Genomic DNA, 53,095 nt, shown 5'->3' on the forward strand with positions numbered 1-53,095 from the left:
CATCACTCATCTTATTTTCCTTGCTTAACCGGGTACAATTAACAGTGTGGCTGAGATTACCTAATTTAAATAAAAAAATAAATAGCCTTAGCCTGATTATATAATATTAATGCTTACTTTAGCATTATTGGTTACACCTTGAATAAAAATTAACGACACCTTAACAGTGAATGATTTATCTGTGAACAACTCCAGGCGGTGATAAACACCCGAAAGCAGATACCCTTTCATACCTCTGAAAAAAGATAATCATTACATTCACAGGCATTTAATTACTTAAATCTTCTTTTCTAATCAGATCATGACAGTATAAAAAAACCGGGATTATAATTAGCACTCTCAGTGAACAATCTGATTTTGCAGGTAATCGTTTGCAATACTCAAAAAGTAGCGCTAACAGTCTCTTACTCACCGGGATTAAATTATTCCCCCGGGGATCACAGTGTTATTCACAGTAAAGGTGGAAGGCTTGCAGAAGGCTCCGGCATAAACGATAAAGTGTAATTATCAGTAAATCAGAGAGGTATAAACAACCACAGGGAGTTGAGAGGGGTAATTAAAGGGAAACACTGTTTCCCCCGGCCATCATTCTGTAATAAACCGGGGTCCGTCCGCGGCTGACTCACTTAAGCAGGATCGTCATCTCTGATTCAGGTATTTTGAGTCGATGACTGATAAAAAGCTCTGAAGATCTCCAGCGTTTCATCGCTGACATGATGCTCAATACCTTCCGCATCCCGGTGAGCAATTTCGGAACTGATGCCCAGAGAAAGCAAAAAGTTTTCTACAATATGGTGCCTTTCACGGCTTTGCTCCGCCAGCTTTTCACCTTCAGCGGTCAGAAAAACCCCCCGATAAGGTACCTGCTCTACCAGACCGGTGCCGGCCAGCTTTTTGAGCATTTTAGCGACTGTTGGCTGCGACACCCCCAGTCTGGCGGCCATATCTACCTGGCGGGCTTCACCAAATTCATGGATCAGGTCTGAGATTAATTCAACATAATCATCGATCAATTCACGGCGATGTGCCTCTCTGACCTGCCGAAACCCTTCAACATGCTCTTCGACATCTTTAATCGATCCCGGCCGGGAAACCGTTTTTTTCGCTCGATGATTCATTCAACTTCCTCTTTATGACCCAGGCAATCACTGAATAGATGCCGGTAATCTGGTGCACATTGTAAACCAGCTGAGAAGAAGCTCAAATTTTTCCTGAATAGCCATGGCTAAATCATATAGCCAATGCTATACCTGTCAGTATAGAGAAACGCGTTGATACGTTCTGACTGGTACAGATCTTCTCCGCAATACTCATGGTTTATTTCCGCAAGGGGGTTATATGAAATGCACAACGCACTGCACACACTGTCATCGTGACCTGAACACCCGCTCTGACGGATTCAGTAAAACAGCTCTGCTTGCATGCTTACTGCGTCAGTCTCCCTTCCGGTTACGATTAATGCTGGCAGAGCTGCTTCTGAAGCGGCTAACCCGCCACACGGTGACGGACCAGGTTGCAGTTAATTTTTCCTGCCGTTTACACGAATGAGGGGTTCTGAGACCACCCATCACTCATTGCCCCCACTCTCCCTGCAATATGCAGGGTTTCCATGCGATCCCATCATACCGCAGTCACATCCTTTCAGGGCTAAAAAAGCAGCAGCAACCTTTCACCCGGCTCCCCTGAACCGTCTCTGAACAGCAGAGGCTCTTTTCCGTAAAAAAGTGGGTATGATCTGGTGTTTCCGGAAGGGGTCATGAAAGGATCCAATAGACACTTCATCCGTCTCAGAAAGTTGCCGGGGCCCTTTTATTACCGGTTTTTACAGATAAAAAAACGGCCCTGACGGGCCGTTTTTGGTGTACTCTGAATGCATCGGGCGGGATTAGAAGCTGTAACCGACGCCTGCGATCCAGGTACCGACGTCAACGCTACGGATACGGCTCTGCTCGTAACCAACATCAACGGCGAAGTTATCGATTGGGTTGAACTGCAGACCTGCACCATAAGAGAAACCAACATCGCTGGTGTCTTGCTTCTGGTACTTAGACAGGTCGTTCATCTGGTATTTGCCGTAGCCGATACCAACAACACCGTAGATGCTAGCCCAGTCGTTCAGACGGTAAGCCGGACCACCGGTGAAGCCATAGTACTGACCTTTCTGGTAGTAATCACCTACATCACGGTTTTTCGCAGTGTAAGTGAAAGATCCGATCCAACCCAGTGGGTTAGAACCATCTTCGTAACGGTATTTCAGGTTGAAACCGTTAGCTTTGTTCAGGACACCCTGGTAATCGCTCTGTGCGTAACCACCAGTAATAGTGCTTTGTGCCATTGCTGAACCAGCAGATACTGCCAGAACGCAAGCCAGCGCTGAAAGACATGCAATTTTTTTCATAATCACCTCAAATGTGAAACGACTTCTTATTTCCTGACAACGACGAAAATATAGCAAAAAATAGTTGGAAACTCTGCCCTGATTTTATTGTCTAACAGATTGTTTGGTGTAACAGAACGTTACCAGTTATCTATAATCCTATGATTTTAGGCTGTTTTGAAGGTTTACTGCCGACGCAATTATTCTGTGCTTACCGGGGATTTTCAGGATATTCCTAAAATTAATGTGCAGGTTTTCTATATCGGCGGCCACGATCGCTTAAAAATCAATCAATAATGACGGTATTTTTCCGGGACTTCAGTGTGCGTTTTCGGATAATTCAGATAAACTTCCCCGCCGGATCACCTTTCGTTACTTTTTCACAGGATTTCTCCCGATGTCCCCGCACGACAATAAAAAGAATACCAGCCTGCTTTTTCCGATTGCCCTGTTATTAATTGCCATGATGTCATTACAGGGGGCTGCCTCGCTGGCAAAGTATCTGTTTCCGATTGCCGGAGCGCCCGGTGTCGCGGCACTCCGCCTGGGGTTATCCACCCTTATGTTATGGGCTATTTTTAAACCCTGGCGTCTGCGCTTTAAGAAAGAACAGCGTCGCCCGCTGGTCTTTTATGGTCTGGCGTTGGGGGGAATGAATATGTTGTTCTATCTCGCCTTACGCACCATCCCGTTAGGAATCGGTGTGGCGCTTGAATTTCTCGGCCCCCTGACCCTGGCGCTGGCCAATTCCCGGCGGCCGACAGATTTTTTCTGGATAGTGATAGCCGTGACCGGACTCGGTTTTCTTCTGCCGCTGGAACACGGCGTTTCCGATATCGATCCCTTAGGCGCCCTGCTGGCGATTTGTGCCGGAGCCTGCTGGGCAATTTATATTGTCTTCGGCCGGAAAGCCGGTATCGAACACGGTGCGGCCACCGTAGCTGCGGGATCACTGATTGCTTCCGTCATTTATGTCCCCGCCGGGCTGACCTTCGCGGCCAGTGGATTGTGGCACTGGGAAATCCTCCCGCTGGCACTGCTTCTCGCCCTGCTTTCTAATGCCATTCCTTATTCCCTGGAAATGATGGCACTGACCCGTCTGCCTGCCAGACTCTTTGGTACGCTGATGAGCCTTGAGCCGGTTGTTGCGGCAATGTCGGGATTGATTTTCCTCGGAGAAGAGTTAAACCTTCCGCAATGGCTGGGATTAACCGCTATTATTATTGCCTCTGCAGGGTCGACTCTGACGATGCAACCTGCGAAAAATCGCCTGCGTCGTGTCCGGGTGAAATCAGCAAAATCCTGATGAGCAGACTCCCCTCTCTTTTTCGCCATTGCTCAGGACGATAACAGCGATTGGTCAGGCCATCGTGCAAAGTCGTCAGCGGTTGCTATACTTATCCGCACATTCAATATCGCACTGGCAACATCGACTAAGAGAGGAAATCATACTATGAGTACCGCAAAACTGGTCAAAACTGAGGCTTCTGATCTAATCTATACCCGTAATGATGTCAGCGAAAAAGACAAACTTGCTACTATCAACGTCCTGAGCCGCGTAGTCATTGAGCTAATTGATCTGTCTCTGATCACTAAACAAGCACACTGGAACATGCGTGGGGCTAACTTTATTGGTGTCCATGAAATGCTGGATGGTTTCCGCACGGCTATCACCGATCATCAGGACATCGTGGCAGAACGAATTGTGCAGTTAGGGGGCGTTGCTCTGGGAACGCCTCAGGTCGTGGCCGATAAAACCCCGCTGAAAAGCTATCCGCTGAACGCTCACAGTGTTCAGGAGCATCTGCATGCACTGGCAGAACGTTATTCCGTAGTCGCCAATGATGTGCGTAAAGCCATCAGTGAAGTCCCGGATGAAGATACTGCTGATATTTTCACTGCCGCTTCCCGTGACCTGGATAAGTTCCTGTGGTTCATCGAAGCAAATATCGAATAATAGCTCCGGAAAATAACGGATATCACGTTTGAAAGTGATATCCGTTCAGCATCAGGCGGGACGGTGACGTAAGCGTTTCGCCCGCTTCTCAGGGGACAGATAGCTCCATGCCAGTAAACGGCTCTGCTTCTGCCCCTGCCCCATCTCAATAACTCTGTAGTCTTCCACGCCGGCATCCCGTAACAGCCCGCTCAGCGGTTTTATATTTTCCTGCTTTGAAACCAGGGTACTGAACCAGATAACCTGAGATGAGAATCGCTGACTTTCGCGGATCATATTTCCGATAAAGCCACGCTCCCCCCCCTCACACCACAGTTCATGATGCTGACCTGCAAAATTCAGCCCTTTTTCCTCATCTATTCCGAGATTCTTCAGTTTACGTTCGCTTCCCTGCAACGATTCTTCCGCCGAACGATGGAACGGCGGATTACAAAGAGTCAGATGAAAGAAATCGTTTTTCTGAATAATCCCGCCGAAAATCACTCCGGCATTCTTCTGTCGCCGCAGACGGATAAGGCGCTGTAACCCCGGGTTGGCAGCAATGAGACTGTTCGCGGCACGCAACGATTGCGGATTAATTTCCGAACCGGTGAAGCGCCATCCGTATTCTGCTGCCCCAATCAGGGGATAGATACAGTTCGCCCCGCAGCCGATATCCAGAACATCGGCGGTGGCTGGCAGCGTACCCTGCAGGTCAGAGGCTAATAAATCAGCCAGAAAATGCAGGTAATCCGCTCTTCCGGGCACCGGCGGGCAGAGGAAACCCTCAGGCAACTGCCAGTTAATATCATAGTACTGCTTCAGCAGAGCCTGATTCAGCGCTTTTACGGCCTCCGGCTCGGAAAAGTTAACTGAGAGTGTTCCCGCCGGTGTCGTAATCAGCCACTGACTAAGCTGCGGGTTAATTTCGCACAACAAGGATAAATCATATTTTCCCTGATAGCGGTTTCGGGGATGCAGCGTAGCTTTTTTGTTTTTTTTAATCATACCGTTTCATTAATTATTGCGTGACTTCATTAGCTCAGATGAAGAGAGCCATCGCCTGACCGGAGGTCCCCGGTTCACCCGGGTCAGTATCCGCAGGCTTGTAACCTGGCCAGCCCTTCATCCACATCGGCGCATTGTCCGCTGAGCATCAGACAGCACGCCACCTGTAAGCGCAGAGGCTGCGGGACGGGGATTTCCCCGGCCAGCACTGCAGAGATCCAGCGGGCCGTCTCTGCTGCAGATTTAGATAATGGCAGAGAAACACTGGCCTCTGGCTGTCGTTCGGTCAGTAATTTCGGTGCCGGATGTTTACCATCCACCGAATACAGTGCCGGACCGCGTTGCGGGTTAGCATAGACTTCACCCTCGCAACCATTAAGTAATAATGCCGGTGCGTCTGACTGATGGAAAAATGCAGCCACTTTCGGAATATATTCCGGATGCGAAACAGCGGAAATACGCAGCCCTTCAGCAGGGGCAAAAGGCGTGGCCAGTTTTGCCAGCGTATGGGCGCTGTTACGTAACCCCAGTTGCCATCGTAATGCCAACTGACCGGCTAACGCCGGGCACCATCCGTCAATGGTCATAAAGGCAACTTTGCCCTGGTCGAGCAATGATTGCGCTTCTGCCGGACTTCCGGCCGGAAGAATGCCCAGCTCAGCAAAGACAGCTTCGCTGGTGATCCGCGTGGGATCGTTACTGATACCATGCACAAAAACCGGAAAACCTGTTTTTTCCAGTAATAAGGCCAGCAGCGGTGTCAGATTTCCCTGCCGGCGGGCACCGTTATAACTCGGTATGACCACGGGTATGGGTCTGTTTTTCGGCGGCTGTAACCGGGGAAGCTTCTCCTGCAGTGCCTGGTAAAAGCCCCGCATCTCTTCTTCACTCTCCCCTTTGATCCTCAGTGCAATTAACACTGCTCCTAGAACCAGCGGATCCAACTGGTCATTCAGCATCGCCTGATAGAGCTGATAGGCGGTTGGCTCATCCAGATCGCGGGCGTGATTTTTACCCCGCCCGATTTCTTTGACTATACGGGTGATATCCATCCTGTTTTCCTGCCTGTGGTCACTGAGGGTCATTATCTGTTCGATTTAACGCTTCTGACGACGGGTCGTCGTCTTTTTACGCGGTGCCGCGGAGGATTTTCCGCGACGGTTCACTGTCTGTCCCGTTTCCGGGGGCGGAATTTCCGGTTGTTCGATAGCAAACACCGGTAAAGCCGCCAGCAAACGGCTTCCGTAGGCCTTTGTTAATAGCCGCCGGTCATAAATCACCACCTCGCCAAAGCATTGATGGCTTCGGATAAGTCTGCCTACCTGCTGTATCAGGGTAAAGGACGCGCCGGGCAGACTTTGGATTTCAAACGGATAACGTTGCTGACTTTTCAGCCATTCTCCTTCTGTCAGGATCACCGGACTATCGATGGGCGGAAACGCTATCTTATGAATATGTACCTGAGTCAGCAGTTCTCCCTTCAAATCCAGACCTTCTGAAAAAGACTGTAACCCGACCAGAACGCTTTGCTGCCCCTCAGTGACCCGCTGCCGATGTAGCGCTATCAGACGGGAACGTGGCTGGTCGCCCTGCACCAGAAGCATCAGACGTAAATCGGTCACATGGGCCAGAAACTGCTGCATTGCCCGGCCACTGGAGAACAATACCAGGCTGCCGGTGTGTTTTTTCTCTTTTACCTGTTGGCGGAAGTAACGCGCCATTTCAGCAATATGCAGCGCCTCCTCTGCAAGCCTGGGTTCATACTGCATTTCAGGGATCACTAATTTTCCCTGGCTGACATGATTGAACGGGGAATCCAGTGTGACAAAGCGGTCCCCGGCAGACTCTTTCAGGCCCGACATTTCGCTGAAACGGCGAAAGCTATTCAGTGAACGTAATGTCGCAGAGGTCACGATAACATGAGGGACTTTGCGCCATAACAGTTTTTCAAGTTGCTCACTGACCCGGATTCCGGCGCAATGGAAAAAAAGATGACACTTATCTTCCTGCCATTCTGCTGTCAGCCATTTTGATACCGGTGCCCCGGATAACTGGTTAAGACCCGCCAGCCACCATAATTTGCTCAATGATTCAAACCAGCCCTGAAAACGGTTCAGCTGTAATAATCCACGATGGATCCTGACCATATCCTGTTTGCCAGTCATCTCACCCAGTGCATTGATCAGATATTCACATAACCCGCGTAGCCCGTCACAGAGTTTAAATAACTGCTGACAGCGTGCAGTGGCTTCTTCCGGTAATTCCCCCAGAATAAAACGGTATTCCGCCTTCCCCTGCGGATCTTCCGTCAGTAACGGCATAAATTCTGCCGCCATTTCCTGCATTAACTGCCGGACAACACCGCAATGTTCTTCCAGACGACCGGGGCTTGCCAGCGGCGGCGGTGATTTAAAGGTAAACCAGCTGCGCAGGGTACCAATAAATTTAATAAACAGATCCAGCTGCAAGGCGCTACCGGCGGGTGAAATATCACTGCTCATTTCCAGCGCATCCCGCGCCACTTCAGGAAGATGATGTCCTTCATCAACGACCAGCAACATCTCTTTCGCCGGGGGCAGAACCGCATCACTTTCCAGTGCCGCCATCACCAGTGCATGGTTGGCGACAACCACTTCAGCCTGCTCTATTTCCCGGCGAGCCAGGAAGAACGGGCACTCTTTGTACCACTGACAATGGTGAGCCAGACAACTGTTTTTATCGGTCGACAGCCGCAACCATAACGGATCGTCGATCTGTTCATCACAATGATCCCGGAGCCCGTCCCAGGCGCCGGATTTCAGTGAACTCTCCAGCCGGGTACAGACTTTCTGTTCACGTTGCTGCTGTTCGCCGGAAATGGCTGGCCGGGTTCCTGCCGACTCTTCCAGGTAGAGGAATAAATCCCCCTGCGTGTCCGGTTCAGCGGTGGTAAATGCCAGGTTGCGGGGACAGACATACCGGCGGCGCCCGAAGGCCGCCGTAAACGTCAGGTCCGGAATAAACTTTTTTAACAGCGGCAGATCTTTATCAAAAATCTGATCCTGCAGGGCAACGTTGGCGGTACTGATCACCAGTTTCTTTTCTGCCGATCGGGCAACCGCGATCCCCGGGATCAGGTACGAAAGGGTTTTACCGACACCGGTCGGGGCTTCAATCACCAGATGACGATCATCTTCCCCTGCCAGCGTTTTTGCCACTTCAGCAATCATCTGACGTTGCGGCAGACGGGGGATAAAATCGGCGACCTGTGTCTGTAACAGCTTATACCATTCGCCGATTTGTAATTTTAATGCGGGAGTCAGAACCATAACGACCATCTGCCTGAAGAATCAGACTGTATTTTTACACAGTATGGCGGCCGACGGCAGTCCTGAAAGCAAATTAGCCCGCAATTCATTGTGTCGTCCGGTGCCATTGTTCTGCTGAGACTGACAGAATAGTTTTTTGATAACGCATGTTAGATTATAATAGCTATCGGATCTGTGTCAGGATAACTACGATATGTCCCAGTCTGGGTTTTACACAATCGGTGATATTTCAAGGGATTGTTCCATCAACCCGGTCACTTTACGCGCCTGGCAACGGCGTTACGGGCTGATCACGCCGCACCGGACGCCCGGCGGGCACCGCCTGTACAGCGAAGCGGACCGGCAAAAGATACTGGAAATTAAACGCTGGATCGAAAGCGGTTTACCGCCGGCTAAAGTTAAAGCCCTGCTGGATGGCGAAGCCACCGAGACCCGCAGTGAATGGGTTTTACGCCAGGATGAACTGCTGTCTGTTCTGCGGGATAATCAACCGGCACGGTTGCGTCAGTGGATTTATTCTCTCGGGAAAGATAATCCGGCGGGCGTACTGATAGATCAGGTATTTCTTCCGGTTCGTCAGAGGCTGATGCTGAATCAACACACGGCCGCCTATATGAGCAGTTTGCTGGACGGTATTCTGATCGATTATGTCAGCTTTTCACTGGCAGCCACACGTAAACGTGCCGGGGAAGATGCACTGCTGATCGGCTGGTCCTCCCGTGACCGCCTCCGCTTGTGGCTGGAAAGCTGGCGTTTAACGGAAAAAAACTGGCGTGTTACCGTACTGGCTGAGCCACTAAAACTGACGGATCCGCACCTGTTACCCCACACACAAATTTTTTTATGGACCGATAATCCATTAACGCGGGTACAACAAAATCAGCTGGCAGAATGGCAAGAGAGTGGTTATAAGATTGAAGCACTTCACAGGTCAGCGTCTTCCTCATCCCCCTTACGGGATAAGATTGCAGAACGGTCATCCTGATCCTGAAGAACCTTTCCCTGTTAACGGAGCAGCATGGACATGAACTGGCAAAAAATCGGCATTACCTTTCTTTTCCTGCTACTGGCTGTCGGGGGGATGGGCGGCCTGATGCTGGTGGGCTATACCATTATCCTCAGGTCCTGACCCACCCTTTGCGGAGTAACACGGCGCTACTCCGCTGCTATAAAAGCGGGATGATGGGCAATAGCCTGTGACAGCGTATAAAGAAACCAGGGAGTAAACCTGTCGGGATCGGCGGCCATTTCACGTTGTAATTCACCCACATGGCTATATCGCCACGCATCGGCTTCCTCAATATTGAGTACCGGCGGTTCGTCGGTGATGCCGAAAAAAACATGCCCGTATTCATGTTCCGTCAGACCATTGTTCAGCGGCATATTGTAACTTATTTCGAAAACCGGCTGCAGAGAGACGCTCAGCCCCATTTCTTCACGCAAACGACGTTCTGCCGCCTGTTGTGTCCCTTCGCCAGGAAAAGGATGTCCGCAACAGGTATTGCTCCACAACCCCCCGCAATGGTATTTGCTGGCCGCCCGGCGCTGGAGCAGAAACTCACCTTTCCGGTTAAAGACATACACAGTAACGGCCCGGTGTAGTAGCCCTTTTTCATGTACTTCCAGTTTTTCCATTTTTCCTGTCGGGATATCATTTTTATCGACAAGAATAACTTCGATCGCTGACATAAGAATTCCTTAAAAAATCTTCAGTGATTATACACTGCTGCCAGCGCACAGTGAATCACTCCCCCTCAGCCGGTGAGGCGGCTCTGCGCATCGCTTTGGCGCGTGCGCCGTCGGTCACTGACCAGCGCAAGAGGGCCGCCACACCCTGCATGCTGTGACGGGTCATCCATCGCTGTAAACGACTTCGGCGTGGCAGACCCGGTACCGACGTCCATTCAGGCAGCAGATCGCCTCCGGCACGCAGCATAATATTCATCACGGGACGGGCGGCGGCCGAGGGTGCCGGTGCCGAATACAATAACCGGCTGACTTCGCAGGTCCGTTCATCAATACAGAGTTGAGGCCGCATCGCCTGCAGATACGCTTCCACCTCAGTGACTGTCACCGGAATATTCGTGGCTCCCAGTGCCTGACCGGTCAGTGCTGCCTCTCTGTAATAACGGTTCTGTTCGTCACGGCTCAGTGCCGGGTTTTTGTAGCGCAGGTGAGCGGCAAGAAAACAGTAAGTTTCGGCGACATGAACCCAGGTCAGCAACGCCGGATCATAAGCTCGGTACTTCCGCCCCAGGTGGTCTTCACCGGTGACATGCAGATGAATTTTCTTCACTTTCTCTATCAGCGTGCTGGCATCACGGCAGTTGCCAAAACTGGTGACCGCAATGAACTGGCTGGTCCTGCGTAAGCGCCCGAACATATCTCTGCGAAAGTCCGAGTGATCCCGGACGCCAGCCAATGCCAGCGGATGCTGCATCTGCAAAAGCAGTGCCGCTATCCCGCCACATAGCATAGAAGGGAAATCGCCATGAACTTCCCAGACCATACTCCCCGGGCCGAATAAGCCCGGATCGCCTGGCGGCTGAGTGAGATCAAACTCATTCAGTGACAAACCGTTAAGCCGTGACACCTGTCGGGAAATTTTGTTGCGGATCATACTTATCATGGTCTCTCATGCCGGAAAAAAAGACCGCCGGCATCGGTCCGGCAGTCCGGGTTAACGCAAGGTAAAGACCGTTTTCTGCGTCCTGACCGAATCCAGCCCTATCATCAGGTTAAACTTCCCGGGTTCAGCCACATAGTGCATCTGCGGGTCCCAAAATTTAAGTTCATCTGTGGTAACAGTAAAACTGACACGTTCCGACTGCCCGGGGGCCAGCTGGATCCTGCGAAAATCTTTTAATTCTTCCACCGGACGGCTCAGGCTGGCAACCGGGTCATTCAGGTACATCTGAACCACGGTTGCCCCGGACCGTTTACCCGTGTTGGTGACCGTCACACTCGCCTGCAGGCTGCCTCCGGCACTGAGTGCCGGTGCTGAAAGTGTGACCAGGGAGACGGTAAAGGTGGTATAGCTCAGGCCATAACCAAACGGATAGAGTGGGCCATTGATCGCATCGTAGTAGTGAGAGGTATACTTATCGGGATGCAGATAGTTATACGGCCTGCCGGTTGGCAGATGGTTATAATACACCGGCAGTTGCCCGACAGAGCGCGGGAAGCTCACCGGTAATTTTCCGGAGGGGTTGATATCGCCAAACAGCACATCAGCAATGGCATGACCTCCTTCCGTCCCACTGAACCAGGTCTCCAGAATCGCATTCGCCTGCTCCGCCTGGTGGCTGATATCCAGTGGCCGGCCATTCATCAGAACGATCACCAGCGGTTTTCCCGTGGCTTTTAACGCATCCAGCAGCCTGCGCTGCGCCTGCGGAATACGGATATCACTACGGCTGGACGCTTCATGCGCCATCCCCTGTGACTCTCCGACCGCGGCCACCACTACATCGGCTTTACGTGCCATATCGACCGCCTGGTCTATCAGTTGCTGCGGTGATTGTTTATCGACCGTCACCGCAGGTTCATAACTGTTCAGAAATTTTTGTACCTGCGGGTTGTCGGTAATATTGGCGCCTTTGGCATAAAGTAACGTTGCCTTCCCCCGCAGGGCATCCTCCATCCCCTGACGTAAGGTCACCGACTGCGTTGCCACCCCGGCGGCAGACCAGCTCCCCATAATATCCCGCTGACTGTCCGCCAGCGGTCCGACCAGGGCAATCGTGCCCTGCTTTTTCAAAGGCAGTACATCCAGGCGGTTTTTCAGTAACACCAGCGTTTCTGCCGCAACATCCCGGGCTTCGCGACGATGAAGGCGACTTTCTGCATTGGTATCTGCCGGGTCATCTTTGGCGGGCCCCAGATGCCGGTAAGGGTCACTGAATAGCCCCATATCGTATTTCACATTCAGAACATGGCGGGTGGCATCGTCTATCTCAGCCATGGTCACCGCACCGCTTTTGACCAGTCCCGGCAGATACTCGCTGTAATACTGATCGCTCATGCTCATATCAATACCTGAGGTAATGGCGATACGTACCGCATCCTGAGGGTCACTGGCGACCCCGTGCTGAATTAACTCTTTAATGGCGCCATGGTCACTGATAGTGATCCCTTTGAATTTCCATTGCCGGCGTAATACATCTTTTAATAACCAGGCATCGGCCGTGGCGGGGACTCCGTTTATCGAGTTCAGCGCCACCATTACCCCGCCACTCCCGGCATCCAGAGCAGCTTTATAGGGTGGCAGATACTCCTGAAACATACGCTGAGGGCTCATATCCACCGAGTTATATTCCCGCCCCCCCTCCACGGCACCATAGAGTGCAAAATGTTTAACCGTGGTCATCAGCGAGTAACGATCGGCCGGGCTTTTTCCCTGCATCGCGGTCACCATCGCCTGTCCCATCCGGGAGGTCAGCAGAGTATCTTCGCCGAACCCTTCAGACATGCGGCCCCAGCGCGGTTCATGGCTGACATCCACCATCGGTGCCCATGTCATATTCAGTCCGTCATCCGCCGCCTCATACGCAGAAATACGCCCGACGGTTTTCACCGCATTCACGTCCCAACTGGCGGCCAGGCCGAGAGGAATAGGAAATATCGTTCGCTGTCCATGCACCACATCATAGGCAAAGAATAACGGGATTTTCAGCCGGCTCAGCTGCATCACCTGATCCTGCATTGCACGGATATCCGGCCGGGTGACCGTATTAAAAATCGCCCCCACCTGCCCCTGACGGATCATATTGCGGATGGCCGACTTCGGATTATCCGGGCCGACGCTTATCAGTCTGAGCTGACCGATTTTCTCATTCAGTGTCATTTTCGAAAGCAGCCGGGTGACAAACGCATCCCGTGCCTGTTCATTAGGAACACCGGGCTCTGCCGGGGTCGTTGCAAATGCAGTGGGGATCGAAACACTTATTACCAGTAACGGGTAAAACCATTTCATAGTCAGGCTCTCAGAGACGGGCAGCTGTCGGGGACCGGGACAGGTGTACACTGAACCGGGGTCGGGTCTGTTCTGAAAAGCATAGCATGCAGAAAGTATTACGGGGAGTGGCCGGGCCCGGGAACAGCAAGCCCGATCAAAGAGATAACCGGTTATTCCGTCGGCCCCGGAATGGATGACTCTTTCTTCTGTTCGATAACCATCGTCTGCGGTGAGGACAACGGCACATCGGAATGGCGCAAGCGCACCAGGATTTCGAACAGTAACTCACTTTTCACCGAAGATATCTGCCGTTGAGTCGCCACATTACCGGTGACACTGAGAGAAATCCCCTGAGCGGAAAGATCTTTAAAACTGACCGACGGTGCCGGGGTTTCAAGGATACGTTCGTTGTCCTGATAAACCCCCAGTAAAATCTCTTTCACCTTTACCGGATCAATATCGAGCGGGAAAACCAGCGGAATAGTTACCACCCCCTGGGCATTCCCCATCGTGGCATTACGGACATTCTGTGAGATCAGCTGTGAGTTCGGCACAATCACCGTCGATTTATCGGAGAGCTGGATCTCAGTCGCACGGACATTAATACGACGGATGTCCCCCTCATAACCACTGATGCCGACCAGGTCTCCCACTTTCACCGGACGTTCGGTGAGCAGGATCAGCCCGGAGATAAAGTTTTTAACGATCTCCTGTAAACCAAAACCAATACCGACCGACAGCGCACTGACAATCCAGGCGAGCTTATTCCACTGCACGCCCATCACTGAAAGCGCCAGCAGGATCACCAGCACATAACCCACATTGGTAAATAAAGTGATGATAGAAACCTGCATCCCTTTATCCATCTCAGTTTTCGGCAGGAAGTCCTGATCCAGCCAGCGCCTGACCGCACGCAGAACATATATCCCCGCCACTAACGGGATCAGTGCGGTAACAACCTGCGAAGGTACAATATTGAGTTTTTCGAGCCCTTTCCCGCCCCAGAATGCGATGGCTTTTTGCAGCATTTCTGTCGGAGAGATCGAGGATATGGTGCCATTGAGTAACGCAAATATAAGCAATAACACCAGAAAGGATTTCAGTAATGCCGATAACAGTGAGGCAATCTGATGTAAGTAACGTTCATCGATATCCAGTGTGCTTTGCACTCGCTGGCCACAGGCGTTAGCAGTAGAAAATATCGCTTCACAACTGTCCGCCGCCAGCTGACTGAGAAGATAAAAAGAGCTGAGGAGAATACCAATCCACACCACCTCATAGCTGAGGAAGCGCCCGAAGGTCACATAACCGATGAGTAATGCCACCAGAATGGCCACTCCGGCAAGAAACAGTGAAAGTTCAATAATACCGGCCAGAGTGGAACGCGTTTCCACGGTCGTGTCATCGTTCTGGATCCGGCGTCGGGTTCGATTAATACGCATCACAATCATAACGGCAAACAGACCAATCACTAAGGCCGTCAGTCCGTTACCGAAGACGGTGGTACTGACGCTGGTACCGACCGTATAGTTAAACGATTCCATCGCCTGGAAGACAAAGACCACCAAAGCAATAAAGGTCGGAAAAGGCTTTAGCGCATTGGCAACACCATTACTGATATTCGCCAGGCGCCAGCTGGGTCGCCGCGTGGAAAGAAAAGAACGCCCCAGCCCCGCAATCAGACCACAAATGATACTCAACTGCACCAGCCGGGAAACGTATTCCCGCACATCATTTTCCACCGCATCACTCCGGGTAAACGCCAGCGCAATAAAGTTAAATGACAGCACGACGGCCAGTAAGGTGGTTAAGGCAATCGCCATTGCCAGAAAACTGCGTCTCAGGCGCCCTTCCGGCAGCTTATGAATGCTGACCCAGGCAAGAAACTCTTCCATATAGCGACGCCCCGCGACCATCACCAGTATGGCGGCCAGCACCCAGAAAACGGTTCCCACCCGGGCATCGGGACTCCAGGAAAGTAGCGCGGTATCCAGTAATTCCTGACTGAATCGTTCAAACTTCTCATGGTCGAACGGATTACTGTCATAAAGCGGCTGCCAGAACGTTGCTGACAGGATACTGCCGGAGTTAAGCGCCAGCTGGGTTCTTAGCTGATCCCGGCGCAGATTAAGGATCTGTGCGGATAATACCAGAGCACCATTCTTTAGCGCCGTGGCCTGTTTAATCTGACTATCCAGTGTTTTTTTCTGCTCACCCAGCACCCGTCGTTTGCTGGTAACGTCGGCGGTCTCTTTGACACCGCTGCCCGGGGCCGGTGGCGGCCCCAACACTGCAAGCTGAGCATCTATTTTCTGGCTTTGAGGCTGCAGGCTCTGTGCCAGCGTATCGGCATTCTCTGAAAGCTCCTGAGCCATTTCATTCAGCTGGCTCAGGGTAACATCCGGCGTCGAACCAGAGACCTGGCCTTTAATTTTATCCAGGATCACCTGCATTTTAGCCAGTTCATGGCCCGCATTAATCTGAGGTGCCGGCTCTGTCTGTGAGGGTTCAGCCAGCGCATTCGCAGAAAACTGACCGGTGAACAGCAGTAAGAAAACGCTGAGAAGGGTCGGGAAAATTCTCATAATGACTTTATACCCCGGAACGATAACGGTGAAGTGGTCAAAAATTATCAGATAATCAGTTGTAGAGTGTTCTTCCGGGACGTGCCATCGGAATGGTACGGAAAACATGCCGGGAACCGACCAGGTTCCCGCCATGTCCTGACATCGGGTTACAAGGCTTTCTCTTTCTTATACGCCAGCGCAGAGGCCGGTACCGGGGCTGACTTTCCGGTTTCCAGCCAGCTACGAATACGGTTAGCATCCGCAAAATGCGTATATTTTCCGAACGCATCAAGCACCACCAATGCCACCGGATGGCCATTAATTTCTGTGCGCATTGCCAGGCAATGTCCCGCCTCATCCGTATAACCGGTTTTCGTTAACCGGATGTCCCAGGTTTTATTATAAACCAGATGATTCGTATTACGGAAAGGCAGTGCGTATGACGGATGACTAAAGATAGCAGTGTCTTCCGGGGTTCGGCTCAGTTCACCGATCAGCGGATACTTTTCGGTGGCTTTCAGCAACTTCACCAAATCTGACGCTGTAGACACATTGTGGATCGATAATCCGGTGGGCTCCACATAATGAGTATGCGTCATCCCCAGGGCGCGTGCCTTGGCGTTCATGGCCTGGATAAAGGCCTGGTAACCTCCGAGATAATGCGCTGCCAGGCTGGCGGCGGCACGGTTTTCTGACGACATCAATGCCAGCAATATCATATTGCGACGACTGATTTCACTGTTCAGTTTGACCCGGGAGAACACACCGCGCATTTCGGGTGTATGACTGATATCTACATTAATTATCTGGTCCAGCGGCTGTTTCGAATCCAGCACTACCATGACGGTCATCAGCTTGGTTAAAGAGGCAATAGGCCTGACACGGTCCGGATGACTGGAAAAAAGGACTTTATTTGTTTTAAGGTCGAGAACCATCGCACTGCCGGACGCTATCTGTGGTTGCAACGCCGCGCCGACATCGGGCGTGCTGCGTTCAGCACTCGCGGGCAAAACGGCCAGGGTCGCGGGTGAAATTAATGCAAAAATCAGTAAAGAATGGCGTAAATTTAAAGACATGTTATTAATGATACCGTGATGTTTTTCATGACTGTGCAGGCACAGGCCGCCGCCCGGTATTATCGTGTGGTTAGCTGGCGGCAGCATCATACGCTGTTCATAATAAAAAAACTTAAAGTAACGGAAATTTGACTACCGCAGAATTTGTAAGTAAGTCTGACAAAAATACCGGTTCGACTTCTTCGTAAAACCTGGGGCAACATCGCGCCGGAACGAAATGCCGTGTAAACTTACCATACCGATGAATAATACCAGGGACCTCAGCATTGCATATTGATATTAACTCTTTGATTTCACACTATGGTTATCTTGCGCTATTGATAGGTTGTGTCGCGGAAGGTGAAACATTCGTTCTGCTTGGGGGCGTTGCTGCCCATAAGGGATTATTACATTTTTCCGGCGTCGTCGCGGCGGCGATGGCTGGCGGCATTATAGGTGACCAGTTACTCTACTGGCTGGGGAAACGTTACGGTACCCGAATCATTTCCAGGTTCACAAACCATCAGGATAAAGTCGAAAAAGCCAGACAGCTTATCCACCGTTATCCCAGCCTGTTTGTGATTGGTGTCCGTTTTATGTATGGCTTCCGGATCATCGGCCCCATCATTATCGGTTCCAGCCAGTTGTCTCCGCGCCGTTTTCTGATTTTTAATGTGATCGGTGCATTTATCTGGGCAATGCTGTTTGTCAGTCTGGGATATTTTGCCGGTAAGCTGATCGCTCCCTGGCTGGATAAACTGGATAACTATCTGAAACCTTTGTTCTGGGTTGCAGGATTGCTCGTGGTGTTGTACATAGTCTGGAAAGGGATACGCTTTTTAAAACAGCGGAAGCAGCAGTAACCGGTCAGTTGACAGGTCATGCCCTGCAGTAAAATGCTCCGCGATAAAATGCAGGTTCCTGAGATTCGCTCAAGCACATATACTGTGCCGCCAGCAATACTTTACGGTCCCGGACATTACTCTTAACACGCCCGCTTCAGGCACTAATATACTGAATAAATATGAAAAATAGCATTCGCGCGTTCGCTTCACTCGCACTGGCTTTAGTGGCTTATAGCCACTCTGCATTTGCCGTGCTTTATCCGTTGCCCCCGGCAAACAGCAGTCTTATCGGTGAAAACCTTGAGGTGACTCTTCCGCAGGACAATAAACTGCCGCTGGAGGCTTTCGCCTCTCAGTACCAGATGGGGCTGAGTAATATGCTGGAGGCCAATCCTAAAGTGGATGTCTACCTGCCGCAGGGTGGCACTAAGCTTATCATTCCTCAGCAATTGATCCTGCCGGATGCACCGCGCGAAGGTATTGTGATCAACAGTGCCGAAATGCGTCTCTATTACTATCCGAAAGGCACTAACAGCGTTGTCGTTCTGCCAATCGGTATCGGCGAACTGGGTAAAGATACTCCGCTGAACTGGGTAACCAGTGTCCAGCACAAGCGTCCTTTCCCGACCTGGACACCGACAAAAGCGATGCATGCAGAATATGCAGCTAATGGTCAGAACCTGCCGGATGTCTTCCCTGCCGGACCGGATAACCCGATGGGCCTGTATGCGCTTTATATTGGTCGCCTGTATGCTATCCACGGCACCAATGCTAACTTCGGTATCGGTTTACGGGTAAGCCACGGGTGTGTCCGTCTGCGTGCTGATGATATCAAATGGTTGTTTGAAAATGTGCCGGTCGGTACCCGTGTGCAATTTATCGATCAGCCCATTAAAGTTGCCGTAGAGCCTGATGGTTCACGCTATATTGAAGTGCATAATCCGCTGTCCACGACCGAAGCTCAGTTTACTTCTAATGCGGAAGTCCCGTTAACCATTACACCAGCGATCAGCAAATTTCTGACTGACCCGGGCATTAACCAGAACGTATTGAATGCTGCACTGAAAGCGCGTTCAGGGATGCCGGTGAAAATTAATGGTGTGGGGGGTGCGATTAATACGACACCACAACCGGTGGCAGAAACCTCTGAAGCACTGCCGAAAGAAGAACCGCTGACGCCAAACACCCCACAGGGTGCGAATATTATCACTGAGCAGCCTCAGGCAGCCACAGCCGGATAAATCCGCTTTCTTCTGAGGTCTGACGAAAAGCCCCGCTTACTGCGGGGCTTTTTTTGGGCGTTGGCTAGCGGGAATGACCGTGATACCGTGCCGACCCGGACCTCTCTGCCGACGATACCAAAAGCGTCAGACCGGCTTGAGTGTGTTTCGCCGGAGTAACTGAATCATCAGCACTACCCCTCCGGCAACCACCAGCATTGCCGCCAGATAAACTGAGCGGATCCCGGCGAAATTCATCAGCAAGCCAGCCACCGGTCCGGTGATCCCCAGACCGAAATCCAGGAAGGCAGAGTAAGTTCCCAGGGCGGATCCCTGGCTTTGAGGTTCAACCTGTTTCACCGCCTCCACGCCCAGTGCAGGAAAGATCAGCGAGAAACCACAGCCGGTAAGAAAAGCACCGATATCGGCGCTCAGTACCGAATCCGCATGCCAGAGCAGAAACAGTCCGATCCCTTCCGCCAGAAAGGAGATCAGTGAAACCTTCAGCCCCCCGAAACGGTTGATAGCATTTCCTGACACCAGCCTTATGACGGTGAATCCGAGGCTATACAGCGTCAGCGTCACTGCTGCCCCGCCCCATCCGCGGCTGCTGAAATAGAGCGTGATAAAGGTAGCAATCACCCCAAAACCAATCGTCCCGGCGCTGAGCCCGAGCCCGAAAATCCACACCCGCCGGAAGACCTGGCTGAAGGGAACACGTTTAGCGACGGTCACGATAATGGCAGGCTTTTTACTGGCTAAGACAAAACCCAGCCCGCCCATGAACGCTACCAGCCCGGCAAAGCCACTGATCCCCATCCCCTGATCGAGTAATACTCCCAGAGGGGCACCAATCGCCATAGCCAGATAAGTCGCCACGCCGTTCCAGGAAATCACTCTGGCCGTATGTACCGGGCCGACGAGATTCATCCCCCACAGGGTTGCTCCCGTACTGCTGAAACTTTCGCCGAACCCCAGACAGATGCGTCCCGCCGCCAATAATACTAAGCTCAGCATCGGACGCCCGGCAACGATAGCTGCGATAATCGTCATCACCCCGCTCATTCCGCACAACACCAGGCCCAGCATAACGACTTTTTTCGGGCCGATACTGTCGGCCAGGCGACCACTTTGCGGCCGACTGATCAGCGTGGAGAAATACTGCAAACTGATAATAATGCCGGCAATGAAGGAACTGTAGCCAAGGTTATGGTGAACGAACCCGGGCAGTACCGCCAGGGGTAAGCCGACCGACAGATAGCAGAAGAAAGTGAAAATAACGACAGAGAGAATACGTAGGTTTAACTGAGTCCGGCCCAGCACTGCAGATTCAGCCATGATAAGTAAAATATCCGAAGAAAAAGAGTGAATCTTTTAATCATAGCGTCTGATGGCGCAATACGACAACCGTAAAACGCATTGTCTTCAGCACAGGCTATCGGCAGCCCGCGCAATCGCCGAGGCAATGAGCCCGGACGTCGCCAGGGGACGGACATCACTGAAAAGTCCGGTGGCTTGCGGATACGCTTTACGGAGATAGCCTAGCCACTGCTTGATCCGTGCGACATGATACAACCCGGTATCGCCCTGCTTTTCCAGCTGACAATACTTATTCAGAAGCTGTACTACCTGCGGCCAGGCCATAGGTGGCTCATTATATTTAATCACCCGGCTGAGGTTCGGCACATTCAGCGCCCAACGGCCCACCATCACATCCTGACACCCGGTCACCTTCAGGCATTGCATCGCACTCTGATGATCGCGAATTTCACCATTGGCAATAACAGGGATAGATAAACGCTGACGGATTTCACCAATCGCCGGCCAGTTAATGGCTTCTGCCTTGTAACCGTCTTCTTTCGTCCGACCGTGCACGACCAGTTCTGTCGCCCCGGCGCTGGCAACTGCATCGGCAATATCAAGGCATCGCGCACTGGAATCCCAGCCCAGCCTGACTTTTACCGTCACGGGTAATTCAGCGGGGACAGCCTCGCGCATGGCTTTCGCTGCCTGATAAATAACCTCGGGATCTTTGAGCAAAGTGGCACCGCCGCCACTCCCGTTGACCATTTTGGAAGGGCAACCACAATTGAGATCCACCCCGTAGGATCCTAATTCGACCGCACGGGCCGCATTCTCAGCCAGCCAGCCGGCATGCTGACCCAGTAGCTGGATCCTGACCAGGGTACCGGACGATGTCCGGCTGTTATGATGCAACTCCGGACAGAGCCGGTAAAACGATTTTGCGGGTAATAACTGATCCACCACCCGGAGGAACTCCGTAATGCACAGATCATAATCATTCACTTCTGAAAGAAGTTCCCTGACTAAAGAATCAAGCACGCCCTCCATAGGCGCCAGTAATACCCGCATAGGATCAGGTCCGTTCAGTCTTTTTCGGTCCCTGCGAACGACGTGGCGGCCGCGGGCTCGCATTATTCGTCCGTGGTTTACCGTTATCACCGCCTGGTTTGCGGGATGACTGACCGCGAGGGCACTGTCCGCCGCCACCCGGACGACGATCACGTCCCCCCTGGCGACCATTCTGGATGGGTTCAGCCTTGATGGACGGATCCGGCTCAAAGCCAGGCAGTGCCAGACGCGGGATTTCACGTTTCAGTAAACGTTCAATATCACGCAGCAGTTTATGTTCATCAACACATACCAGTGATAAGGCAGCACCGGTGGATGCAGCACGGCCGGTACGACCGATACGGTGAACATAGTCTTCCGCCACATTCGGCAGTTCGTAGTTCACTACGTGAGGCAGTTCTTCGATATCAATTCCCCTGGCCGCGATATCCGTCGCCACCAGGACACGGACAGCGCCGGTTTTGAAATCAGCCAGTGCCCGGGTACGAGCGCCCTGGCTTTTGTTACCGTGAATAGCTGCCGCAGTAATACCGTCTTTACTCAGCTGTTCGGCCAGATGGTTCGCCCCGTGTTTGGTTCGGGTAAATACCAGCACCTGCTGCCAGTTATCACGACCGATCAGATACGAAAGCAGTTCCCGCTTACGTTTTTTGTCCACGAAGTGAACCTGCTGACTGACCTGTTCAGAGGCAGTATTACGACGGACCACTTCAATCAGGGACGGACGATCCAGCAGTTTTTCAGCCAGCGCTTTGATCTCATCCGAGAAGGTGGCGGAGAACAACAGGTTCTGACGGCGCGGAGGTAACTTAGCCAGTACACGACGGATATCATGAATGAAACCCATATCCAGCATCCGGTCAGCTTCATCCAGTACCAGGATTTCGACAGTAGAAATATCAACGGCATTCTGATGGATAAGATCCAGCAGACGGCCCGGGGTCGCCACCAGGATATCCACACCGCCGCGCAGCTTCATCATCTGCGGATTAATGCTGACACCGCCGAAGACCACCAGCGAACGCATGTTCAGATAGCGACTGTATTCACGCACATTCTCCCCGACCTGAGCCGCCAGTTCACGGGTCGGTGTCAGGATCAATGCACGTACGGGACGACGCCCTTTCGCCACCGCAGGGGTTGTGGATAACCGCTGCAGCATTGGCAAGGTAAAGCCGGCAGTTTTACCGGTACCGGTCTGAGCGCTTGCCAGTAAATCCCCCCCTGCCAGCACAACAGGGATCGCCTGACGCTGAATAGGTGTAGGTTCACTGTAGCCTTGTTCGCTGACAGCACGCAGGATGTCGGCGCTTAGGCCGAGAGATTCAAAAGACATGGGAAATAGTTACTCCGGAACGCCCTGACCGTAAATTTACGGCGCAGTTTTCAGGGGGTAGTGTTATGTGACTCAGGGATGAGTCAGTGGCAAAAACTACGATGCATAATACAGGCAGTCTACCAGAGTTAGGAGCACTGCGCGAGTGCCATTACCTATCAATAGCGCCGGTCTGTTAAAACCTGACCGGCCGTAGTGAACTGCCATCGTTAAGAAAGATTAACTGCGTTTGTTTTCGGTATGACGAACCGGCTCTTTCGCCAGTAAGGAAATCAGGGCCGGACCCACCAACATGACAACCCCCAGCGCCCCTACCAGTAATGGATTGTGGACCACCCGGGACAGTAAGAACAGAGTTAACATTGCCGCACCGAAATAATAAGTCGTGCTGGCTTCTTCAAGATAATCGCCAATCAGTCGCAGACGTGCGATACGCTGCGTTACCATCATCGCGACCAGTACGATGACGTAAGCCGCCACCAGACCCGCGCTGACTTCAGATAATAACTGGTGTTTCCATCCCCAAATCAGGAACACAACAACACTCAGATGCATTGCAATATGGAAGCAGGTTTGCCCAGTGATAATCTGAACACGGTTAGACCATTTCATTTTTCTCTCCTGGCAGACTGTTTAGCCGCCCATACACACCGGCATCGCCGGTCAGGATTATTCAGACTAATCCAGTTTTAAAAAAAGAGCCTGTTTTTTAATTTTTACGGGTGTTTTTTTGTGACTCAGACACCAGTTTTCGCTAATCCGGCTTAGACTCAGAAACGGCATTATGCCATAAAAATCACTTTTTTTGAATTTTTTGCAATTTTGCAAAATTCCGGCAGTGAGATATTCCTCTGCAACCCCCTGAATTCAGTACGCTGTAGCAGAATATTTTTTTATCGCTCCGCACGCCCTCAGAGCCTTCAAAATGCCGGGAATTAAGCATGTTGTTATACCGGGTTGCCGTGGCAGACAGGCAATAAAAAGGGGCCCTAAGGCCCCGGCATAAAATGAACAGGAATTAGCGGCGATTACCGAAGATCCGCAGCAACATCATAAACAGGTTGATGAAGTCCAGATAAAGCGTCAGCGCGCCGACGATGCTGTAACGACGCAGATTTTCTTTATCATCGATATTGATGTTCTCACCCATATATTTCAGTTTCTGGGTGTCATAGGCGGTCAGACCGACAAAAACCACCACACCAATGTAAGTAATGGCCCACATTAACGCCGGGCTCTTCAGCCAGTAGTTCACCAGAGAAGCCACCAGGATCCCGATCAGCGCCATAAACAACAGACTGCCCATCTTGCTGAGATCACGTTTTGTGGTGTAGCCATACAGAGTCATGGCACCAAACATTCCGGCAGTCACAAAGAACGTGGTAGCAATCGATGAATAGGTGTACACCAGAAAGATGCTGGCCATGGTCAGTCCGGTCAGTGCCGAATAGAGCATAAACAACCCCGTGGCAAGCGCCCCGCTCATTTTATGCACCAGTCCGGAAAGGACAAAGACCACCGCCAACTGAAGAATAATCAGGCCGAAAAAGGTGATCTGACTGGAGAAAACAAACTCCATGACCCGGGGCGTTCTGACAGCAAACCAGCTGACAAAGGCCGTCAGCAATAGCCCGCAGGTCATCCAGCCATAGACCTGAGCCATGTAAGTTTGCAGGCCGGAACCGGCCCGTTGTAACGCTGAATTATCCTGACGTTGATATCGCTCCATGCTCCACCTCATTACATAAGTAAACTGATGCCTAAGTGTGGCACAAATCACTGTGACTGTGCCAGTGAAGGGTTAACCCCGTGCCAGACATTGCCTGTAGCGGGTATTTACCCGCTCAGCATACCAGGCCGTGGTTAGCTGACGGGTAATTTTCGGACTTTCCAGTTCAATGCCTGGCAACCTGGCCCGCGGCAGCGGACGTCCGTTCTGTTTGTCTGCCAGCCGGAAGACTTGTTTCCAGACCGTGCTTTGGGAAAACTCAGGGTCTTCTCCCAGGGTCAGCTGATGACGAAGTGAAGAAACACTGATCCCGAGGCGGCTCTGCAGGCTCAGCACCGCTTTTTCTGTACTGCCAACCCCGTCACCGTCATAACGGATCAGGTCACCGTCCAGCGCCAGTCTGCGCCCGGTTAATTGCATCACAGCCGCCTGGAACGCGGCATTCCGGCTGGCATACCAGCCGGCATTATAATCGGCAAAGCGATAAATCATCGACGGATAATCAACGGGGTAGCCCAGCAGATGGAGTGTTCCGAACCAGACACTGCCCCGACGACTGAAGACTTCACGGCGCAGTGTTTTATCCACCGGCCACGGGTAACCGGCAGCATGTTGTTCGGCAAAAGCAATACTCACCTGCATCGGCCCGGCGGTATGAACAGGATTCAGATTGCCAAACAGCCGTTGTCCCATCGGCACCGTACCGATAAGGTCATCAAAAATCGCACTCAGCTGTTGCTCATTACGCACCGAATGCAGGCGTTGAGCGTAACTTTTTCCATCCGGGGAAGGGATCTTCAGGGCCGTATCTACGACAAATTGCGGTATGTAAAGCGCTGCAGCCCGGCGATAAATCTCTTTCATCGCAATCGCTGGCAGACCATTGACCGGGGTATCTGCATTAAACCCGGACTCCTGCCCGGCAACAGCAATGACCGCACAAAGGTTTTGCGCTGACGGGGAAAGTTTCTGATGGCTGAAGGCCTGGTAAATATCTTCCGACCAGCCGGCTTTATCTCTGACCGCCGGCGGAAGCAGATGCTGAACCCGGGCTTTGACCACGGCTGGCTTTTCGGCCGACACAGAAGGCTGATGCTGGCTGCAACCTGCCAGCGTCAGTAACCCGATGCACAGCAGCGCAGAATAACGTCGCAGACTGCCGCGACCCGGTAATAACGGCCGCAGAGCGCTGATCGGCGGGATCACGGCTAACACACTCACCGTGGCTCTTCCCAGCGCTTAGCCGCCTGTTCATCACTTTCCCGCGAACTCACCCAGCGATCCCCCTGCGCAGTGGCTTCCCGTTTCCAGAAGGGTGCCTGCGTTTTCAGAATATCCATAATATAACTGGCCGCGGCAAACGCGCTGCTGCGATGCGCTGAACTGACGCCCACCAGCACAATCTCATCGCCCGGTGCCAGGCACCCTACCCGATGGATAATGGCGACCTGCTGTAAGGGCCAACGCTCCCGAGCCAGGGTGGCAATATCGTGCAGCACTTTGTCTGTCATGGCCGGATAATGCTCAAGCGTCAGGGTCGCGATGCTGTCACCGGCATTATGATTGCGCACTTTTCCGGTGAAGGTCACGATAGCCCCGTCTTCATCACTGGCTGACAGCCACTGGTAAACATCGGCGAGGGAGAACGGTGCTTCCCCGACCCTGATCATTGTCTTACTCGTCATCCCTTAACCTCCGGTTACAGGCGGAAAGAAAGCCACTTCGTCCCCGTCATTCAGGGGATGACTGAAAGAGACCAGGGTCTGGTTAACAGCCACCAGCAATTTTTCTTTTTCCAGTGCCAGGGCCAAAGGGTCATCCAGAGTCACCAGATGCTGATGTAATGCATCAACATCCGGGTAAACGGACGCGACCTTAAGTTCTGAACGTCCGGCCAGCTCACGAACGCGGGCAAAAAATAACACATTAATCATGGTCACCCGCCCTGAAATCTCCGGATTTACCGCCGGTCTTACTGACCAGCCTCACCCCGTCAATCACGATATCTTTCTGCACGGCTTTGCACATATCGTAAATAGTCAGTGCCGCGACGGACGCCGCAGTCAGCGCTTCCATTTCCACGCCGGTTTTACCGGTCAGCCGGCAAACGGCTTCAATGTGTACCTGAGCGCTGTCAGGTAACGGAGTCAGTGTCACTTCTGCTTTGCTGAGCATCAGCGGATGACAGAGAGGGATAAGCTCCCAGGTGCGCTTAGCGGCCTGGATGCCGGCAATCCGCGCCGTGGCAAAGACATCACCTTTGTGGTGGCTGCCGTCAATGATCATCTGCAGGGTCTGCGGATGCATACAAACGTAAGCTTCTGCACGTGCTTCACGTACTGTCTCAGATTTGGCCGAGACATCGACCATGTGTGCATCGCCGGCACGGTTGATATGGGTGAGTTGGGACATAATCAGATTTTCTTAAGCTGAGAAACAAAATTACAGGGACGGGTGGTGGCATCGATTTGTGAGCAGATAATCCGCTCCCAGGCCTGACGACAGGCACTGGTGGAGCCAGGCAGCGCAAATATCAGTGTCTGATTAGCAAGGCCCGCCAGTGCCCGGGACTGCAGCGTCGCCGCGCCGATATCTTCGTACGAAACCATCCGGAACAGCTCACCAAACCCCTCAATAGTGCGGTCGAGCAGAGGTTCAATGGCCTCGGGCGTACTGTTTTTGGGATGGAAGCCGGTGCCACCGTTGATAATAACGACCTGCACCTGCTCACTGGCAATCCAGCGGGAGACACCGGCCCGGATAGAGTAACGATTATCAGGGCAGATAAGCTGCTCAGCCACCTGGTGCCCCGCCTCACGGATGGCTTCTGCTAAATAGTCACCTGAGCTGTCCTGCGAGGCATCACGGCTGTCAGAAACGGTCATGATCGCCACGGATAACGGCACAAACTCTTTCGGGGATTTACTCATTCTGTCTCTCCTGATTATCCACCAATAAACGACAGGTTCTGCGTGATCCCGGTATTTCCCTGGTGCAGAAAATGGGTCTGTTTTTTCCGGCCCAGGCTTTGACGGATCCTGGCCAGTAATTCATCCTGATGCTGATCATCTGCCAGTAAATCGCGCAGCGGTATGCCGTGCTCACCGAACAGACAGAGGTGCAGGTTGCCGATGGCCGACACCCGCAGCCGGTTGCAGCTCAGACAAAAGTCTTTTTCATACGGCATGATAAGACCGATGCTGCCCTGGTAATCCGGATGGGAGAAGACCTGTGCCGGGCCATCATCTTTTGCCCTGGCCTGTAATTGCCAGCCCAGATGCAGCAGTTGCTGACGGATAACCTCTCCGGAAACATGATGTTTTCTGAACAGTGCACTGCCCTCACCGGTTTCCATCAGTTCAATAAAGCGCAACTGGATCGGTCGTGATTTTATCCAGTCAAGAAACATGTGAAGCTGATGGCTGTTGAGATCTTTCATCAGCACGGTATTAACTTTGACCTGTGCAAAACCAGCCTCAAAGGCGGCATCGATGCCGCCCATCACCTGGTGCAGTTTATCCTGCCCGGTGATGGCATAGAACTGGCGGGCATCGAGGCTGTCAATGCTGACATTCACGGCGGTCAGCCCGGCATCCCGCCACTGCTGAATATCGCGCTGCATACGATAACCGTTGGTCGTCATCGCAATCTTACGCAGCTCAGGGTTTTCCCTGACCGCAGCGATGATTTCAGTGAAATCCCGCCGCAAAGAGGGCTCTCCCCCTGTCAGGCGGATCTTTTCCGTTCCGGCGGCTACGAATGCCCGGCTGACCCGGCGGATTTCATCCAGGGATAAAAAACCTTTATTACGGACAGACTGTGGCCGGTAACCCTCCGGCAGGCAATAGGTGCAGCGGAAGTTACAGACATCGGTCACGGACAGTCGTAAATAGTAAAAACGCCGGTCAAAGGTATCAATTAACGAAGACACAGGAACACCTTTCCAAGTCGGGAGATGCGGTCATTTCTTCCCGCACCCTGGCAGTTTGTGACTGCGGCCCGACCGCCATATTCGTGGAGAAACTTAGGTCAGACGGGCTTTGAGTGTAAATTATCCGTACAGATAATCGTCTGTCAGCGATTCTAGCGCGAAAGCACAGCCTGCACCATGCCGTTTGTCAGCCGGCATTTGATGTCAGACAGGTTAAACACAGATTTATCTTCTGTTCAATACACTATGCTTAACCGAAGATGTTGATTTATTCTACCCATTATCCTGTAAAACTTTTGCCGCTCAGGATGGCAGCTCATTTAAGGAGTGTTATGAACCGCACACTGGCAGATTTGGATCGTGTTGTGGCTATCGGTGGAGGGCATGGATTAGGCCGTGTTATGTCCTCACTCTCTTTCCTGGGCTCCAGACTGACCGGGATAGTCACCACGACAGATAACGGCGGTTCGACCGGCAGGATCCGTCGTTCAGAAGGCGGTATCGCATGGGGAGATATGCGTAACTGTCTGAACCAGTTAATCACCGAACCGGGTATTGCCTCTGCTATGTTTGAATACCGCTTCAGCGGCAATGGTGAACTGGCAGGTCATAACCTCGGTAATCTGATGCTGAAAGCGCTGGATAATCTGAGTGTGCGCCCGCTGGAAGCCATCAATCTTATCCGTAACGTTCTGAAAGTGGATGCTCTGCTGATCCCGATGTCAGAGCAACCGGTCGACCTGGTGGCCACTGACAGTAAAGGACAGGCTGTTTACGGTGAAACTGCCATCGATGCCATGACAGAAACGCCTGCAACCCTTGAGCTTTGCCCGCAGGTTCAGTCAACCCGTGAAGCCATCGGCGCTATTGCCGAAGCTGACCTGATCCTGATTGGGCCCGGCAGTTTTTATACCAGTCTGATGCCGGTTCTGCTGCTGGAGCAGATGGCGACAGCACTCCGTCGGACTCCCGCCCCGATGATTTTTATCGGCAACCTCGGTCGGGAAATCAGTCCTGCCGGGACATTGAGTGTGGCCGATAAACTGATGAAAATGGAACAGGTCATTGGCCGTCAGGTGATCGATGCCGTGGTCGTCAGTCCCGCCACCGATACGGCGGGACTGAACGGGCGAACAATTATCCGGCATCCGCTGGAAGCCGGTGATATTCGCTACCGCCATGATCGCCAGTTGCTACATATTGCGCTGGAAAAAGCCGTTCAGGCCCTCAGTTGAGGGCCGGGAGGTCGCCGTAACACTACGATGTGGCAATAAACAATGCACGGAGTTCGTGTAATTCATCGCGGACCCGTGCTGCCTCCTCAAATTCAAGATCCATCGCGTGCTGCTGCATACGGGCTTCCAGTTCGCTGATCTTTTTCTGCATGGCCTGTGGCGTTAAGGCCGCATATTCTCCGCCGTTTCCGGCCACACCGCGGCCATTCTGTTTGTCCCGCGATTTCCCTTTCGTTTTCCCGGCCGACTGCCCCAGTTCCAGAATATCGGTCACTTTCTTGTTCAGCCGCGTGGGGACAATACCGTGCTCCGCATTCCAGGCTTCCTGTTTTTCACGACGACGTTCGGTTTCGTCGATGGCCCGTGCCATGGAGGGTGTGATGCGGTCGCCATACAGGATGGCCTTACCATTGATATTACGTGCGGCACGTCCGATGGTCTGGATCAATGAACGTTCCGAACGCAGGAAACCTTCTTTATCCGCATCCAGAATAGCCACCAGCGAAACCTCCGGCATATCCAGCCCCTCACGTAACAGGTTAATCCCCACCAGCACATCGAATTCCCCGAGACGTAAGTCGCGAATAATTTCCATACGCTCAACGGTATCAATATCCGAATGCAGATAACGGACCCGCTCACCATGTTCTTCCAGGTATTCGGTCAGATCTTCTGCCATCCGTTTGGTCAGTGTGGTCACCAGCACACGTTCATTCAGGGTCACCCGCTGACGGATTTCTGAGAGCAAATCATCCACCTGAGTCGCCACCGGCCGCACCTCAATAATCGGGTCAAGCAATCCGGTCGGACGTACCACCTGTTCTATCACTTCCCCGCCGGATTTTTCCAGTTCATAGGCCCCGGGCGTTGCAGAAACATAGATAGTTTGTGGTGCCAGCGCTTCAAATTCTTCAAATTTCAGTGGCCGGTTATCCAGCGCTGACGGCAGCCGGAAACCATATTCCACCAGATTTTCCTTACGGGCACGGTCTCCGCGATACATACCGCCTATCTGCGGAATAGTCACGTGAGACTCATCGACCACCAGCAGACCATCGGCAGGCAGATAGTCAAATAAGGTCGGTGGAGCCTCACCAGGTCCGCGTCCGGAAAGATAACGCGAGTAGTTTTCAATCCCGGAGCAATACCCGAGTTCGTTCATCATCTCCAGATCAAACTGGGTACGCTGCGCGATACGCTGCTCTTCCAGCAGCTTATTATTTTCCAGTAACACCCGGCGCCGGTCAGCCAGTTCGGTTTTAATCTCTTCCATGGACTGAACAATACGTTCACGCGGTGTCACATAGTGCGTTTTCGGGTAGACGGTGTAACGCGGTATCGTCTGTGCAATCTGCCCTGTCAGCGGGTCGAAAATCGATAACCGCTCGACTTCATCATCAAATAACTCTACCCGCAGGGCAATTTCATCCGATTCTGCAGGGAAAATATCAATCACCTCGCCACGCACGCGGAACGTTCCGCGCTGAAATGCCTGATCGTTACGTGTGTACTGAAGCTCGGCCAGCCGGCGCAGGATACTGCGTTGATCAATGATCATCCCGCGGGTCAGATGCAGCATCATTTTAAGATACAGATCCGGGTCACCCAGACCATAAATCGCCGAGACCGATGCCACCACAATAACATCTTTGCGCTCCAGCAGGGCCTTGGTGGCAGACAGACGCATCTGCTCTATATGTTCATTTACAGAGGCATCTTTTTCGATAAAGGTATCAGAACTCGGCACATAAGCTTCCGGCTGATAATAGTCATAATACGAGACGAAATATTCCACCGCATTGTCAGGAAAGAAGGCTTTCATTTCGCCATACAACTGTGCCGCCAGCGTTTTGTTGGGGGCAAGTACCATAGTCGGACGGTTAAGGTCCGCAATCACATTGGCGACCGTAAAGGTTTTGCCTGATCCGGTGACCCCGAGCAATGTCTGATGCGCCAGACCGTCTTCCAGACCTTCCTCCAGTTGCCGGATAGCGTCCGGCTGGTCACCGGATGGACTGAATTCAGAATGGAGTTTAAACACTTTGCTCATCGTATGCCTGCCTGTTGCGTTTGACGGTGCGGGGTAACTATTTTACTCGCTGACTGAAAATATGCCAATCGATACACTGTATATATAGCCAGTTCTGTTAAAAAAAACTTAACAGCGCAGACCCTGAAACAGACCCTTCCCCCCGCTAAACATCTCTCCGGTCGGGTTATCCACCGGAACTTTGTTCCTTTACCTTTTGTCAAGCGATTGTCATAAAGGCATGGCAAAATTCCGGGTGGCAATACGCGAAGACTTGCTTTTAATTAACTAGTTGAATAAATAAGAATAATAAGAAAAGCCCGGTTTACAGCCAGCCTGTTGCCAGCCCGCATATTTCCTTGCGTCAGCGCTGTTTTACGACGCTAATGCACATAGTTATCCACAGGAATGGTGGATAACTGATTTTAGCCCAGAGAGGACCTGCTGTGCATAAAGTGCAGGAGGTGGAAAATACCGGTTAAAAAATATTTTTTTAAGTTTTTTTACCGTTTTACGACGGGTTTCATTGCATTCATAACCGCTGCCAGCGCGGTATTTTTGACTACAGTCAAGCCCCCTGACTCAGATTTTATCACTTTTTAGCCTTTTTGCTGCACCACGATACCTGCACTGAAGCACCGACAAAGTGCAACCATTTCTTAACCTGGCCCACAGGCGGGAAAAAACCGTACTGCAGGCCCCTGCGCTTTCAGGCAGGCTCACGATCCGGGGGGGTCGTAAAAGCTGGCCCGGATATTGCTTGATCAGGTAAAAGCTGTCGCCGGAGGGAGAGATGACACGGACTTGCTGTCCCGTGTTCATTCGTCAGGCCTTGTTTACTACGAGAGGAGTTCAACAGATGCTGAGTTTACGTGCTATCAATCAATTTTACGGTCAAAACCATACACTCTGGGATGTGGATTTGGATCTGATGCCAGGCTCATGCACTGCTGTGCTCGGTCAGCACGGAATGGGTAAAACCACCCTCGTTAACTGTATTATGGGGTATTTGCCGGTCAACAGTGGCACCATGACCTGGCAGGAAAAAAACGCCCCGCCCCGCGATCTGAATCTGCAACCTTCAGAACAACGGGCCGGGATGGGCATCGGGTATGTCCCTCAGGCGCGTAATATTTTCTCCCGGATGAGTGTGGAGGATAACCTGATGATTGCGCTGAAAGCCGCCCGCAGTAACGGACCACTGGCGATCCCGCCGATGATTTTTGACCTTTTTCCTCATTTGTATGACCTGCGCCACCAGCGTAGTGGCGACTTATCCCCGGATCAACAGCAGCAACTGACCCTTGCCCGGGCGCTGGTATTACAGCCCAAGCTGCTGATCCTGGATGAACCGACTGAAGGTATGTCCCCCTGGCTGGAGGAAGATATGGGCAACCTGCTGCGTTGCCTGAATCATCAGTACGGTATGACCATCCTGCTGCTGGGGCAAAGAGTCTCCTTTATCCGTCGTGTTGCGGATTACTTTTTATTACTGCATCGCGGACGGAATGTGGCCACCGGCCGGGTGGCCCAACTGGATGAGGGAATGATCAATAAGTGGCTGACCTGATACTCTCCGGCAAATCAAGATAGCGACCGCAGGATGAAAACTCCGTATCGTCAGTTAAGTGCGGGATCTCCCCCAGCAAAGGCGCCGGAAGAGAGTGCATCAGTGTGTGCAGGTATGGCTGATGCCGGTATTGCGGCGGCTGTACATTGCTGGCTATCCAGCCCGCCAGCACCTGTCCGGATGCCTGTATCGCCTCCGCCGTCAGTAGTGCATGATTGATACAGCCAAGCTTCATCCCCACCACCAGAATAACCGGGAGTTGCTCACGGATAACCCATTCAGGATAAAGAAACCCTTCACCCAGAGGGGTAAACCAGCCACCTGCCCCTTCAACAGCAATCCAGTCCGCTTTGGTTTTCAGATGCTGTAATCCTGCAGACATCGCCTGTGCTGTTACCGGCCGGTTCTCCGCCTGACTGACTATATGCGGTGAGGTTGCCTCTGCGAAAGTTAACGGGTTAATCTCAGCGTAGTGCAGCCCCGACAGACTGTAGCGTTGCAGCAACAGCCCGTCCCGGTTACGTAATCCCTCCGCGGTCATCTCCGCCCCGGAAGCTACCGGTTTGTAACCCGCGGCCCGCCATCCCCGTTGCGCGGCTGCCTGTAATAACCCGCAGGTTGCCACCGTCTTGCCGGCATCCGTGTCGGTGCCTGTGATAAACCAGCAATTTTTCATCCTTTGACTCCATACAATAACTGATAACTTAACCGGTAGCCCTGTCCGTCTTTCGGCCAGGCGGCATCCAGCAGCGCAAGGCGATGCCGCGTTAACGGTTTGCCGGTGCTCCGCTGATGAAGATGGCTGGCACCCACCCCTTTCAGTGACCAGAGCGCGGATTTCGCATCCGGAAAATGCAATGTGATCGTTTCGCTGAACAGCGAGATACCATATCCGGCAGTCGCCTGCTCAACGGCCGCTTTTGTCAGGAAACGATTGATGTGCGTACTTCCATCCAGCGCCTGCCAGGCGAGATCAACCTCGGGTAGCGATCCCGCCAGCAGCGTGGAAAACCGCAAACCTCCGCCGGGGACTAAAGCGGACAATAACCGTCCAAGACACTGTTGCAAATTGCCGCTCCACTGCAACGCTAAATTGCTCCAGACCATGTCGAAACTGCCGGGTCCGAAAGGTAACGCATCCAGGTCGGCCTGCACGAAGCTGTCAGCCGCCTGCCGGTGTCGGGCAACGGTCAGCATCTGCGATGAAATATCCAGGGCAGTGACGTAATGCCCCTGACGGCGAAAATAGCGGCTGTACCAGCCGCTGCCGCATCCGGCATCCAGCACCCTCCCGTGTTGCGGGGGCGGTGCCATTTCCAGCAGACGATCCCCGCAAAGACGTTGCAGCATGGCATAACTATCATAAGTGGCCGCCGCCCGGCCAAAGGCCCGCCCGATGGCAGCTTTATCTATGTTCAGTTTTTCACTCATCTCAGCGGGCCGCAGCATACAGTTGCTCCGCTAATTGTCTGATTTGTTCCGGCTGATGAGCGGCTGAAAGCGTTATCCGTAATCGGGCACTGCCTGCCGGAACGGTCGGAGGCCGTATCGCATTGACCCAGACCCCGCCCCGGCGCAGGGTCATCGCCAGCTGCTGAGCCGCCTGATTATCGCCGATGATCAATGGCTGGATAGCACTTTCTGAAGGAGCCAAAGCCCAGGGGAGATCCGCTGCCAGCTGACGAAAGCAGGCAATATTCTGTTGCAGCTTCTCACGCAGCTCGTCTCCTCCGGCCACCAGCCTCAGTGCGGTGTCGATAGCGACCGCCTGTGCCGGGGGCATCGCGGTACTGTAAATCAGATGCCTCGCTTTTTGTCGCAGGTAGTCTGCCAGCTCCGGCCCGCAGAGAATTGCGGCCCCGCTAATGCCCGCAGCCTTACCGAAAGTCACCACCAGGATATCCGGGCGGATCTGTTGCTGTGAGCAACTCCCGCGGCCCTGAGGACCACAAACGCCAAACCCATGAGCATCGTCCACCACCAGCCAGCTCCCCGAACGGTCGGCCAGCTGGCGAAGTGCGGCCAGAGGCGCCTGGTCACCGTCCATACTGAACACCCCTTCGGTGACGATCAGGCTTTCTCCGTCACAGGAAGAACGGAGTAATTGCGTCAGGCTGCTCAGAGAGTTGTGACGGAAACGGCGCAGGTTCGCCGGACTCAGATGCGCGGCCTCCAGAAACGAGGCATGCATCAGTTTGTCAGCCAGCAGCCGATCCGTTGCTTGTGCCAGTGAAAACACCAGAGCCTGATTCGCGGCAAATCCGGACTGAAACAAGAGCGCCTGCGGAAACCCCAGCCATCCGGCCAGCGTCTCTTCCAGCTGCTGATGAACCGGGGTATGCCCGGTCACATGCCCTGACGCGCCGGCACCGGCTCCCCACCGGCTAAGCCCCTGCTGCCAGGCAGAAATAATCTCCGGGTGATGACTTAGTCCGAGATAATCATTGGATGAGAAATGGTGAAATTCCGTCTCCCCGGCCCGAACCCGGCCCCCGGCCAGCGGAGTAACAGGGAGCCGCGTCCGCCAGAGTCCGGCATTCCGTTGCTGCTGAAGCTCCTGAGTCAGGCGTTGCTGCCAGCTCATTGCGCCGCCGCGTTATAAAACATCGGGGTATCGGCGGTGAGCAATGCCTGCTTTAGCGACTCTTCCCGTGCCCTGTCCCCCTGGTCGGTATCACTCTGCTCCGGCCTGAGCCCCAGTTTACGGAACAGTTTCATGTCATGATCTTCTTCAGGATTCGGGGTTGTCAGTAATTTACAGCCGTAAAAGATGGAGTTTGCGCCGGCCATAAAACACATGGCCTGAGTCTGTTCATTCATCTGCTCCCGCCCTGCAGAAAGCCGGACATAAGAGGATGGCATCATGATGCGCGCGACTGCAATGGTGCGGATAAAATCAAACGGACAGACATCTTCGTTGTCGGCCAGCGGGGTGCCTTTCACTTTCACCAGCATATTGATGGGGACACTTTCCGGCGGCACCGGCAAATTCGCCAGCTGAACCAGCAGCCCGGCACGATCGTTAACGGTTTCCCCCAGCCCGACGATCCCCCCGGAACAGACTTTAATGCCGGCATCTCTGACGGTTTCCAGGGTATCCAGACGTTCCTGATAACTGCGGGTCGTGACGATACTGCCGTAAAACTCCGGAGAGGTGTCCAGGTTATGATTATAAAAATCCAGCCCGGCCCCGGCTAACCGCTCCGCCTGTGCCGGGGTCAGGGTACCCAGCGTCATGCAGGTTTCCATACCCATCGCTTTCACCCCGGCAACCATCTGTTCCAGGTAGGGCATATCCCGATCGTGCGGATTTTTCCAGGCCGCCCCCATACAAAAACGGCCGGATCCGGCCTCCCGCGCTTTACGTGCTGACGCCAGGACTTCCTGCACCTCCATCAGCCTTTCGGATCCCAGACCGGTCTTATAACGGGCACTCTGCGGGCAGTATTTACAGTCTTCCGGACAGGCACCGGTTTTGATCGACAGTAAGGTACTGACCTGTACGCTGCCGGGATCAAAATGTTGCCGGTGGATCTGCTGAGCCTCAAACATTAGCTCCAGAAAGGGTTTTTCAAACAATGCGTTGGCGCGGGATAAGGTCCAGCGTTGTGACATGACATGCTCCGGATAGTTAACAACCACGATGATTATGCGTATACTTGTAAACTAAATCTTTTAGTTTTGGTTTACAAGTTTATGTTAACAGCCGAAGATCTTCATTTTGATCGTCAACACATCTGGCATCCCTATACTTCGATGATCGATCCCCTGCCCTGTTATCCGGTGATTTCTGCACAAGGCTCGACATTGACGCTGGCCGATGGCCGCACCCTGACCGAGGGGATGTCGTCCTGGTGGGCAGCAATCCATGGCTATAACCACCCGCGACTGAACAGGGCCATGACAGAGCAGATAAGCCGCATGTCTCATGTCATGTTTGGCGGCATTACCCACCCGGCAGCCATTGAACTGAGCAGAAAGCTCGTTCGTATCACTCCCGACGGGCTGGATAAGGTCTTTCTGGCCGATTCAGGATCTGTGGCGGTGGAAGTCGCGATGAAAATGGCCGTCCAGTACTACAGCGGTGACCGCCAGCCACGAAAGAAGTTTATGACCATTCGTCAGGGCTACCATGGGGATACGTTTGCCGCCATGTCGGTGTGTGACCCGGACAATTCGATGCATGCCTTATGGAAGGGCTATCTGCCCGAACATCTGTTTGCCCCGGCCCCGCAAAGCCGTTTCACAGGCCCCTGGCAAAGCGGGGATATGCATGAGACACAACAGTTACTTGAGGCGCACCATGCCAGCCTGGCCGCGGTGATCCTGGAGCCTATTGTCCAGGGGGCCGGGGGCATGCGTTTTTATCATCCCGATTATCTGCGCCGGCTTCGTGAATTATGCGATCATTACGGGGTATTACTGATCGCCGATGAAATTGCCACCGGATTCGGACGTACCGGCCGGTTATTTGCCTGTGAGCACGCGGGGATTTCCCCGGATATTCTTTGCCTGGGGAAAGGACTGACCGGGGGGACGATGACACTCTCTGCGGTACTGACCCGTGAAGCGATCGCGGAAAAAATCAGTCTCAGTCCTGCCGGTTGCTTTATGCATGGGCCGACCTTTATGGGAAATCCGCTGGCATGCGCTGTCGCCTGTGCCAGTATTGAACTGCTGGAAGAAGGTCACTGGCCGGCGCAGGTGGCCGCTATTGAACGCCAGCTCTGCACAGAACTGATGCCGCTAAAGGGCCATCCTCAGGTGGCTGATGTCCGGGTATTGGGTGCTATCGGGGTGGTGGAATGTCATCAGCCCGTAAAAATGGCCGATATTCAGCAGTTTTTTGTCAATGAAGGGGTCTGGATCCGCCCGTTCGGCCGGCTGATTTACCTGATGCCCCCTTATATTATTCAGCCGCAGGAGCTGGCACAACTGACCGGCGCTATCCGTAAGGCCATAGAAAAACCTGAGCTGTTCGGTCACTGACCGGCATTGCACCTTTGGCCACACGGGCCGGGATCATCGCCCATTCTGCACCCGCGTTATCCGTCAACGCTACGCAACGCATAACCTGTATTCGCCCCCCGCAGGACACTGTCCACGGAGAACGGCAACAGTTTAGTGACTCACCGGGAGCCGCCTGAGGCAGCGGCTCCCGGTGTTCTGTTTCCGGCCGGGGCCAGAAAACTAAGCCACATCCGGTGAATACAGTGTCACCCACATCGGGCCCTGGCCTACCGCATAGCGGTTGAGAGGCGTGAGCAGACCATTCTGCTGAGAAATAGCATAGACTTCGATGTGATGCGATTTCTGTCCGGCAGCAATCACAAACCGGCCCTCGCCGTCGATATTAAAGCCACGGGGTTGTGTTTCGGTCGGCTGGTATCCTTCAATGGTCAGTGCTGCACCGTCGGCGCTGACAGAGAAAACGGTGATCGTACTGCTGGTACGGTCACAGGCATAAAGGAAACGGCCATCCGGGGTGAGATGGATATCCGCAGCCCAGCGCGTGTCATTGAAATCGTCAGGCATCATATCCAGAGTCTGCACGGTTTCTGCGCCCTGCGGAGTCAGTTTTAAGACGCTGACCGTGCTGTCGAGTTCATTCACCAGATAGGCATACTGGCCGGCCGGATGAAACGCCATATGGCGGGGGCCCGCACCTGCGACTGTTGCTATCTCTGCGCTGGCAGGTTCGGTCAGCTGATGTTCATGGCTCCAGCGGAATGCACAGACTCTGTCCTGTTTCAGGGCCGGAGCAAACAGCAGTGAGTCATCGTTGCTGATATTGGTGGAATGGCAGCCGTCCAGCCCACTGATCACCTGACTGACGTCCTGCGGTGATCCCTGAGCATCCAGCGGAGTAACGCTTATCAATCCGTCATGATAAAACGCGGTGAACAGAGCATTCCCCGCGTGATCCGTGGAAAGATGTGTCGGGCTGCCCGGAAGTGCTGCCTGTCCGGCTTCGGTCAGACAACCATCAGCGCCGATAGTATAAGCGATAACGCGGAATTCGGGACGTACGCCCACATAAAGCACCGGTTTAGTCGGATGAACGACCATTGGCTGTACCTGCCCGTTGACATCAATCACCTGCAATAAAGTCAGCGCTCCTGCCTCAGAGAGTTGCCAGACATGAATTTGCTGACTTTCGGGGCTGGCGGTATAAATAACTTGTTGCATGTATTCTCCTTACCTGGAATATGTCTCTTTCGGGTTCACCCCACTCTATCGCAATATGCCACCGCAAAAAATGATTTATTGATACCCACTTTTTTGGTAGCACTTCCGCTGCCGGGTTAAACTCTGTGAAACTCATCAGGAGCAGGTACAGATTTTATGAACTATCGCGTTATTGCCCTCGATCTGGACGGAACGTTACTGAATTCCGCAAAAACTATCCTGCCGGAAACCCTGGAAGCGCTTCACAAAGCACAGCAGTCCGGCGTTGACATTATTCTTGCTACCGGCCGCCATCACAGTGCAATTCACCCGTTTTATCAGGCACTGCAGTTAACCACCCCGGCGATCTGTTGCAACGGGACCTATCTGTATGATTATCCGCAGCAGCAGGTCTTAGACAATGATCCGATGACCGTCGGGCAGGCAGAGAAGATCATCCGTAGTCTGGAGACGTATCGCATCACGGGGTTACTTTATGCGGATGATGCCATGCTCTACCAGCAGCCAACCCCGCACGTGATACGTACTCAGGCGTGGGGCGAAAAACTGCCGGAAGCTCAGCGCCCGGTCTTTCGTCAGGTCCCCTCCCTGAGTGAGGCGGCCCGTCAGGCTAAACGGTTATGGAAATTTGCCCTCTCTCATCAGGATACTCAGCAACTGCATGCCTTTGTACAGCACATCACCGACGAAGCCGGAGTGACCTGTGAATGGTCCTGGGTGGACCAGGTCGATATTGCCCAACGGGGAAACAGTAAGGGAAAACGCCTGCAGGAATGGCTGACAAGCCGTGGACTGTCAATGCAGGATGTTATTGCTTTCGGGGATAACTACAATGACCTGAGTATGCTGGAAAGTGCCGGTCTCGGTGTGGCTATGGGGAATGCGGATGATGCGATTAAAGCCCGGGCCGGATGGGTCATTGGTGATAATAATCATCCGTCGATTGCCGAAGCAATATATCAGAAGGTTTTATAAGATAGCACGGTTCACCGATACGGCCTGCCCCTGCGGACAGGTCGCATCACGTCAATCAGTGGGTCGTCGAATGAGACGCCTGGTCATTATTACGGCGGGAACCTGAAATCAGGTTAAACAACTCACCCAGCACGTAAATTAACCCAAGCATAACGGCCGTCACGACCGGTACCATAATAATGGCCATCAACAGGCTTTGAAGCAGTTCCAGCATATGAACCTCAGTCTGTTTATAAAAGAGGTAGTTTATCGACTGCCCCGGGGAATGCCCATTGCTTTTTGTGCTTTTACATTTCATTACTGCGTAGCTCACCTGTCCTGCCGATAACACGAGTCAGGTGAAATCCACAAAGGAATTATCATGCAGGCAAATATCTCTCTGGTGATCCATCTCAGCAACAAGCTGTTTGCTGACCCCCGGCGGATCAGGCTGCTGCTGGCGATTGAAGAGACCGGTTCTATTTCACGGGGAGCCCGGCTGGCGGAAATCAGTTACAAAACCGCCTGGGATGCGATTGATGCAATGAATACCCTGGCTGAACAAACCATTGTCGAACGGGTTGCCGGGGGAAAAGGCGGTGGCGGTGCCCACCTCACGGTCTATGGCCGACGGATGCTCCGGTTATATCAGTTACTGGAACAGATCCAGCAGAAAGCATTTGATGTGCTGCAGGAAGACAACCAGCCTCTGAACAGCCTGCCGGGTGCTATCTCACGCTTCTCATTACAAACCAGTGCCCGTAATCAGTTGTCCGGTACCGTCGCCGATCGCCACTCAGACGGTGTGCTGGAAACCATCACGGTATTACTGAGTGATAAACATACCCGTGTGCAGGTAACTATCACTCACGGGAGTGGCGAACGGTTACAGATAATGCCGGATAAAGAGGTGCTGGTGCTGATTAAGGCGCCCTGGCTGAAAGTACATCCCCGCCCGGCCGGGGAGGAAAATCAGTTTCCGGTGACGATTTCCGCGATCACACCCGGCCACACCGGCACCGAAGTTCTGATGCAACTGGCAAACGGTGAGACTCTCTGCGCTACCCTGCCCCCCGGAGAGACAAATTTCACCGAAGGTCAGCCCGCCTGGGCCAGTTTCGACGCCGCCAATGCCTTACTGGCCAGCCTGAATTAATCTTCCCGGTGAAGATAATCGCACAAAGTGAATGTTTGACATCCGCCAGCCTGCCGGATACAACTGTGTAAAACAGTGCGTAAATTGGTATATAACATGGCATCATTGCATATTTCGCAAGGCTCATTCCGTTTAGGTAAACACCGGACGCTTGAGATTGAGCAACTGAATATCCGCGCCGGTGAGAGCTGGGCCTTTGTCGGCACCAACGGTAGCGGGAAATCGTCACTGGCAAAAGCCATTGCCGGGGAGTTGCCGCCGGAACGGGGTGAACTGGCTGAGGACTTTCCGCGGGTGACCCGGCTGTCACTGGAACAGCTTTCCCGGCTGGTGGCCGATGAGTGGCAACGCAGTAATACCGATCTGTTCAGTGAGGGGGAAAATGATCAGGGCAGGCTGACCCGCGATATTATTATGGACAGTGTGCAGGATGAGGCACGCTGCCTGGAACTAAGCGATCTGCTGGGGATCCGACCGTTGCTGGATCGCCCGTTTAAATTTCTGTCCACCGGGGAAACCCGTAAAACGCTTCTCTGTCAGGCACTGATGGTCGCCCCGGCTCTGCTGGTGCTGGATGAACCCTTCGATGGTCTGGATGTGCTTTCCCGGCAAAATCTGACCCGGTTACTGAACAGCCTGTATGAGCAGGGAACAACATTAGTTCTGGTACTGAATCGTTTCGAAGATATCCCGGAGTTTATTGACCATGTGGGCGTTCTGGCGGAATGTACCCTAAGCTATACCGGCCCCCGTCAGCAGGTACTGGCAGAAGCGCTGGTCGCTCAGCTGGCACACAGTGAAAATCTGCACTCCGTTGCCTTGCCGGAGCCGGATAACCTGGCCACCCTGCAAAGTGATCAGGACGCGATACCGCCGGTGATCCTGCGTAATGGCCGGGTTTCCTGGGAAGATAAACCCGTCATTGATGGCCTGGACTGGCAGGTCAGCCCGGGTGAACACTGGCAGATTATCGGGCCGAACGGTGCAGGAAAGTCAACACTGCTCAGCCTGATCACCGGCGACCATCCGCAGGGCTACAGCAATGACCTGACATTGTTTGGCATCCGTCGTGGCAGCGGTGAGACCATCTGGGATATCAAACAACATATCGGGTATGTCAGCAGCAGCCTGCACCTGGAATATCGGGTCAGTGCTTCGGTAAGAACCGTCATTCTGTCCGGTTTCTTTGACTCTATCGGGCTATATGAAGCGGTATCAGATCGCCAGAAGCATCTGGCGAGCGGGTGGTTAGCATTGCTGGGTATGAATAATGCGCTGGCAGATGCCCCTTTCCACAGTTTGTCCTGGGGTCAGCAACGTTTAGTTCTGATAGTCAGGGCGCTGGTAAAACATCCGCGCCTGTTGATCCTTGATGAACCCTTACAGGGACTGGATGCGATTAACCGGCAACTGGTTCGCCGGTTTATCAATATTCTGATCGGTGAGGGGCGCACACAATTACTGTTTGTCTCCCACCATGCAGAAGATGCCCCGGACTGTATTACCCATCGTCTGAGCTTCGTGGCGGACGGGCAGCGCTACACGTATCAGCAGGACGCCCTGACGTCCTGATCCTTTCCCGACGGGAAGCTGATCTTCCCGTCATTTGAGTTATCCCTGCCGTCTTTCCCGCCCCGGTAACGGTTAAAATCTCTGAAAACAACCTAAGCTCTCTTGTGTAAACGTTTCCATTACTCCACACTACTCAAAAATCCATTCTATACTCACTGTCAGAGTCAGGCTTTTCTGACCCCGCAGCCAGGCGATTCTCAGGAATATATTATGTCTGAATTTAATCCGGTCGATCATCCGCACCGCCGCTATAACCCGCTGGCCGATAAATGGGTGCTGGTTTCCCCTCATCGGGCTAAACGTCCCTGGCAGGGGGCCCGGGAAACACCCGCAGAAGCGAAACTCCCTGCCCATGATCCGGACTGTTTTTTGTGTGCAGGTAATCCGCGTATCGGCGGGGAAAAAAATCCTGACTATACCGGTACCTGGGTATTTACCAATGATTTTGCCGCCCTGATGCCCGATACTCCGCAAGCCCCGGAAAACGATGACCCTCTGCTGCGCTGTGAAAGTGCCCGTGGTACCAGCCGGGTGATCTGCTTTTCGCCGGATCACAGTAAAACGCTGCCGGAATTATCCACTGAAGCCCTCGGCGAAGTGATACGGACCTGGCAGGAACAAACCCGCGAACTGGGTCAGTCATGGCCCTGGGTTCAGGTGTTCGAAAATAAAGGTGCCGCGATGGGGTGCTCAAACCCTCACCCGCACGGCCAGGTCTGGGCCAACAGTTTTCTGCCCAACGAAGCCTTGCAGGAAGATCGTTTGCAGCGCGACTATTTTGAGAAGCATGGCTCCCCGATGCTACTGGACTATGTCAGCCGTGAACTGGCTAACGGGCAGCGGACAGTTGTGGAAACAGAACACTGGCTGGCCGTGGTTCCCTGGTGGGCCGCATGGCCTTTTGAAACCTTACTGCTGCCGAAAACCGCAGTCTCACGTCTGAACGAATTATCTGCGGCGCAAAGCAGTGACCTGGCCATTGCCCTGAAAAAACTGACCAGCCGCTATGACAATCTCTTCCGGTGCTCATTCCCCTATTCCATGGGCTGGCACGGTGCGCCGTTTACCGGTGATCCTGCCAATCACTGGCAATTACATGCCCATTTCTATCCGCCGTTATTGCGCTCGGCCAGCGTGCGGAAGTTTATGGTCGGTTATGAAATGCTGGCAGAGTCACAACGGGACTTAACCGCGGAACAGGCTGCCGGACAATTACGGGCAGTGAGCGATATCCATTACAGGGAGGCAAAATAATATGCAGCTGAAGGAAACCACAGAAAACCTTTTCAGAGACGCATTTAGTTATCCGCCTGAACGCACCTTTCAGGCACCCGGTCGCGTAAATCTGATTGGTGAACATACAGACTATAACGACGGTTTTGTGCTTCCCTGCGCTATCGATTACCAGACGGTGATCAGTTGTGCCCGGCGTCAGGATCATCGGGTGCGGGTCATCGCTGCCGATTATGACAATGCGATGGACGAATTCTCCCTTGACGATCCCATCGTGCCGGTGCAGGAACCTCTCTGGGCCAACTATATCCGAGGGGTATTCCGCCATTTGCGGCAGCGACAGGCGGGATTCGGCGGGATGGACATGGTCGTCAGCGGCAATGTGCCGCAGGGAGCCGGGCTCAGCTCATCAGCCTCACTGGAAGTGGCCACAGGTACCGCGATACAACAGTTATGGGGGCTGTCACTCACGCCGTCAGAAATCGCACTGATCAGTCAGGAAGCCGAAAATCAGTTTGTCGGATGTCACTGCGGCATTATGGATCAGATGATTTCCGCGCTGGGTAAAAAGCACCATGCTCTGCTGCTGGATTGCCGCACTCTCGATACACGGGCCGTACCGATGCCGGAAAATGCAGCCGTGGTCATTATTAACTCTAATTTCAAACGCACTCTGGTGGGCAGTGAATATAACACCCGCAGAGAGCAATGCGATACCGGTGCCCGACTGTTTAACCAGCCAGCTTTACGGGATGTGACGCTCGCCCGGTTCAGCACCGTCAGTGCAGACATTGATCCGGTAGTGGCACGGCGGGTCCGGCATATTCTGACCGAGAATCAACGTACGCTGGATGCTGCCGAAGCCCTCATCCGGGGCGATTTAGTCACCATGGGCCGGCTGATGGCCGATTCCCATGCCTCAATGCGGGATGATTTTGAAATCACCGTGCCGCAGATAGATACGCTGGTCGATATCGTTAAATCGGTGATCGGTGACGAAGGCGGCGTACGGATGACCGGAGGCGGGTTTGGTGGCTGTGTCGTCGCGCTGATCCCCGGGCATAAAGTGGAAGAGGTCCGCAACGTCGTTGCCGGACAGTACGAAGCCAGAACCGGTATTAAAGAAACCTTTTATGTTTGCCATGCGTCAGAAGGAGCCGGTGAATGTTAGCACACACCCCGCCCGGACCCGACGGTATGCCGTTACGGGTGACGGTCTTACGTAATGCCAACGGTATGGATGTCACCTTTATGGATTTGGGGGCCACCTGGCTCTCAGCCAGAGTGCCTCTGAACGATGGCAGTGTCCGTGAAGCCCTCCTGGGATGCGCGACCCCTGAGGATTATCTTCATCAGTCAGCCTATCTGGGGGCCTGTGTCGGTCGTTATGCGAACCGGATTGCACAGTCCTTTCTGACCCGAACTCAGCATTCTCTGATCCCGAACCAGCCTCCTCATCAGTTACATGGCGGGCCGGAAGGATTCAGCCATCGTCGCTGGCTGATAGTCAGTCAGTCCCCGACGGACGTGCGCTACCGTCTGCACTCACCGGACGGTGACCAGGGGTTCCCTGGCAATCTGACAACGGAAGTTCACTATCAACTGACGGATGATAATTCGCTGATCATTACCTATCAGGCTGAAACGGATCAGCCCTGCCCGGTCGCATTAACGAATCATGCTTATTTTAACCTTGATGCATGTCAAGGTGATGCCCGCCAACATCGGTTAAAAATAGAGGCAGATCACTATTTACCGGTGAACCGTGAGGGGATCCCTGAACACGGTTTAACATCTGTTGCAGACACCGGATTCGACTTTCGTCAGCCGAAGACCATTGCTGATGATTTTATGAAGGATACCGACCAACAGGCCGTCGGGGGGTATGACCACGCTTTTCTGCTGAATCATCCGGCAGATGACTCAGTGGAGGCTGCGCGATTGTGGTCCGGGGATAATAAACTCAGTCTGGCGGTCACTACCTCGGCCCCGGCATTACAGTTCTACTCCGGTAATTTTTTAGACGGTACCCCGGCACGCCAGGGAACCTGGCAGAATTATCAGGGGATCGCTCTGGAGAGCGGATTCCTGCCGGACTCGCCTAATCATCCGGAATGGCCGCAACCGGATTGCTGGTTACAGCCTGGCGATAAACTGCAGTCAGTCACCCGCTATCAGCTGATCCCGGCATAGCACGTTGACGAAATATACTGCGGACAACCCGTTCCGGACTTACACCGGCCGCTGTTTTCCGCTATGGTAAAGCTATATTGTCCGGCCTGTTTCCGGCCCAGACACCGTTTCCATAATCATAGAAATTTAAAAGCATTAAGGAGTTAAGCGATGGCAGTAACTAAGCTTGTTCTGGTACGCCACGGCGAAAGTCAGTGGAATCAGGAAAACCGCTTTACCGGCTGGTACGATGTGGACCTGTCTGATAAAGGCCGCGAAGAAGCGAAAGCCGCAGGTAAATTACTGAAAAAAGAAGGTTTCAGTTTCGACTTCGCCTATACCTCTGTACTTAAGCGTGCGATCCACACTCTGTGGAGTGTTCTCGACGAACTCGACCAGGTCTGGCTGCCGGTGGAAAAATCATGGCGCCTGAATGAGCGTCATTATGGTGCCTTACAGGGGCTGAACAAAGCGGAAACCGCTGAAAAATACGGTGATGAGCAGGTAAAACAATGGCGTCGTGGTTTTGCTGTCACTCCGCCGGAACTGGAGCGCAGCGATGAACGTTTCCCGGGCCACGACCCGCGTTATGCTTCCCTGACTGAAGCGCAACTCCCGACCACAGAAAGCCTGGCACTGACCATTGAACGTGTGATCCCGTTCTGGGAAGACGCTATTCTGCCTCGCCTGAAAACCGGCGAGAAGGTGATTATCGCGGCACACGGTAACTCTCTGCGTGCGTTAATCAAATATCTGGACAAAATGTCTGAAGATGAAATTCTTGAGCTGAATATCCCGACAGGTGTCCCTCTGGTCTATGAGTTTGATGAAAACTTTAAACCACTGAAACGTTACTACCTGGGCGATGCGGATGAAATCGCAGCGAAAGCAGCGGCGGTGGCTAATCAGGGTAAAGCGAAGTAAGCATTCAGGAGCCTTCAGGTTCTGATAAAACGGCCGGAAACTCCGGCCGTTTTTTTTAACCAAAAATCATGCTGTACGACGATCACGAACCGCTTGCGCAAGTTGCTGCAACACCTGTGCGGTCGCATCCCATCCGATACAGGCATCAGTGACGCTCTGACCATAAACCAGCGTTCCGGCATCGGGATTCTGATTCCCTTCCACCAGATGACTTTCGATCATCACACCCATAATGCTCTGATCGCCGCCTGCGATTTGCCCGGCAACGTCCGTCGCCACTTCCAGCTGTTTCTGATATTGCTTAGAGCTGTTTGCGTGGCTGAAATCGATCATAATCTTCGGGTCCAGACCGGCACGGAGTAATCCCTCCCTCACCTCTGCCACATCAGACGCATGGTAATTGGGGGCTTTACCGCCACGCAGGATAATATGGCAGTCTTTATTCCCGGAGGTTTCGACAATCGCTGAATGGCCGTATTTAGTGACTGACAGGAAGCAGTGCCCCGCCGCCGCGGCATTGATAGCATCAATGGCCACTTTAATCGTACCGTCGGTGCCGTTTTTAAACCCGACCGGGCAGGACAGCCCGGAGGCCAGTTCACGATGCACCTGTGATTCGGTAGTACGGGCACCGATGGCCCCCCAGCTCATCAGGTCAGCCAGATATTGCGGGGTGATCATATCCAGAAACTCCCCGGCGGCCGGTAAGCCCGTATCATTAATGTCTGATAACAGTTTACGTGCAACTCTCAGACCGTCATTAATCCGGAAACTGCCATCCATCTGCGGGTCATTGATCAGTCCTTTCCAGCCTACGGTGGTCCGGGGTTTTTCAAAATAGACACGCATGACAATTTCCAGTTCACCCGACAGCTGATGACGAAGCTGCAGCAATTTACCGGCGTATTCCAGCGCTGCCTGCGGGTCATGGATAGAGCACGGGCCTATCACCACGAGCAGACGGTCATCCTTTCCCTGTAAAATATTCTGAATGGCCTGACGGCATTCAAAAACTGTGGTTGCCGCAGCGTCAGAGGCCGGATACTTTTCCAGCAATGCTATTGGCGGGAGGAGTTCTTTAATCTCCCGGATCCTTAAATCGTCATTCTGGTAGTTCATAACAGTTCCAAAAAATGAGTGTAAAAAATCTCTATCACTCTAGCCTGCAGCGAGACCAGAGTAAATTAGCTTTAACCTTGCTATTTTGCTCACTTTACTGAAAATTGTCTGTTAAACCGCTCGCAGGTCTGAAGGAACCGCCTGAAATAGCCCTGTCACGGTCACTCAGTCGGCACAACCTATGCCATACTGATAACCTGTTTTTACAGGCTGTCTGCCCGGTTTTCAGGGCTGAGCAGAGTAACAATAACAATGATCAGGATGAATTTTCCCCATGGCTCATTCACATAACCACGCACCTGCCAGTGTTAACCGCTCACGGTTACTGGCAGCTTTTATCGTGACCGCTCTCTTTATGCTGGTGGAAGTCATTGGCGGCTGGATCTCCGGTTCTCTGGCATTACTGGCCGATGCCGGACATATGCTGACTGATGCCGGGGCATTATTACTGGCATTGCTGGCAACACACTTTTCTCAGCGCGCACCGGCAAAACATCAGACTTTCGGGTTACTGAGACTGAACACCATCGCAGCCTTTATTAATGCCCTCGCGTTACTGGTGATCACTGTTTTGATTGTGTGGGAGGCCCTGTTGCGTTTCCATTCACCGCAACCGGTCGCCGGCGGGCTGATGCTGGGGATTGCCGTGGCCGGGTTACTGGCAAATATTCTCTGTTTTTATCTTCTGAAACAGGGGCACGGAGAAGAGAATCTAAATGTCCGGGCGGCGGCACTTCATGTGCTGGGTGACCTGCTTGGCTCTGCCGGCGCGGTGGTGGCCGCCTTACTCATTTTATGGACCGGATGGACCCCCTTTGACCCGATTCTTTCGATTCTGGTCTCTCTGCTGGTACTGAATAGCGCAAGACAACTGCTACGTGACAGTTTACGTGAGCTGCTGGAGCATGCACCGGCAGATATCGATATCGATAAACTTCGCCGTCAGCTGACCCTGAATATTGCGGAAATACGTAATGTTCATCACGTTCACCTCTGGCAGGTGGGCGAAAAAAAGGTTCTGACGTTACATGCCCGGGTCATCCCCAATTATCAACAGGATGAATTACTGAGGCGCATTCATGACTGGCTGAAAGCGAATTATGCAATAGCCCATGCGACGGTACAGCTTGAATATCAGGAATGTCCGCAACCGGAATGTCAGTTGGGTACGGAAGAGGCACCCGGGGAGGATGAGCATCACCCTCCCCGGGAATATGAAGGGTCTTTACATCATTGATGACGGCTGAGTGCGCGGGAATGATGCTCCCGTGCACTGGCTATCCATAACCGGCAACCATTCAGTGCAATAAACGTCAGTACGACATATTCCAGCGACATCGCATACACCCCTTGCAGGGCGAAAATACCGATACTGATCAGATTGATCACTACCCACAGCAGCCAGTTTTCCACATATTTGCGGGTCATTAACACCATTGCCACAACCGACAACACGGTCATACAGGCATCCCAGAACGGATAGGCATCCGGCTGTAAGGGGGGAACCGACACACTGAAACCGGCCAGTTGAAGCAGCTTAACCATGGTGGCAGACAGCGCCCCGAAAACCGGATCAATAAAGCAGGTCAGTAACCCGATAGCAATGACCACCACCACCAGCCAGACTAACGTCTGTCGGCGTGACATCCAGCGGATAGATAAGGAGGGATCGCTGCCGGACGCATGACGGGTCCAGGCATACCAGCCATAAATATTGGCGAGGAAAAAGAAGATCTGCAATAACAGGCTGGAGTAGAGCTGGATCTGGAAGAAAATCAGTGCAAATAACGTGACATTGATCAGGCCGAAAAGATAATTAATAACCTTTTCTTTACTGGCCAGCCAGATACAAAGTAAACCGCAGAGGGTTCCTGTCGCTTCAATCCAGGAGAGGTTATAACCTCCCCGCCCGATAGGAATATGAACCAGCAAATGGTTAATACTGAAAAAATCCATCCTCACTCCCTTTCGTACAGCCGGACGCCGATTGTTTAATATAGAAAACCACAAGGCCGGATAATGCCACAATACTTACTGATAACACAGTTTTGTTTTATACATTAAACCACAATAGACATTATCACCCTGAATTAGCTGGCACCCGTCCGGAAATCTTTAGCTTCCAGCGTGAGTAATTGCTGCTTAACATCCAGTCCGCCTGCAAACCCGGTCAGACTCCCGTTGGCACCAATTACCCGGTGACAGGGAACGATCACCGATAGCGGATTTCTGCCATTGGCTGCACCGACCGCCCGCATGGCTTTCGGGCGATGAATACGTTCTGCTATGTCACGATAGCTTCGCGTTTCACCGTAAGGAATTTCGCGCAATGCCTGCCATACCTCACACTGGAAAGGGGTACCTTCAAACTGTAGCGGTAAATCAAAGGTTTGTCGCTGACAGTTAAAATATTCTGTTAACTGGTATGCCGCCTGTTCCAGTACCGGATGATCCGTCACCCGCAATTCAGGATGGGCTCTGATGCGGGAAGGTCGTTCATTTTCCCAGGCCACGGCAGCCAGCCCCTGCTCACCGGCAATCAATGTCAGCTCACCGACCGGAGTCAGCAATAATCTGTAATAGTACATATAACGTCTCCCTGCGCTGCACAATGCGGACCATTATGCCACGTTCGCGCCGGGGAACCGGCGGTTTTCGGACAGCGGATTATTTAGTTTCCATGTCCGGAAACCGCCAGTCATTCGGGCGTTATACTTATACGCTGAGCGCCTGAACAGGAGAGAACCATGAACGATGAAGAGAGTGCTTATCAGGCGATGGTCAGCCGTGACAGGCGTTTTGACGGCCTTTTTTATGTCGCCGTGCGTACGACCGGTATTTACTGCCGACCGGTTTGTCCGGCACGTAAACCCTTACGTAAAAATTGCCATTTTTTTCGCTATGCGGAACAGGCCGAAAAAGCCGGCTACCGGCCCTGCCTGAGATGCCGGCCGGAACTTGCCCCTGGCCACGCGCCCATAGACCAGGCCGCGTCTCTGTGCCAGCAATTCATCGACGCTATTGAGTCCGGTCTGCTGGATAGCGGGAGCTCTCTCCCCGAAATAGCCAGACGCTTTTCGCTCAGTGAACGTCAGTTCAGGCGTATTCTGCATCAGCAACTGGGGATCAGTCCGCAGGAGTTACGCCAGAGCCGGCGGCTGAAACTTGCCCGGCAACTACTGACCGAGACCCGGCTGCCGGTGACGTCTATCGCATTTACCAGTGGTTTCGGCAGTATCCGCCAGTTTAATTCCGCGTTTCTCACCCATTACCATCTGGCCCCGTCAGCCTTCAGGAAAAGTCTGCCTGCCCTGCCGGATCCACAGCAGCATCAGACAGAAAAAGTCCGGTTATCTTATCGCCCGCCTTTCGCCTGGCACGCCCTGCTCCGTTTTCTCGCCGGGCGCGGTATTAAAGACGTTGAGTGGATAGACGGTGAATATTACCTGCGCACCCTGGCTATTGGTCAGTGCCGGGGGTGGATCCGCGTGGGAGATGATCCCCGGCAACATTGTCTGCGGGTAGAGTTCAGCCACTCGCTGACCCCGGTGTTACCGGTGTTGTTACAACGGTTACGGCAACTTTTTGATTTGAGTGCGAGGCCTGATCAGATAGCCGATCATCTGTCCCGGGATCCTCTGCTGGCTCCGTTAGTGCTGCAAAGCCCCGGCCTGCGGGTACCAGGCTGCTTTGAGCCTTTTGAACTGGCGGTCAGGGCTATCCTCGGGCAGCAAGTCACCGTCGCGGCAGCGACAACGCTGAGTAAACGGCTGGCGGCCAGGTTCGGACAGCCGGTGGTCACCCCCTTCCCTGAGCTGAGCCGCCTTGCGCCGACAGCGGAGGATTTTATCGGGGCGACCACGGACGATATCGGCTCTCTGGGGATTGTGGGGAGCCGTATCAATGCGATTCTGGCGCTGGCGGACGCCACCCGGCACGGCCTGTTCAGAGAACTGCAAAACGAGCCTCAGCAAAGGGGACCGCAGAGACTGACTGAATTACCCGGCATTGGCCCCTGGACAGCACAATATATTGCAATGCGGGCCTTTTCATTGACGGATGCTTTCCCTAAAGAAGACATAGCACTGCGTAAAGCCCTCGGCGGACTGACGCCCCGTGCTGCAGAACAACGCTCGCTGATCTGGCGTCCCTGGCGGAGTTATGCCGTCATGCTGTTATGGCAGGCGGAGGAAAATAAGAAACCGGCGGCAAAGCTGTAAACGTGGGGACAGGTGAAAAGAGTCGCTGCCGGCCGGACGGGTCACAGAAACGAAAAAAGCCCCCTGAGGGGGCTTTTTTC

The 53,095-nt window shown here is 53.0% G+C and carries 50 protein-coding genes and 1 riboswitch (1 of these 51 running past the window's edge); of the genes, 18 read left to right on the top strand and 32 right to left on the bottom strand.

Annotated features, from left to right (window positions below):
* The 3 genes from GTPT_RS13445 to ompX all read right to left on the bottom strand — a co-directional run.
* Nucleotides 1–10: the 5' end (the start) of an H-NS family histone-like protein gene (locus tag GTPT_RS13445; RefSeq protein WP_025902894.1), read on the bottom strand. It extends 389 nt beyond the left edge of the window; only the first 10 of its 399 coding nucleotides appear in the window; its start codon is at nt 8–10; its stop codon lies beyond the left edge, outside the window.
* 640 nt (nt 11–650) lie between these two features.
* Nucleotides 651–1,118, bottom strand: a complete 468-nt coding sequence (gene mntR, locus GTPT_RS13450) for a manganese-binding transcriptional regulator MntR (RefSeq protein WP_025902895.1) — start codon at nt 1,116–1,118, stop codon at nt 651–653.
* Between the two features lie 767 nt (nt 1,119–1,885).
* Nucleotides 1,886–2,398, bottom strand: a complete 513-nt coding sequence (gene ompX / locus GTPT_RS13460) for an outer membrane protein OmpX (protein WP_029990794.1) — start codon at nt 2,396–2,398, stop codon at nt 1,886–1,888.
* A 376-nt stretch (nt 2,399–2,774) separates the two neighbouring features.
* Between ompX and rhtA the strand changes: the two genes are divergently transcribed.
* Together rhtA and dps are read left to right on the top strand one after the other, a co-directional pair.
* Nucleotides 2,775–3,683 (top strand): threonine/homoserine exporter RhtA, encoded by a 909-nt coding sequence (gene rhtA, locus GTPT_RS13465; protein ID WP_025902898.1) that lies wholly within the window; start codon nt 2,775–2,777, stop codon nt 3,681–3,683.
* Nucleotides 3,684–3,830: 147 nt separating this feature from the next.
* Nucleotides 3,831–4,334 (top strand): DNA starvation/stationary phase protection protein Dps, encoded by a 504-nt coding sequence (dps, locus tag GTPT_RS13470; protein ID WP_025902899.1) that lies wholly within the window; start codon nt 3,831–3,833, stop codon nt 4,332–4,334.
* 51 nt (nt 4,335–4,385) lie between these two features.
* On the opposite strand, the gene rlmF is transcribed toward dps, so the two are convergent.
* The 3 genes from rlmF to dinG form a co-directional block, all read right to left on the bottom strand.
* A complete protein-coding gene (gene rlmF / locus GTPT_RS13475; protein WP_025902900.1) occupies nt 4,386–5,321 on the bottom strand; it encodes a 23S rRNA (adenine(1618)-N(6))-methyltransferase RlmF in 936 nt (311 codons plus the stop codon).
* Between the two features lie 83 nt (nt 5,322–5,404).
* Complete coding sequence (gene ybiB, locus GTPT_RS13480; protein WP_029990793.1) at nt 5,405–6,373, bottom strand: DNA-binding protein YbiB; 969 nt, start codon at nt 6,371–6,373, stop codon at nt 5,405–5,407.
* A gap of 45 nt (nt 6,374–6,418) precedes the next feature.
* Nucleotides 6,419–8,629 (bottom strand): ATP-dependent DNA helicase DinG, encoded by a 2,211-nt coding sequence (gene dinG, locus GTPT_RS13485; protein ID WP_038011607.1) that lies wholly within the window; start codon nt 8,627–8,629, stop codon nt 6,419–6,421.
* A gap of 193 nt (nt 8,630–8,822) precedes the next feature.
* Between dinG and GTPT_RS13490 the strand changes: the two genes are divergently transcribed.
* Both GTPT_RS13490 and GTPT_RS17585 read left to right on the top strand, forming a co-directional pair.
* Nucleotides 8,823–9,614 carry a MerR family transcriptional regulator gene (locus GTPT_RS13490; protein WP_025902903.1) on the top strand — a complete coding sequence of 264 codons (792 nt, stop codon included), beginning with the start codon at nt 8,823–8,825 and terminating at the stop codon, nt 9,612–9,614.
* Nucleotides 9,615–9,653: 39 nt separating this feature from the next.
* A complete protein-coding gene (locus GTPT_RS17585; protein WP_025902904.1) occupies nt 9,654–9,758 on the top strand; it encodes a protein YohO in 105 nt (34 codons plus the stop codon).
* A 26-nt stretch (nt 9,759–9,784) separates the two neighbouring features.
* Here GTPT_RS17585 and idi read toward each other — a convergent pair whose 3' ends face one another.
* The 5 genes from idi to pbpG form a co-directional block, all read right to left on the bottom strand.
* Entirely contained in the window at nt 9,785–10,318 is a 534-nt protein-coding gene (gene idi, locus GTPT_RS13500) for an isopentenyl-diphosphate Delta-isomerase (protein ID WP_038011609.1), read from the bottom strand.
* A 55-nt stretch (nt 10,319–10,373) separates the two neighbouring features.
* Entirely contained in the window at nt 10,374–11,258 is an 885-nt protein-coding gene (locus tag GTPT_RS13505; RefSeq protein WP_025902906.1) for an oxygenase MpaB family protein, read from the bottom strand.
* A 51-nt stretch (nt 11,259–11,309) separates the two neighbouring features.
* Entirely contained in the window at nt 11,310–13,604 is a 2,295-nt protein-coding gene (bglX, locus tag GTPT_RS13510) for a beta-glucosidase BglX (protein ID WP_029990789.1), read from the bottom strand.
* Between the two features lie 152 nt (nt 13,605–13,756).
* Nucleotides 13,757–16,171 (bottom strand): DUF3772 domain-containing protein, encoded by a 2,415-nt coding sequence (locus GTPT_RS13515; protein ID WP_029990788.1) that lies wholly within the window; start codon nt 16,169–16,171, stop codon nt 13,757–13,759.
* A 149-nt stretch (nt 16,172–16,320) separates the two neighbouring features.
* Nucleotides 16,321–17,229: a D-alanyl-D-alanine endopeptidase gene (gene pbpG / locus GTPT_RS13520; protein ID WP_029990787.1), complete on the bottom strand. Its 909-nt coding sequence runs from the start codon at nt 17,227–17,229 to the stop codon at nt 16,321–16,323.
* 266 nt (nt 17,230–17,495) lie between these two features.
* Here pbpG and GTPT_RS13525 point away from each other — a divergent pair, with 266 nt between their 5' ends.
* Together GTPT_RS13525 and GTPT_RS13530 are read left to right on the top strand one after the other, a co-directional pair.
* Nucleotides 17,496–18,071 (top strand): DedA family protein, encoded by a 576-nt coding sequence (locus GTPT_RS13525; protein ID WP_025902909.1) that lies wholly within the window; start codon nt 17,496–17,498, stop codon nt 18,069–18,071.
* A gap of 161 nt (nt 18,072–18,232) precedes the next feature.
* Nucleotides 18,233–19,294, top strand: a complete 1,062-nt coding sequence (locus GTPT_RS13530; protein ID WP_051170826.1) for a L,D-transpeptidase family protein — start codon at nt 18,233–18,235, stop codon at nt 19,292–19,294.
* A 126-nt stretch (nt 19,295–19,420) separates the two neighbouring features.
* Here GTPT_RS13530 and GTPT_RS13535 read toward each other — a convergent pair whose 3' ends face one another.
* The 11 genes from GTPT_RS13535 to moaA all read right to left on the bottom strand — a co-directional run bounded on the left by GTPT_RS13535 (nt 19,421) and on the right by moaA (nt 28,642).
* Complete coding sequence (locus GTPT_RS13535; protein ID WP_025902910.1) at nt 19,421–20,611, bottom strand: MFS transporter; 1,191 nt, start codon at nt 20,609–20,611, stop codon at nt 19,421–19,423.
* An 87-nt stretch (nt 20,612–20,698) separates the two neighbouring features.
* A complete protein-coding gene (gene dusC / locus GTPT_RS13540; protein WP_025902911.1) occupies nt 20,699–21,646 on the bottom strand; it encodes a tRNA dihydrouridine(16) synthase DusC in 948 nt (315 codons plus the stop codon).
* Nucleotides 21,647–21,650: 4 nt separating this feature from the next.
* The gene (rhlE, locus tag GTPT_RS13545) at nt 21,651–22,982 is read right to left on the bottom strand and encodes an ATP-dependent RNA helicase RhlE (protein WP_071780132.1); all 1,332 of its coding nucleotides are present in this window, start codon (nt 22,980–22,982) and stop codon (nt 21,651–21,653) included.
* Between the two features lie 219 nt (nt 22,983–23,201).
* The gene (locus tag GTPT_RS13550) at nt 23,202–23,594 is read right to left on the bottom strand and encodes a YbhQ family protein (RefSeq protein ID WP_025902913.1); all 393 of its coding nucleotides are present in this window, start codon (nt 23,592–23,594) and stop codon (nt 23,202–23,204) included.
* Between the two features lie 406 nt (nt 23,595–24,000).
* Nucleotides 24,001–24,711 carry a Bax inhibitor-1/YccA family protein gene (locus GTPT_RS13555; RefSeq protein ID WP_029990784.1) on the bottom strand — a complete coding sequence of 237 codons (711 nt, stop codon included), beginning with the start codon at nt 24,709–24,711 and terminating at the stop codon, nt 24,001–24,003.
* Between the two features lie 72 nt (nt 24,712–24,783).
* The gene (locus GTPT_RS13560) at nt 24,784–25,866 is read right to left on the bottom strand and encodes a DUF1615 domain-containing protein (protein ID WP_051170831.1); all 1,083 of its coding nucleotides are present in this window, start codon (nt 25,864–25,866) and stop codon (nt 24,784–24,786) included.
* A gap of 62 nt (nt 25,867–25,928) precedes the next feature.
* On the bottom strand, nt 25,929–26,396 hold the full coding sequence (gene moaE / locus GTPT_RS13565) for a molybdopterin synthase catalytic subunit MoaE (protein WP_029990780.1): 468 nt from the start codon (nt 26,394–26,396) through the stop codon (nt 25,929–25,931).
* A gap of 3 nt (nt 26,397–26,399) precedes the next feature.
* Complete coding sequence (gene moaD, locus GTPT_RS13570) at nt 26,400–26,645, bottom strand: molybdopterin synthase sulfur carrier subunit (RefSeq protein ID WP_025902917.1); 246 nt, start codon at nt 26,643–26,645, stop codon at nt 26,400–26,402.
* Nucleotides 26,638–27,123, bottom strand: a complete 486-nt coding sequence (gene moaC / locus GTPT_RS13575) for a cyclic pyranopterin monophosphate synthase MoaC (RefSeq protein ID WP_025902918.1) — start codon at nt 27,121–27,123, stop codon at nt 26,638–26,640. The genes moaD and moaC overlap by 8 nt, the downstream gene beginning before the upstream one ends.
* Nucleotides 27,124–27,125: 2 nt before the next feature.
* A complete protein-coding gene (gene moaB / locus GTPT_RS13580; RefSeq protein ID WP_029990778.1) occupies nt 27,126–27,641 on the bottom strand; it encodes a molybdenum cofactor biosynthesis protein B in 516 nt (171 codons plus the stop codon).
* Nucleotides 27,642–27,655: 14 nt separating this feature from the next.
* Nucleotides 27,656–28,642, bottom strand: coding sequence for a GTP 3',8-cyclase MoaA (gene moaA / locus GTPT_RS13585; protein ID WP_025902920.1), 987 nt, complete (start codon nt 28,640–28,642; stop codon nt 27,656–27,658).
* Nucleotides 28,632–28,770: riboswitch (molybdenum cofactor riboswitch) on the bottom strand. Its footprint overlaps the gene before it by 11 nt.
* Before the next feature lie 204 nt (nt 28,771–28,974).
* Between moaA and yvcK the strand changes: the two genes are divergently transcribed.
* Nucleotides 28,975–29,877, top strand: a complete 903-nt coding sequence (yvcK, locus tag GTPT_RS13590; protein ID WP_029990776.1) for a uridine diphosphate-N-acetylglucosamine-binding protein YvcK — start codon at nt 28,975–28,977, stop codon at nt 29,875–29,877.
* A gap of 22 nt (nt 29,878–29,899) precedes the next feature.
* Here yvcK and uvrB read toward each other — a convergent pair whose 3' ends face one another.
* Complete coding sequence (gene uvrB, locus GTPT_RS13595) at nt 29,900–31,927, bottom strand: excinuclease ABC subunit UvrB (RefSeq protein WP_025902922.1); 2,028 nt, start codon at nt 31,925–31,927, stop codon at nt 29,900–29,902.
* 838 nt (nt 31,928–32,765) lie between these two features.
* Here uvrB and GTPT_RS13600 point away from each other — a divergent pair.
* Entirely contained in the window at nt 32,766–33,476 is a 711-nt protein-coding gene (locus GTPT_RS13600; protein WP_029990774.1) for an ATP-binding cassette domain-containing protein, read from the top strand.
* On the opposite strand, the gene bioD is transcribed toward GTPT_RS13600, so the two are convergent.
* The 4 genes from bioD to bioB are packed head-to-tail and all read right to left on the bottom strand — an operon-like array spanning nt 33,457 to nt 37,091.
* Complete coding sequence (gene bioD, locus GTPT_RS13605; protein ID WP_029990773.1) at nt 33,457–34,152, bottom strand: dethiobiotin synthase; 696 nt, start codon at nt 34,150–34,152, stop codon at nt 33,457–33,459. The two genes, GTPT_RS13600 and bioD, sit on opposite strands and share 20 nt — an antisense overlap.
* Nucleotides 34,149–34,925: a malonyl-ACP O-methyltransferase BioC gene (gene bioC, locus GTPT_RS13610; RefSeq protein WP_235501128.1), complete on the bottom strand. Its 777-nt coding sequence runs from the start codon at nt 34,923–34,925 to the stop codon at nt 34,149–34,151. Before bioC ends, bioD begins: the two co-directional genes overlap by 4 nt.
* Nucleotides 34,909–36,060, bottom strand: coding sequence for an 8-amino-7-oxononanoate synthase (gene bioF, locus GTPT_RS13615; RefSeq protein WP_025902926.1), 1,152 nt, complete (start codon nt 36,058–36,060; stop codon nt 34,909–34,911). The genes bioC and bioF overlap by 17 nt, the downstream gene beginning before the upstream one ends.
* Complete coding sequence (gene bioB, locus GTPT_RS13620) at nt 36,057–37,091, bottom strand: biotin synthase BioB (protein WP_025902927.1); 1,035 nt, start codon at nt 37,089–37,091, stop codon at nt 36,057–36,059. Before bioB ends, bioF begins: the two co-directional genes overlap by 4 nt.
* An 81-nt stretch (nt 37,092–37,172) precedes the next feature.
* Between bioB and bioA the strand changes: the two genes are divergently transcribed.
* Nucleotides 37,173–38,465, top strand: a complete 1,293-nt coding sequence (gene bioA / locus GTPT_RS13625; RefSeq protein ID WP_025902928.1) for an adenosylmethionine--8-amino-7-oxononanoate transaminase — start codon at nt 37,173–37,175, stop codon at nt 38,463–38,465.
* 201 nt (nt 38,466–38,666) lie between these two features.
* Here the strand turns inward: bioA and pgl are convergent, their stop codons facing one another.
* Complete coding sequence (gene pgl / locus GTPT_RS13630; RefSeq protein WP_029990772.1) at nt 38,667–39,665, bottom strand: 6-phosphogluconolactonase; 999 nt, start codon at nt 39,663–39,665, stop codon at nt 38,667–38,669.
* A gap of 156 nt (nt 39,666–39,821) precedes the next feature.
* Here pgl and GTPT_RS13635 point away from each other — a divergent pair, with 156 nt between their 5' ends.
* Nucleotides 39,822–40,640 (top strand): pyridoxal phosphatase, encoded by an 819-nt coding sequence (locus tag GTPT_RS13635; RefSeq protein WP_029990770.1) that lies wholly within the window; start codon nt 39,822–39,824, stop codon nt 40,638–40,640.
* A 55-nt stretch (nt 40,641–40,695) separates the two neighbouring features.
* Here the strand turns inward: GTPT_RS13635 and GTPT_RS13640 are convergent, their stop codons facing one another.
* On the bottom strand, nt 40,696–40,854 hold the full coding sequence (locus GTPT_RS13640; protein ID WP_025902931.1) for an AcrZ family multidrug efflux pump-associated protein: 159 nt from the start codon (nt 40,852–40,854) through the stop codon (nt 40,696–40,698).
* A 147-nt stretch (nt 40,855–41,001) separates the two neighbouring features.
* Here GTPT_RS13640 and GTPT_RS13645 point away from each other — a divergent pair, with 147 nt between their 5' ends.
* The 6 genes from GTPT_RS13645 to gpmA all read left to right on the top strand — a co-directional run bounded on the left by GTPT_RS13645 (nt 41,002) and on the right by gpmA (nt 47,676).
* The gene (locus tag GTPT_RS13645; RefSeq protein WP_029990768.1) at nt 41,002–41,775 is read left to right on the top strand and encodes a TOBE domain-containing protein; all 774 of its coding nucleotides are present in this window, start codon (nt 41,002–41,004) and stop codon (nt 41,773–41,775) included.
* Between the two features lie 96 nt (nt 41,776–41,871).
* On the top strand, nt 41,872–43,347 hold the full coding sequence (gene modF / locus GTPT_RS13650; RefSeq protein ID WP_029990766.1) for a molybdate ABC transporter ATP-binding protein ModF: 1,476 nt from the start codon (nt 41,872–41,874) through the stop codon (nt 43,345–43,347).
* A gap of 210 nt (nt 43,348–43,557) precedes the next feature.
* Complete coding sequence (gene galT / locus GTPT_RS13655) at nt 43,558–44,601, top strand: galactose-1-phosphate uridylyltransferase (RefSeq protein WP_029990764.1); 1,044 nt, start codon at nt 43,558–43,560, stop codon at nt 44,599–44,601.
* Between the two features lies 1 nt (nt 44,602).
* Entirely contained in the window at nt 44,603–45,751 is a 1,149-nt protein-coding gene (galK, locus tag GTPT_RS13660) for a galactokinase (protein ID WP_029990762.1), read from the top strand.
* Nucleotides 45,745–46,773 carry a galactose-1-epimerase gene (gene galM, locus GTPT_RS13665; protein WP_025902936.1) on the top strand — a complete coding sequence of 343 codons (1,029 nt, stop codon included), beginning with the start codon at nt 45,745–45,747 and terminating at the stop codon, nt 46,771–46,773. The genes galK and galM overlap by 7 nt, the downstream gene beginning before the upstream one ends.
* 150 nt (nt 46,774–46,923) lie before the next feature.
* Nucleotides 46,924–47,676: a 2,3-diphosphoglycerate-dependent phosphoglycerate mutase gene (gene gpmA, locus GTPT_RS13670; RefSeq protein WP_025902937.1), complete on the top strand. Its 753-nt coding sequence runs from the start codon at nt 46,924–46,926 to the stop codon at nt 47,674–47,676.
* 66 nt (nt 47,677–47,742) lie between these two features.
* Here the strand turns inward: gpmA and aroG are convergent, their stop codons facing one another.
* On the bottom strand, nt 47,743–48,795 hold the full coding sequence (gene aroG / locus GTPT_RS13675) for a 3-deoxy-7-phosphoheptulonate synthase AroG (protein WP_025902938.1): 1,053 nt from the start codon (nt 48,793–48,795) through the stop codon (nt 47,743–47,745).
* Nucleotides 48,796–49,069: 274 nt separating this feature from the next.
* Between aroG and zitB the strand changes: the two genes are divergently transcribed.
* Nucleotides 49,070–50,032 carry a CDF family zinc transporter ZitB gene (zitB, locus tag GTPT_RS13680; protein ID WP_051170821.1) on the top strand — a complete coding sequence of 321 codons (963 nt, stop codon included), beginning with the start codon at nt 49,070–49,072 and terminating at the stop codon, nt 50,030–50,032.
* Here zitB and pnuC read toward each other — a convergent pair.
* Together pnuC and GTPT_RS13690 are read right to left on the bottom strand one after the other, a co-directional pair.
* A complete protein-coding gene (gene pnuC, locus GTPT_RS13685; RefSeq protein ID WP_025902940.1) occupies nt 50,026–50,751 on the bottom strand; it encodes a nicotinamide riboside transporter PnuC in 726 nt (241 codons plus the stop codon). The genes zitB and pnuC overlap by 7 nt on opposite strands.
* 134 nt (nt 50,752–50,885) lie before the next feature.
* Nucleotides 50,886–51,383, bottom strand: a complete 498-nt coding sequence (locus GTPT_RS13690; protein ID WP_025902941.1) for a methylated-DNA--[protein]-cysteine S-methyltransferase — start codon at nt 51,381–51,383, stop codon at nt 50,886–50,888.
* A 159-nt stretch (nt 51,384–51,542) separates the two neighbouring features.
* Between GTPT_RS13690 and GTPT_RS13695 the strand changes: the two genes are divergently transcribed.
* Nucleotides 51,543–53,015: an AlkA N-terminal domain-containing protein gene (locus tag GTPT_RS13695; protein WP_029990759.1), complete on the top strand. Its 1,473-nt coding sequence runs from the start codon at nt 51,543–51,545 to the stop codon at nt 53,013–53,015.
* The last annotated feature ends 80 nt before the right edge of the window (nt 53,016–53,095 follow it).

The sequence above is a fragment of the Tatumella ptyseos ATCC 33301 genome, assembly GCF_000735525.1.
Classification (GTDB): domain Bacteria; phylum Pseudomonadota; class Gammaproteobacteria; order Enterobacterales; family Enterobacteriaceae; genus Tatumella; species Tatumella ptyseos.

Excerpts from the sequence above, each read along its gene's own strand:
- mntR (WP_025902895.1), bottom strand. The coding sequence starts at position 1,118 with ATGAATCATCGAGCGAAAAAAACGGTTTCCCGGCCGGGATCGATTAAA.
- ompX (WP_029990794.1), bottom strand. The coding sequence starts at position 2,398 with ATGAAAAAAATTGCATGTCTTTCAGCGCTGGCTTGCGTTCTGGCAGTA.
- rhtA (WP_025902898.1), top strand. The coding sequence starts at position 2,775 with ATGTCCCCGCACGACAATAAAAAGAATACCAGCCTGCTTTTTCCGATT.
- dps (WP_025902899.1), top strand. The coding sequence starts at position 3,831 with ATGAGTACCGCAAAACTGGTCAAAACTGAGGCTTCTGATCTAATCTAT.
- rlmF (WP_025902900.1), bottom strand. The coding sequence starts at position 5,321 with ATGATTAAAAAAAACAAAAAAGCTACGCTGCATCCCCGAAACCGCTAT.
- ybiB (WP_029990793.1), bottom strand. The coding sequence starts at position 6,373 with ATGGATATCACCCGTATAGTCAAAGAAATCGGGCGGGGTAAAAATCAC.
- dinG (WP_038011607.1), bottom strand. The coding sequence starts at position 8,629 with ATGGTTCTGACTCCCGCATTAAAATTACAAATCGGCGAATGGTATAAG.
- GTPT_RS13490 (WP_025902903.1), top strand. The coding sequence starts at position 8,823 with ATGTCCCAGTCTGGGTTTTACACAATCGGTGATATTTCAAGGGATTGT.
- GTPT_RS17585 (WP_025902904.1), top strand. The coding sequence starts at position 9,654 with ATGAACTGGCAAAAAATCGGCATTACCTTTCTTTTCCTGCTACTGGCT.
- idi (WP_038011609.1), bottom strand. The coding sequence starts at position 10,318 with ATGTCAGCGATCGAAGTTATTCTTGTCGATAAAAATGATATCCCGACA.
- GTPT_RS13505 (WP_025902906.1), bottom strand. The coding sequence starts at position 11,258 with ATGATAAGTATGATCCGCAACAAAATTTCCCGACAGGTGTCACGGCTT.
- bglX (WP_029990789.1), bottom strand. The coding sequence starts at position 13,604 with ATGAAATGGTTTTACCCGTTACTGGTAATAAGTGTTTCGATCCCCACT.
- GTPT_RS13515 (WP_029990788.1), bottom strand. The coding sequence starts at position 16,171 with ATGAGAATTTTCCCGACCCTTCTCAGCGTTTTCTTACTGCTGTTCACC.
- pbpG (WP_029990787.1), bottom strand. The coding sequence starts at position 17,229 with ATGTCTTTAAATTTACGCCATTCTTTACTGATTTTTGCATTAATTTCA.
- GTPT_RS13530 (WP_051170826.1), top strand. The coding sequence starts at position 18,233 with ATGAAAAATAGCATTCGCGCGTTCGCTTCACTCGCACTGGCTTTAGTG.
- GTPT_RS13535 (WP_025902910.1), bottom strand. The coding sequence starts at position 20,611 with ATGGCTGAATCTGCAGTGCTGGGCCGGACTCAGTTAAACCTACGTATT.
- dusC (WP_025902911.1), bottom strand. The coding sequence starts at position 21,646 with ATGCGGGTATTACTGGCGCCTATGGAGGGCGTGCTTGATTCTTTAGTC.
- rhlE (WP_071780132.1), bottom strand. The coding sequence starts at position 22,982 with ATGTCTTTTGAATCTCTCGGCCTAAGCGCCGACATCCTGCGTGCTGTC.
- GTPT_RS13550 (WP_025902913.1), bottom strand. The coding sequence starts at position 23,594 with ATGAAATGGTCTAACCGTGTTCAGATTATCACTGGGCAAACCTGCTTC.
- GTPT_RS13555 (WP_029990784.1), bottom strand. The coding sequence starts at position 24,711 with ATGGAGCGATATCAACGTCAGGATAATTCAGCGTTACAACGGGCCGGT.
- moaE (WP_029990780.1), bottom strand. The coding sequence starts at position 26,396 with ATGACGAGTAAGACAATGATCAGGGTCGGGGAAGCACCGTTCTCCCTC.
- moaD (WP_025902917.1), bottom strand. The coding sequence starts at position 26,645 with ATGATTAATGTGTTATTTTTTGCCCGCGTTCGTGAGCTGGCCGGACGT.
- moaC (WP_025902918.1), bottom strand. The coding sequence starts at position 27,123 with ATGTCCCAACTCACCCATATCAACCGTGCCGGCGATGCACACATGGTC.
- moaB (WP_029990778.1), bottom strand. The coding sequence starts at position 27,641 with ATGAGTAAATCCCCGAAAGAGTTTGTGCCGTTATCCGTGGCGATCATG.
- yvcK (WP_029990776.1), top strand. The coding sequence starts at position 28,975 with ATGAACCGCACACTGGCAGATTTGGATCGTGTTGTGGCTATCGGTGGA.
- uvrB (WP_025902922.1), bottom strand. The coding sequence starts at position 31,927 with ATGAGCAAAGTGTTTAAACTCCATTCTGAATTCAGTCCATCCGGTGAC.
- GTPT_RS13600 (WP_029990774.1), top strand. The coding sequence starts at position 32,766 with ATGCTGAGTTTACGTGCTATCAATCAATTTTACGGTCAAAACCATACA.
- bioD (WP_029990773.1), bottom strand. The coding sequence starts at position 34,152 with ATGAAAAATTGCTGGTTTATCACAGGCACCGACACGGATGCCGGCAAG.
- bioC (WP_235501128.1), bottom strand. The coding sequence starts at position 34,925 with ATGCTGCGGCCCGCTGAGATGAGTGAAAAACTGAACATAGATAAAGCT.
- bioF (WP_025902926.1), bottom strand. The coding sequence starts at position 36,060 with ATGAGCTGGCAGCAACGCCTGACTCAGGAGCTTCAGCAGCAACGGAAT.
- bioB (WP_025902927.1), bottom strand. The coding sequence starts at position 37,091 with ATGTCACAACGCTGGACCTTATCCCGCGCCAACGCATTGTTTGAAAAA.
- bioA (WP_025902928.1), top strand. The coding sequence starts at position 37,173 with ATGTTAACAGCCGAAGATCTTCATTTTGATCGTCAACACATCTGGCAT.
- pgl (WP_029990772.1), bottom strand. The coding sequence starts at position 39,665 with ATGCAACAAGTTATTTATACCGCCAGCCCCGAAAGTCAGCAAATTCAT.
- GTPT_RS13635 (WP_029990770.1), top strand. The coding sequence starts at position 39,822 with ATGAACTATCGCGTTATTGCCCTCGATCTGGACGGAACGTTACTGAAT.
- GTPT_RS13640 (WP_025902931.1), bottom strand. The coding sequence starts at position 40,854 with ATGCTGGAACTGCTTCAAAGCCTGTTGATGGCCATTATTATGGTACCG.
- GTPT_RS13645 (WP_029990768.1), top strand. The coding sequence starts at position 41,002 with ATGCAGGCAAATATCTCTCTGGTGATCCATCTCAGCAACAAGCTGTTT.
- modF (WP_029990766.1), top strand. The coding sequence starts at position 41,872 with ATGGCATCATTGCATATTTCGCAAGGCTCATTCCGTTTAGGTAAACAC.
- galT (WP_029990764.1), top strand. The coding sequence starts at position 43,558 with ATGTCTGAATTTAATCCGGTCGATCATCCGCACCGCCGCTATAACCCG.
- galK (WP_029990762.1), top strand. The coding sequence starts at position 44,603 with ATGCAGCTGAAGGAAACCACAGAAAACCTTTTCAGAGACGCATTTAGT.
- galM (WP_025902936.1), top strand. The coding sequence starts at position 45,745 with ATGTTAGCACACACCCCGCCCGGACCCGACGGTATGCCGTTACGGGTG.
- gpmA (WP_025902937.1), top strand. The coding sequence starts at position 46,924 with ATGGCAGTAACTAAGCTTGTTCTGGTACGCCACGGCGAAAGTCAGTGG.
- aroG (WP_025902938.1), bottom strand. The coding sequence starts at position 48,795 with ATGAACTACCAGAATGACGATTTAAGGATCCGGGAGATTAAAGAACTC.
- zitB (WP_051170821.1), top strand. The coding sequence starts at position 49,070 with ATGGCTCATTCACATAACCACGCACCTGCCAGTGTTAACCGCTCACGG.
- pnuC (WP_025902940.1), bottom strand. The coding sequence starts at position 50,751 with ATGGATTTTTTCAGTATTAACCATTTGCTGGTTCATATTCCTATCGGG.
- GTPT_RS13690 (WP_025902941.1), bottom strand. The coding sequence starts at position 51,383 with ATGTACTATTACAGATTATTGCTGACTCCGGTCGGTGAGCTGACATTG.
- GTPT_RS13695 (WP_029990759.1), top strand. The coding sequence starts at position 51,543 with ATGAACGATGAAGAGAGTGCTTATCAGGCGATGGTCAGCCGTGACAGG.